This window comes from Phreatobacter sp. AB_2022a (assembly GCF_026847585.1).
GTDB lineage: Bacteria > Pseudomonadota > Alphaproteobacteria > Rhizobiales > Phreatobacteraceae > Phreatobacter.
The window spans coordinates 1-55,744 of sequence record NZ_JAPSET010000001.1 but is presented as its reverse complement, the minus strand read 5'-3'; the positions used below and the strand labels follow the sequence as shown (position 1 = coordinate 55,744).

Here is a 55,744-nt window from a genome sequence, read left to right as displayed (position 1 = left end):
TGGCGACGCGCGCGATCTCATCCGGCAGCAAGCCGATCTGATAGTCGATGCCGAGCGGCCCGGTGACATGCCGCCGCAAATAGGCGCCGGGGCTGAGGCCGCTGACGCGGCGGATGATCTCGCCGACCAGGAAGCCCATCGTCAGGATGTGATAGCCCGCCTGCGAACCCGGCGCCCAGAGCGGCCGCTGTGCCGCCAGCGCGGCGACCATGCGCGGCCAGTCGTAGATCGCGCCCCGATCGAGATTGGGGTCGAGAACGGCAAGGCCGGCGCGATGGTCGAGCAGCCAGCGCACGGGGATATGCTGCTTGCCGTTGGCGGCGAATTCCGGCCAGTACCGGCTAACCGGTGCGTCGAGGTCGACCTTGCCGGCCTCGACGAGCTGCATCAGCGCAACCGAAACCGGCCCCTTGGCGACGCTCATCATGTTGACGATCGTGTCCTGCTGCCAGGGCTTCGTCCGCGCCGGGTCCGCATAGCCTCCCCAGAGGTCGACGACAACGCGGCCGGCATGCATCGCGCAGACGCTCGCGCCGCATTCTGAGCCGTTCGCAAAATTGGCCTCGAAGGCGTCGCGCACCTTTTCGAAGCCCGGCGCGACATGCCCTCCGATCGGGACCGCCTGCCGGCCCGGCGCTTCAGCCTGGATGTCCATGGAAAACCTCATCATGCGCCGAGATAGGCGCTCCGGATCTGGGGATTGGCGAGCAGCTCGTCGCGCGAGCCGGAGGCGACCACCTTGCCGGTGGCGATGACATAGCCGCGGTCGCAGCTCTCGATCGCCTCGATCGCACGCTGCTCGACGATCAGGATCGTCAGGCCAGCCTCGCGATGCAGGGCGCGAACCGCATCGAAGATCTGGTCGACCACAGCGGGCGCGAGCCCCATCGAGGGCTCGTCGAGCATCAGGAGTCGCGGCGAGGAGGCCAGTCCGCGACCGATTGCCAGCATCTGCTGCTGTCCGCCGGACAGTGTCCCCGCCAACTGCCGCCGCCGCTCGGCGAGGATGGGAAACAGGCCGTAGATCCGCTCGATATTGCGCGGGGCATCGCCGCGCGCACCCAGCGCCTTGGTGCCGAGGCGCAGATTGTCTTCCACGGTCAGGCTGCCGAACACCTGCCGTCCTTCCGGGACGTGGGCGATGCCCAGATGCGGACGCGCGGCGGCGGGCACCTCGCGCAAGGACCTGCCCTCGAAGGTCATCGCCCCGACGCTCTCGACGATGCCCGAAATGGCCTTGAACAGCGTCGTCTTGCCGGCACCGTTCGGTCCGATGATCGAAACGAACTCGCCCTCGCGGACCTCGAAACTGACCCCGTCGAGCGCGGTGAGGCCGCCGTAGCGGACCTCGATCGATTCAAGCTGCAGCATGTTCGGCCCACCGCTTTCCAAGATAGGCGGCGATCACCTCGCGATCGCGCACGACGTCCTGCGGCATGCCATCGGCAATGACCACGCCATGGTCGAGCACGAGGAACCGGTCGGCCAGGCGCACCATGGCCTGCATGGTGTGCTCGATGATGACGATGGTGACTCCCTCGTCGCGCAACTTGCGCAGCAGCGGCAGCATGGCTTCGATATCGTCCGTCGAGAGGCCGGCGAAACTCTCGTCCATCAGGATGAGGCCCGGCCCGCCGGCGAGCGCGCGCGCCAGTTCCATCAGGCGCAATTCCCGGTTGGTCAAAGTCGATGCCGGCGCGGAGGCGCGATCGCTCAGGCCGGTTCTCACCAGCGCGGCTTTCGCCGCGGCGAGGGCGGAGGCATTGTCGCGATGGCGGACGAAGGCGCCGACCACGACGTTCTCCAGGAGCGTCAGGCGGGGAAAGGAGCGGACGGTCTGAAAGGTCCGGCCGATGCCGAGCGCGCAGATCGCTTCCGGCGGCAGACCCGACAGGCGCCGGCCGTCATAGCTGACCGTTCCCGACGATGGCGTGATGATGCCGTTGAGCGCATTGAACAGCGTCGTCTTGCCGGCGCCGTTCGGCCCGATGATACCCAGGATCTCGCCTGCCTTGACCGACAAGGATACGTCTGCGAGGGCCTTCAGGCCGCCGAACTGAACCGACACGCCGTCCGCGACCAGCAAGGGCCGGCCCGCCGCCCCCTGCCCGGCGCCCGCCCAGGCGACGGATCCGGCCGCCGGCAGCGCCGGAAGATTCCGATGCCGGGCGAAGCGGTCGCGTGCCGCCCAGAACAGCCCCTGCGGTCGCACCAGGATGATCGCGATGATGGCGAGACCGAAGACGACGCCCTGGATCCCCGGCAGCCGCGCGCCGAAGGTCGCATAGAGCAGCTCGGAGAGCGGCACCAGGATAGCCGCGCCGATCACGGGTCCCCAGGCAGAACCGAGGCCACCGAACATCGTCACAATGAGCGCCTGTGCCGAGACCAGCATGCCGAACGCGGAGTGCGGCGTGATGACGAGGAGAACCACCGCGTAGAGCCCGCCGGCAAGGCCCGCCATGGCGCCGGACACCGCGATGGCAGCGAGCTTCCAGCGCAGCACGGCGACCCCCGCCGTGCGGGCCGCCAGCTCGTTCTGCCTGATGGCGATCAGCGCCAGGCCGAAGCGGCTGCGTTCGATGCTCAGCGAGGCCCACAGCGCGACGCCCATCAGGGCGAGCGCAATCAGCGCGAGAATGCGCGGATCGGCGAACTGCATGTAGGCGGCCGGCGACTGGCGCTGCATCGGCAATGACAGTTCGGTCCATCCGGCCCACTCGAAAATGTGCAGCAGGGCGAGAGGATAGGCCAGCATGGCCAGGCTGAAATAATGCCCCTTGAGCCGAAAGGTGACGATGCCGACGACGAAGCCGGCGAGCGCCCCGACGACACCCGCCAGCGCCCAGCCGATCCAGGGCGTGATGCCGAAATCGTGGTAGGCGATGCCGAGCGTGTAGGCACCCAGGCCGAAAAAGGCCGCGTGACCGAAACTGACGAGGCCCGCATAGCCACCGAGCACGTTCCAGGAAATGCCCATCACCGCCCAGATCGGCACCAGCGTCAGGATGAGCAGCGCGTAGCTGTCATGGATGAAGCCGACGACGAGCGCGCCGAAGGCCAGAACCGCGGCCACGGCGACCGCCGCGGGGCGCGGGGAAGCAAGGAAGTTCATCACGCCCGCTCCACATTCCGGCCGAACAGGCCTTGGGGCCGAACCAGGAGAATGAGGAGGAAGACGCCGAAGATGGCGGTCGTCTGCAGCTGGATCGGCAGGACGAGCGTCGAGAGCTGCTGGACGAGCCCGATCAGCAGGCCACCCCAGAACGCGCCGCCGACGCTGCCCATGCCGCCCAGCACGACGCCGGCATACATGAGCACCACGAATTCGAGGCCGGTATAGGGCTGGAACGGCAGGTAGGTGGCGATCGTCACGCCCGCGACCGTGGTCAGGGCGATGCCTATGCCGAATGCGACGCGATGGGCGCGGTTGACATCGATGCCCATATAGGTCGCCGCGGTCGGATTGTCGGCTGCGGCCTTCAGCTCGCGCCCGATGGCGGTGCGGGTCATGATCTGGGCGAGGACGAGAGCGACCGCCACCGCGAGCAGGGCAGCCCAGCCGCGCGCCTGGTTGACGAAGATCGAGATCTCGCCGTGCCACAAGGGGCCGATCTCCCAGGCCCGCCCGGCCGCCGGCGTCGCGATCGATACCGGCGTCGAGCCGAACACCATCAGCGCGCCGTTCTGGATCACGAGGGAAATGCCGAGCGTCAGGATCAGCTGGGCGGTATGTCCGCCGTCCTCGAGGGCGAGCACGCGGATGCCGCTCACCTTGCCGATCAGCCCGGCATGAACGGCGGCGCCAACGCCATAGAAGACGACGCCGGCAATGAGAGCGCCGACCATCGCCCACAGCAGGGCGTCGCCGCTGCCGGCCGACATCGCTCCGACGAACAGCACGCCGAAATACATGCCGAGCGTCATGAAGTCGCCCTGGGCGAAATTGATCACGCGCATGATGCCGAAGATCAGGCCGAGACCGACGCACATCAGGCCGATATTGCAGCCGATGATCAGGCCCGAAGCGAAAAGTTGCAGGAATGTCTCGACCTGAGCCGCGGCATCCATCTTGGTCCTCCCGAGAATGTCGAGGCGCGGGTCTTCAGCCCTTGTCGCCGAGTTGCGCTCCGCCGAGCGCTTCGCTGAAGCGCGCAAGTTCGGTGTGATCGCGCCCCGGCCCAAGGCTCGCTGCGGCGGCCGCGAAGAGTTCCTGGCACAACGCCGAGAATGGCGCGGCGGTGCCGCTTTCGCGGGCGACGCCAAGGGCGATGCGCAGATCCTTGACCATCAGGTCGAGACCGAAGCCGGAATCGAAGGTGCGGCTCAGCACAAACGGCTTCAGCTTCTTCTGCGTCGAGTTGTTCATGCCGGTCGAGGCGTTCAGCACGTCGACCATCAGGGCCGGGTCGAGACCGAATTTCTGGCCGATCAGCAGTGCCTCGACGCTTGCCAGCAGCCCGGCTGCGGAGACGAGATTGTTCAGCGCCTTCATCGCGTGCGCGGACCCGATCCCGCCGGTGCGGGTAACGGTCGAACCCATCGCCGAAAGCACTGGCATGACACGGTCGATCGTCGCGTCGTCGCCGCCGGCCATGATGGCGAGATCGCCGGTCACCGCCCGCCGGACACCGCCCGAAACCGGCGCATCGATCATCGCCGCGCCGGCCGCGGCCACCGACCCCGCAAGGCGGATGGTCTCGGCCGGAATGCCCGAGCTCATGTCGATGACGATGCTGCCCGGGCGCAGCGCCCGCAGAGCGCCGCGCTCGGCGGTGAGGACCTGTTCGACAACCGCGCTGGTCGGCACGATGGTGATCAGCACATCGGCGTCGCGCGCCAGCTCCTCAGCCGAGGCGGTGCTGCGTGCGCCGAACTCGGCCCCGAATGCCGCCATCCGCTCCTCGGATGCATCCAGGACAGCAACCGGATAGCCGGCGGCGACGAGGCGGGCCGCCATGGGCCAGCCCATATTGCCGATGCCGACGAAACCTATCGAGAGCGCCATGACTATTTCGCCGCGGTCTTGGCTTCGATGGCGCCCGCCTCGATCAGCACGGCGTTGGCAACCTTGAAGGCATCGAGCCCCGCCGGAATGCCGCAATAGACGGTCGCCTGCACGAGAATGGCGCGAATCTCGGCGACGCTGACGCCGTTGGCCAGGGCGCCGCGCACGTGGAGACGGATTTCCGCAGGCCGGTTGAGCGCCGTCAGCATGGCCAGGTTGAGCATGCTCCGGGTCTTCCGGTCGAGCCCCTCGTCGCCCCAGGTATAGCCCCAGCACCAGGCCGTGGTGATCTCCTGGAACGCGCTGGTGAAATCGTTCGCCTCGCTGAGCGAGGCATCGACATAGCTTGCTCCGAGGACCTCGCGGCGGATCCGCAAGCCCTTCTCGAAAAGGGCATCGACCCCGGCGTCGCTCCGCTTCATCTCAATTCCTCGCTGATGAGAATACGATATTCTTGTCATACAAACTGATTGCGCCAGCGTCAACAGTCTGTCATACAGGATTACAAGAAGACGGTTGAATGACGAGGCGACGACCATGACCGAGACCGGCACGACGACCGATTTGAACCTGCAGGGCTGTTGTGACCCGGCCTTTGCGGCCGTCGAGGAGGCTTTCGCGGACAATTTCCGGCGCGGCGAAGAGGTCGGTGCCAGTTGCGCCGTCGTCATCGACGGCCGGCTTGTGGTCGACCTCTGGGGCGGCGGCACCGACCGTTCGGGCAGCCAGGCCTGGCAGCGCGACACCATCGTCAACATGATGTCGGTGGCGAAGGGCGTGCTGGCCCTGGTCGCCCACATGCTGGTCGATGCCGGCAAGATCGACCTCGACGCGCCGGTCGCCCGCTACTGGCCCGAATTCGCCGGCGGCGGCAAGGACCGCCTGCCGGTACGCTATCTGCTCGATCATCGGGCGGGCCTCGAAGTGCTGACCGAGCCGCTCTGGCCGGGCGCCGCCTATGACTGGAATGCGATGGTCGCGGCGCTCGAGCGCCAGGTGCCGCTGCAGGAGCCCGGCACCAGACCCGCCTATCATACGCTCACCATGTCCTATCTCGTCGGCGAGCTGGTGCGCCGCGTGACCGGCAAGAGTTACGGCCGCGCCCTGCGCGACATGGTCACCGGGCCCCTGGATCTCGACTACCGGATCGGCCTGTCGCGTCCCGATCTCGATCGCTGTGCACGCTTCATCCGCTGGGCCGGCTACAGCGAGCGCGGATCGGGCCAGGACGAACCGAGCGACCTCCTGGTCAGGGCCTGGGCGCAGCTGGACCCGGCGCGCGACGATGACCTGAACAGCGAGCAGTTCCGCATGGCGGAGATTCCGGGCGCGAACGGGCACGGCAATGCCCGCGCGATCGCCCGCCTCTATGGCGAGATCGCCCGCGACGGCGGGCGCCTGATCAGCCGCCAGGCACTCCGCCGCGCGACAGAGATGCAGTGGGAGGCGACGGAGCCCGTGCTCTCGCACAACTACCGGATGGGCCTCGGCTTCACGCTGAACAGCGTCGACGCCTATATGGGGCCCAATCCGAATGCCTTCGGCCATGTCGGCGCCGGCGGCTCGACGGGGCTGTGCGACCCGGACGCCCGCATCGGTTTTTCCTATGGAATGAATCTGATGCGGGCGAATCGCGACAATGGTCCGCGCGCGCGCCGCCTGCTCGACGCACTCTATTCCTGTCTCTGACCAGCGAAGAAGGATCGCCCGTGGAACCCCGTCTCAAGATCGCATCGTCGCCTAGTCTGCGTGAGCTGGTCGCCGCCCGGATGCGCGAGGAGATCGTCAGCGGCCGGTTCGCGCCGGGATCGCGGCTGATCGAGCGGGAACTGTGCGAACTCATGGGCGTCTCCCGAACCTCGATCCGCGAGGCGCTGCGCGAGCTCGAAGCGGAGGGATTGGTGACCGTGGTTCCCAACAAGGGTCCGATCGTCTCGATCGTCTCGATCGAGACGGCCGAAGGGGTCTATCAGGTCCGCGTAGTGCTGGAGGGGCTTGCGGCGCGCCTGTTCGCCCGGCGTGCGAGCGACGAGCAGATCGCGGCCCTGGAACAGGCGGTCGACGCCCTGGAACAGGTCTATCTGAACTATTCGCCGGGCCCGTTCCTCGCCGCCAAGACCCATTTCTACGACATTCTGCTCGAGGGCGCCGGCAACGAGACCGCGACCAGCATGCTGCGGACCATCCATACCCGCGTCTCGCAGCTGCGCGCCACCTCGCTCGCCAATCCCGAGCGAGCCAAATCCTCGATCAAGGAAATCAGGACGTTCCTCAAGGCGCTGAAGCGGCGCGACGAGGACGCGGCCTGGCAGGCCTGCGTCACGCATATCGAAAATGCGGCCGAGGCCGCGCTTGCCATGCTGCGGCGCCAGCCGGCGGCGGACTGAACAAGACCAAATAGACCGATTGGGAGTTGAAACATGCTCGACGTCACCCGCCGCGGGCTTCTCGCCGGCGCGGCCACCCTGCCGTTTCTCGGACGCGCCCATGCCAACCCGGCCGAGGTCAAGATCGCGCTGCTGACCCCGCTGTCTGGCCCCCTCGCCCGCCAGGGCCAACTGATGAAGATCGGCGCCGACATGGCAGTGGAGGACATCAACAGGGCCGGTGGCCTGAAAGCCCTCGGTGGTGCGCCGCTCAGGCTCGTCGTCGCCGATGCCGGCGATACGATCGAGCGCGCCAAGAGCGCTGCCCAGCGCCTCGTCGCCCAGGAAAGCGACCTCGTCGCCGGCATCGGCGCCTGGCTCACGGCCTATACGCTCGCTGCGACCGAGGTGACCGAACGCGCCAGGCTGCCCTGGCTGACCCTGTCCTGGGCCGATGCCGTAACCGAGCGCGGCTTTCAATATGTGATTGCGACATCCGCGCCGTCCACCCGCATTGCCGGCGAGGCGGTGCCGAAGATCGTCGAACTCGCCGCGCGCTCGACCGGCCGCAAGCCGACCAAGGTCGGCGTCATCGCGGACAGCACCTCGGTCGCCCAGGCCTTCGTCAAGCCGCTCCGTGAAGGCGGCTTTGCCAGACTCGGCCTGGAGGCCGTCATCGACCAGACCTATACGACGCCGCTGACCGATGCGACGCAAATGGTCCAGCGCATCCGGACCACCCGGCCCGACTTCCTGATCCTCTATGCCGGCAGCATCGCCGATGCGAAGCTGCTGCTCGACAAGCTCGGAGAGTTCGGCCTCGGCAAGGGCCGCATTCCGATCCTCGCGCCGGGAGCCCATATCGGCGTGCCGGAAATGCTGGCGAATCTCGGCGCCGACAATCTGGAAGGCATCATTTCGATCGCCGCGAACTGGGGATCGAAGCGCAAGAAGGCCATGCTCGACGACTTCTGCGCCCGCGCCCGCGAGCCCTGGATGACCCAGGACACGCTGTCGACCTATGGCGAGGTGGCGCTGATCGCCGACGCGCTCGAACGCAGCGGCGCAACGGACCGGGACAAGCTCATGGCGGCGCTCAAGGCGACCGATACGAGCGAGGGGCCGGCCCGCTATTTCCTCGGATCGTCGCTGCGGTTCGACGAAAAGGGGCGGCGCCGCGACGCGCCCTTCGCGCTGTTCCAGTGGCAGAAGGGCGTGCCGGTGACGGTCGACCCGGCCGAGGACGCCTTCGCCGAGATCGCCTGGCCGAGGCGATCCTCGTGAGCGCCGAGGCCTATCAGGTCTTCGCGCTGCGCTACGCGACCTCCGGACCGCGGCGCCGCGGCGAGAACTTCATCATGGCCGACCTCCATGATGCGCCGATGCCGATGGACTACTACATCTGGGCGATCCGGAACGAGATCCGCACGATCGTCGTCGATACCGGCTTCACACCGGAAGCCGCGCGCAGGCGCGGCCGGCGGCACCTCGTCGATCCGGCCGTCCTCCTCGCCGCGATCGGCATCGCAGCGGAAGACGTCGCCGACGTCGTGCTGACCCACCTGCACTACGACCACGCCGGCAACCTCGCGCATTTTCCGAAAGCCCGCTTCCACCTGCAGGACACCGAGATGGCCTATGCCACCGGACGGCCGATGTGCCATGCCTGCCTTGCCCAGCCCTTCGACGTCGAGGATGTCGTGCAGGTCGTGCGCCATGTCCACGGCGGGCGCGTGCGCTTTCACGACGGCACAGCCGAGATTGCGCCGGGGGTCAGCCTGCACCGTGTCGGCGGCCATACCGGCGGTCTCCAGGTCGTCAGGGTACGCACTGCGCGCGGCTGGCTGGTGCTCGCCTCCGATGCGTTCCACTATACCGAAAACAGGCTGTCGCGGAGGCCCTTCCCGCTGGTCTTCCATGTCGGCGAGATGCTGGAAGGGTTCCGGCTCTGCGAGGAACTCGCCGACGGCGAGGACCTGATCATCCCCGGCCACGATCCTGCGGTGCGCGCGCGCTGGCCGCGCTGGCAAGACAACGAGAACATCGTACGCGTCGATCTCGCGCCGCAGGCGGCTGACCGCGATCACTCCACCGGTTCCGGGCAGGGAGCCCCGCCATGACTTCACTTCTCGGCAAGACCGCGCTCGTCACCGGCGCCGGCGGCGGCCTCGGGCTGGCGATTGCCCGCGCTTTCGCGGAGGCAGGCGCCGGCGTCGCCATCGTCGATCGCGATCAGCGTGCCCTGGCCGCAGCCGAGGCCGGGATCAGCCGACACGGCAAGGTCCTCGCCTGGACGTGCGACGTCGCCAGCCAGCCGGCGTTTCACAAGCTCGGCGACGAGGTCCTGGCCGCCTTCGGCGGCCTCGACGTGATCGTCTCGAACGCCATGTGGATCCGCTACGAACCCGTGCAGGAGATTTCCGAGGAGACGCTGGATCGCATGCTCGCCGTCGGCGTCAAGGCAACCGTCTGGGCGGCCCAGCTGGCGACACGCGCCGTACGCGACGGCCGGCGCCTCAGCCTGATCAATATCAGCTCGCCCGTCGCCAGCCTCGGCGTCTCGCGAACGACATCCTATACCGCCGTCAAGGGAGCCGTCAGCGCGATCACCCGCCAGCTCGCGGTCGAGCTCGGCCCGCGCGGGATCACCGTCAACGCCATCGCGCCGGGCCCGATTCCGACGCCCGGCGCCGCCTCGGTCGTCGATGCCGGCGGCTGGCAACGCCGCCTCGACCGCACCCCGATCGGCCGCCTCGGCGAACCGGCCGACATAGCCGCGGTGGCCTGCTTCCTCGCCTCCGACAGCGCTGCCTTCGTCAGCGGCGAGATCATTCACGTCGATGGCGGGCTGACGGTCAACGGCCTCTAGCGGCGCGTGACTGGGGCTGACCCGACGGGCCGCCCGCATTGCGCCGGGCCCCGCCCGGGCGGGCGGACGTGGACGGTTCGCATCGTAACTTAAAAACAGACTTGCATGTTTGTTTCTGCTGTGGCTCACTCCCGCGCCATCGACATCGAGCGCGCGGGGGAGCGACCGGTATTGACCAGACGGCGCGAACGACGCTCGCAGCAGGAACGCAGCGCCGAGACATCGGCGCGGCTCCTGGACGCGACCATCGACCTTCTGCACGACCGCGGCATCGCGCGCATGCCGACGCCCGAGATCGCAGCCTATGCCGGTGTCTCGCGCGGCGCGCTGACCCACCATTTCGACACCCGCGAGGACCTCGTCACCTCGGCAATCGCGCGCATGCTCGGCCAGGTGACCGATGACATGCACCGCTTCGCCGAAGATATCGGCGTGCGCGGCGGCAGCAGCGACGAGATCGTCGACTATCTCTGGGCGATCATGTCGGACCGGCTGTTCTACGTGACTATGGAATATCTGCCCGAGGCCCGGCACAATGACGAGTTCAAGGCCCGGCTGGTGCCGGTGGTCAGGGACTTCCATTCCGGCCTCGACGCCATCTGGATGGCCCTTGCGGCGAGCCGCGGCACCGATCCCGGCCGCACCCGCACGGTCATGAACGCCACCATGTGCCTCATCCGCGGCATGATCGCCCAGACCGTTCTGCGTGACGATCCCGCCTATTACCGCGAGCTCCTGGACTTCTGGAAGGACCAGGCGCGCCGGCACTTCCCCGACCGGCCGGCCGGCGCCCCGCCGCGCCGCCGACAAGGACAAGAGGCATGAGCGAACTCCTCTCGGTCCGCGGGCTGACGCGCGGCTTCTACGGCGTCAAGGTGCTCAACGGTGTCGATCTGGGCATCAAGGCCGGCAGCTTCACCGGCCTGATCGGTCCGAATGGGGCCGGCAAATCGACCCTGTTCAACGTCGTCTCCGGCCTCTATCGGCCCGACGGCGGCGAGATCCGGCTGGCCGGCGAGGCGATCGGCGGCCTCTCGCCCGACCGGCTCGTCGCGCGCGGCCTGGTACGCACCTTCCAGCTCGCCCGCGGCTTCCCGAAGCTCAGCGTGTTCCAGCACCTGATGCTCTACGGCCAGGGCCAATCCGGCGAAAGCCTGGCCGCCGCGCTGATCGGCAGCCGCGCCGGCCGCGACCGCGAGGCGGAGCTCGCCGAGCGGGCGCTCGGCATCGCCCGGCGCCTCAGGCTCGATCACGTCATCGACAATCCGGTCACCGCTCTCTCCGGTGGCCAGAAGAAGCTCGTCGAGATCGGCCGCGCGCTGATGGCCGAACCCAAGCTGATCCTGCTCGACGAGCCCATGGCCGGCGTCAATCCGAGCCTCACCGAGGAGATTGCCGGCCATCTGGTCGCGCTCAACCGCGAAGGCATCACCATCTGCCTGATCGAGCACGATATGGGGCTGATCCGCCGGCTGTGCGCGCCGATCATCGTGATGGCCGAGGGCCGCACCCTGGTCGAGGGCTCGTTCGACGAAGTCGCCGCCGACAGCCGCGTCCAGGAAGCCTATCTCGGGAGGCGGCATTGAGCATTCTGGAAGTCGAGGCGGTCGTCGCCGGCTACGGCGCCGCCGAAGAGATCGTCAAGGGCGCGTCGATGCGCGTCGGCGATGACGAGATCGTCACGATCATCGGTCCGAACGGCGCCGGCAAGTCGACCTTCCTGAAGGTGGTCGCCGGGCTCGTCGCGGCCAAGGCCGGCGCGATCCGGCTCGGCGGCGAGGACGTGACCGGCCGCGATGCCCAGGGCCGGGCGCGCGCCGGCATCTCCTTCGTGCCGCAGGAACGCAATGTCTTCGGCAGCCTGACGGTGGCCGAGAACCTCGAAATCTCCGGCTTTCTCGATCCGGCCGGTACGGCGCGGCGCGTCGAAGCGCTCTATGAACGCTATCCCATGCTCGCGGCCAAGCGGCGCGCCCTGGCGCGCACGCTGTCCGGCGGCCAGCGGCAGATCCTCGCCATGGCCATGGGCCTGATGACCGATCCGAAGCTGATGCTGCTGGACGAGCCGACCGCCGGCCTGTCGCCCAAGGCGGCGGACGAGCTGTTCGACGCGGTCGTCGCGCTCAATCGCGGCGGCCTGCCGATCCTGATGGTCGAGCAGCACGCGGTCGAGGCTCTCGCGATCTCGACCCGCGGCTATGTGCTGGTCGCCGGTCGCAACAGTGCAGAAGGCGCGGGCCCCGCTCTCGCCGCCGACCCCGAGATCCGCCGCCTGTTTCTGGGCGGCTGACGATCAAAAAAAGCTCCAGAGGAGAACCCGATGTCACACACTGGCACGACGCGCCGCGGCCTCATTGGCGGCGCCGCAGCTCTCGCCGGCCTTGCCACCCTGCCCGCCCGCGCCCAAGGCGCGCCGATCAAGATCGGCTCGCTGACGCCGCTGACCGGCGCAGGCGGTCCCTACGGCCCGGTCATGGTCAAGGCGATCAAGGCGGTGGTCGACGAGGTCAATGCCGCCGGCGGCGTTCTCGGCCGCCGGATCGAGCTGATTTCCGAAGACGACCAGACCAATCCGGAAGCCGGCGTGCGAGCCGCCCGCAAGCTCATTGACGTCGACAAGGTCTCGGCCATTCTCGGCACCTGGGCCTCGTCGGTAACGACCGCGGTCGCGCCGCTGTGCTGGGATTCGAAAACCTTCCTCGCCACCGTTTCCGGTGCCGACCCGATCACCGCCCTGCCCCACCAGGGCTATCTCATCCGTACCCAGCCGAACACCACGCTGCAGGGCCGCAAGTTCGGCGAGTTCGCGCTCGAACAGGGCGCGCGCCGGGTCTTCTTCGTGTCGCCGCAGACCCCGTTCCAGAAGAGCCAGTTCGAGAACATCACCCTGGCGGTCAAGGCCAAGGGCGGCGAAACCGGAGCACTCATCTACGACGACAAGAAGCCGTCCTACCGCTCCGAAGTCGACGAGATCAGCCGCTTCCGTCCCGATGCTCTGGTGCTGGGCGGCTATGCCCCGGACACGACCGTGCTGCTGCGCGATCTCTACCGTGCCGGCTTCCAGGCCAAGAAGATCGCCTTCGGCTATTCGGTGAACCAGAAGCTGGTCGAGAGCGTGCCGGCCGACGTGGTCGAGAACGTGTTCACCATCTCGCCGTCCTCGGCGGAGGGCTCGGCCGCCTATGAGCGCCTCGTCAAGCTGATCGGCGTCAGCAATCCCGATCCCTACACGACCCAGGTCTACGACCAGATCAACCTCGTCCTGATGGCGATCGCGCTTGCCGGCGACAGCTCGGGCACGGCGATCCGCGACACGGTGCGCAAGGTCAGCCAGGCCCCCGGCGGCACGAAAGTCGACAATGCGCTCGACGGCCTGAAGGCCATCGCGGCGCGCCAGCCCGTCGACTATGACGGCGCGAGCGGCCCGTGCGACTTCCTCGACAGCGGCGACATCGCCGACTGCCGGTTCCGCTACGAGCAGGTCAAGGGGGGCAAGATCACCCTCCTGAAGATCGCCTGAGGCGCCCATGTCGGACGGCGCGATCTCGATCCTGGCGCAGGCCATCCTCAACGGACTGATGACCGGCACCCTCATCGCGGTGCCGGCCATCGGATTTACCGCCATCTTCGCGGTCCTGCGCTATCCGAGCTTCGGGGTCGCCGCCTATGTCACCATCGGCGGGTTCGCCGGCTGGTTCGCCAATACGAGCTGGGGTTTCGGCGTCATGCCGGCGCTCGCGGTCGCCTTCGTCGTGGCGGGCGCGGCCGGCGTGCTCGCGGAGGAAGGCGCGCTGCGGCGCCTGAGGCCGTCAGGCGCGCTCACCGTCGCGATCGCCACCATCGCCGTCAATCTGATCCTGGAGAACGTCGTCCGCTTCATTTTCGGCAACGACCTGCGCGGCTACGACCTGCCGCTCAAGCCGGACCTCAGGTTCCTCGACCTGCGCGTCGGGCCGCAGCAGATCGAAAACGTCGTGCTGGCCGGCCTCGTCATGCTGGCCGTCTTCGCCTTCCTGCGCTTCACCCGCTTCGGCAAGGCGATGCGCGCGGTCGCCGACAATGTCGACCTCGCCCGCCTGAAGGGCATCGACCCGCGGATGGTGGCGGTCATCACGCTGTTTCTCGGCGCAGGGCTCTCCGGCGTCGGCGGCGTGCTGCTGGCCGTCGACACCTCGATCGATCCGCTGGCCGGAGCGCGCATCCTGCTGTCGGTCTTCGCCGCTGCCGTCCTCGGCGGCCTCGGCTCCATCCCCGGCGCGGTGCTCGGCGCCTTCGCCGTCGGCATCGCCGAGGAATTGTCGCTGCTGGCCGTGCCGGCCACCTATCGCACCGCGATCGGCTTCGCCGCCATCCTGATCATGCTCACCTTCCGCCCGCGCGGCATTCTCGGCGAAAGGGCGGCGTGATGCTCTCCTATCTCCTGTTCACGCTGACCATGGGCGGCATCTATGCGCTGCTGGCGCTCAGCCTCAACCTGATCTGGGGCGGCGCGGGCATGGTCAATCTCGGCCTTGCCGGCTTCTTCGCCGTCGGCGCCTACGCCTCGGCGATCGCCACCGGCGCGGGCGCACCGGTCGCGCTCGGCCTCGTGGCGGCACTCGCCGCCGGCATCGTCGCCGGCCTCGTCGTCACCTTCGCCACGCTCAAGCTGCGCGACGACTATCTCGCCATCGTCACCCTCGGCTTCGCCGAGGTGGTCCGGCTCGTCGCGCTCAACGAACGCTGGCTCACCAACGGCTCGGACGGCATGTCCGGCCTCAAGGCACCGCTCAAGGCCGAGCTCGGCACTGGCGGCTTCAACCTCTTCTATCTCGGCCTCGTCAGCCTGATCGTCGCGGTCGTCTGGCTGGCCATGCGCCGGCTCGACCTCTCGCCCTTCGGCCGCACGCTCAAGGCGATCCGCGAGGATCAGGAGCTCGCCGCCTTTGCCGGCAAGCCGGTGACACGCTTCAAGTTCCAGGCTTTCGCGCTGTCAGCGGCGATCGCCGGCCTCGCCGGCGCGCTGTACGGCCATTACCAGACCTATATCTCGCCCGACCATTTCCAGCCCCTGATCACCATCTACATCTTCCTGGCGGTCTCCGCCGGGGGCGTCGGCCGGCCGGCCGGCGCCGTCATCGGCGCCTATGCCGTGGTGATCTTCCTGGAGGCGACACGTTTCGTCGCCGATGTCGCCCCGGGCCTGCAGCCGGTGCAGATCGCCTCACTGCGCGAGATGCTGGTCGGCATCGCCCTCATCCTGGTCTTCTACCTGAGGCCCCAGGGCATCCTGCCCGAACGCATCCCGCCCGCTCCGAGGAACGCATGACCGCACGCCCAGACGACCCGACCGGCAGTCTTCTCGCAACGCTCGCCGAAGCAGGACAGCCCGAGCGCCTCTACAAGGCGCTGGAGGAGGCAACCCGCAGCCTCGTCGGCCACAAGCTGTTCACCCTGCTCTATGTCGACGGCCAGGACGTCGCGCGGGTCTATTCGAGCCGGCCGGCAGAATATCCGATCTCGGGGCGCAAGACCATGGGCGAGACGCCCTGGGGCGAGTTGGTCCTGAAGCGCCGGCAGCCGTTCCTCGGACGCGACCGCCAGGGCATCCGCTGGGCCTTCTTCGACCATGTCCTGATCGAGAGCATGGGCCTCGGCTCGGTGATCAACATTCCCGTGCTCTACGACGGCCAGGCGATCGGCACGATGAACCTGCTCGACGTCGAGCACCACTATGCGGACGCCGATGTCGCGCCGGTCGCCCGCCTCGCGCCACTGCTCATTCCCGCCTTCCTCGAGGCACGGGCCGCCGCCCGCGCCACCGACCGCAACCAGATCCGCTGAAGGGAGACCAGCCGTGGCCCAGACGCTTCTCACCAATGCCCGCATCGTCGACGGCACCGCGCCGGAGCGCGGGGCTCCGGTTCAGGTGCTCGTCGAGAACGACCGCATCCGCGAGGTGGCGAAGAAGATCGCCGCGCCCAAGGCCAAGGTCATCGACCTCGGCGGCCGTACGCTGATGCCCGGGCTGATCGACGCCCATGTCCATGTCGTGGCATGCCTTGCCGATCTCGGCCGCAACGCCGCCCTGCCCGACGCTCTCGTCACGGTGCGCGCCTTCAAGCTGATGGGCGAGATGCTCCGGCGCGGCTTCACCACCGTGCGGGACGTCGGCGGCGCCGACCACGGGCTGGTGGCCGCGGCGGCCGAAGGCTTCCTGCCCGCACCCCGCCTCGTCATTTCCGGCAAGGCGCTGAGCCAGACCGGCGGCCATTGCGATTTCCGCGGCCGTTACGACGACCGCACGGTCGTTCAGACCGGCTTCCGCCTGGGTCAGCTCGGCCGCATCTGCGACGGCATAGACGAGGTGCGCCGCGCAGCCCGCGAGGAGATCAAGGGCGGCGCCGACTTCATCAAGATCATGGCGAATGGCGGCGTCGCTTCGCCGACCGATCCGATCCATTTCCTCGGCTTCTCGCGCGAGGAGATCACCGCGATCGTCGAGGAGGCGCGCAATGCCGGCACCTATGTCTCGGCCCATCTCTATACGGACGAGGCGATCAGGCGCGCGGTGGAGTGCGGCGTCCATTCGCTGGAGCACTGCAACCTGATCAAGGCCGACACCGCCAAGCTCGCCGCCAAGGCCGGCGCGGTCGCCGTGCCGACGCTCGTCACCTATGACAAGCTGTCGAGCGAAGGCGCCAAGCTCGGCCTGCCGGCGGCCTCGGTCGCCAAGGTGGACGACGTCCGCCTCGCCGGCCTTCAATCGCTCGACATCATGCGCAAGGCCGGCCTCGCCATGGCCTATGGTTCGGACCTGCTCGGCGAAATGCATCGCCACCAGTCCGAGGAATTCGTCATTCGCGGCCAGGTCCTGCCGGCGCACGAGGTGATCGGCTCGGCCACCCATGTCGCGGCAAAGCTGCTGCGGCTGGAGGGCAGGATCGGCGTGGTAGCGCCGGACGCCTATGCCGACCTGATCGTCGTCGACGGCGATCCCTTGAAGGATCTCGCCCTGCTCACACGCCAGGGCCGGCACATGCCGCTGATCATGAAGGGCGGCGCGCTCGTCAAGCGCACAGCGCTCGGCTGACCTCCCGCGGCGACTGGCCTACACCGACATTGCGAAAGGCCCGGAGGCAGAGCTCTGTCCCCGGGCCTTCGATTGCCGGACGCCGTCCGCCTCAGTTGCGCGACTTCAATTGCTCCGCCGCCGCATCGAGCGCCGCGATGACGCGCGCCTTGGCGCTTGGATCCTCGCGCAGGACCTGACGCACGACGCGCGACAGATCCTCGAAGGCGCCGCGGATGGACCGCGGCATGTCGTCGTCCTCGCGGCGCTCGCGCGTCTCGTCGCCGCGAAAATGGCGGCGCACGCGCTCCGCTTTCTCTCCGACGGCCGACAGCCGCTCCAGCACCGCATCGACGAAACTGCGGTTCTGGTCGAGATGGGCACGGCCCTCCTCGGTGATCGTGTAGAGTTTCTTGGCACCGTCGGCCTCGGCGGTCACATAGCCGGCCTCCTCGAGGAAGGTCAGGGTCGGATAGACCGTGCCCGGGCTCGGCGAATACCAGCCGGCAGTCTTTTCCTCGAGCACCTTGATGATGTCGTAGCCATGGCGCGGCTGCTGCTCGATCAGGGCGAGCGCCAGCAGCTTGAGATCGCCTGTGGCCAGCATTCGGCCGGCGCGCAGCATGTCGCCGCCGCCCATGCCCTGCGGCCCACCCCAGCCGCCGAAACCGTCACCTCCGCGCCAGCGGCGGCCCGCCGCCCAGCGCTCGTCTCCACATCCCCTGCGTAGTCCAAACATGGGCTGATCTCCTGTTTCATATATATCGTAAGATAGGCTCGTCCGATATATAGCGCAAGATATATCTTAAGACCTTTCGCACGAACAGACGGGCGGCCGACGCCGGGCGCAAAACGCCGCCGCCCCATGTCTTATCGTCAGGAAATGCTCGGGCCGGCCGGAGCCGTCAGGCCGCGCGCGCGAGACGCCGGTCGAGCTTGCGGCCGATGGCCAGCACATGGCGCCGCAGCCAGACCGAGCCGGGATCGACCTGCGCGCGGGTCGGGTGGAACAGGTATTCTTCGTAGGACCCGGGATCGACCGGCGGCGCGACGGCCGCAAGCCCGAGCGGCCCGGCCATCGCCTCGATCAGCCGGCGCGGCACGAAGGCAACGAGGTCGGTGCGCGCGACCAGGTGCAGTGCCTGGAGATAGCCGGGCACCACCATGGCGATCGAACGGGCGAGCGCCTTCTCGCGCAGCCAGGCGTCGATCGGGTCCTCCCGCTGGCCCCGGCCGACAACCGCCACGTGGCGCGCCGACAGGAAGGCCGGCAGCCGCGCCAGCGCGGTACCGTCGGGATGGTCGTGGCGCACCGCAAGCGCCTCGGTATCGGCGAACAGGCGCTGGCGATGAAAACCGGCAAAGGCTTCGGCCGTGCAGCCGATGACGAGATCGATCGAGCGGGCAAGCTCAGCCGTCATGGTGGCCGGACCGCGCCAGGGCGCGACATCAAGGCGGATGCCGGGTGCTTCGCGTGCGGCGGCCCCGGACAGATCCGGCAGGACCAGATCGACGACATGGTCGGGCATCATCAGGCGGAAGCGCCTGGTGCTGGTCGCGGGCTCGAACCCCTCGGCATCGAACAGGCCGCGCAGTCGATCCAGGGCCTCGGCCAGCGGCTGGCGCAGCGCCTCGGCGCGCGGCGTCAGCTCCATGCGCGCGCCCACCCGGACCAGCAGCGGATCGCCGACCAGCCCCCTGAGCCGCCGCAAGGCGTGGCTGGTCGCCGGCTGCGACAGGCCGATGCGCAGGGCGGCGCGGCCGACGCTCGCCTCCCCCAGCAATGCGTCGAGCGCAACCAGCAGGTTCATGTCGATCGCGGCCAAATTCATCCGGCGAAGATACATCATATCATCTATCGATTGGAAGAATGAGCCGGCCCGGAGCGATAGTCGCCTCGCATTCATTGCCGAACGAGGCCGCATCATGACCCAGCCCGACAACCGCACGATCGTCACGACAGTGTTCAACGCCCTCGCCGAGGGCCAGTCGAAACCTCTCGTCGACGCCATGGCCGACGACTTCAGCTGGACCCTCACCGGGGAGAGCTCCTGGTCGCGTACCTTCGCCGGCAAGGACGCCGTGCTCGGCACATTGTTCAAGGTGCTGCGCGAGCGCCTCGACGGCCGGATCAAGACCCGGCCGCGACGGATCATCGCCGAAGGCGACCTGGTGGTGGTTGAGGCGCAGGGCGACAACGTCACCCTGGCGGGGCGCCCGTACCGCAACAGCTATTGCTTCGTGCTGCGGCTCGCCGGCGGCAAGCTGATGTCGCTCACCGAATATTGCGATACCGAGCTGGCGGTGCGCGCGCTCGGCGAATATCCGGGATGAGCGGGACGTCAGCCGCCGGTGACGTGCACGACGCATTCCACGACCGGGCTGTCGCCGGCCAGGTGCTCGTCGACGATGCGGTCGATCCGCTCGGGCGTCAGGCCGCCATACCAGACGCCGTCCGGATGCACGGTCATGAGCGGGCCGAGATTGCAGGGATAGAGGCAGCTCGACCGCGCGCACATCACCCGGCGCGGCCCGCTCGCAAGAGCGCGGTGGCGTTTCATGCGCGCGCGCAAGTGCTGATAGAGCGGCTCGGCCGCCCGGTGCAGGCAGCGCGCGCCGACGCAGAAGAACAGTTGCCGGCCATGTTCGGGGATCTTTGACCAGCCGGGCTTGCCGAGGCTCGGCGTGGCCGCCGCGACATCGCCGCCGCCGTCCGGCCGCAGCACCGCCGCCACGGCCCGCGCCATGTCGAGTGCGGTCTCGACCGGTGGCGACAGCCTGACCGTCATCGTGACGGCCCGGGCGGCCCGCCAGTGGCTGAGCGCGCCCGGCAGCCAGGTCGACAACGACGGATCGGCCGGTACCATGCAGGTGACGATGTCCGCCTCCGCGATCCCCTCGGCGGCGAGCTGATCGAGCACTTCGGGCAGCGACGGCCCGGTCAGGTCGGAGAAGGCAATCGCAATGCGCCGTTCGGCGGCCAGCGGCCCGAGCACCTGCCGCACCTCCTCGGCGAGCCGGGCGAGGCTCTGCGCCTGGGCGAAGGCGGCGCGGCCATAGAGCACGATGGCGGTCCGCGCGGGAGGAGGGACATCGGTCATCGGCGGCACCTTGCAAGGTTCGAGACGGTCATGGCTGTCCCCTCAGAGACGGCGATGGCGCATCAGCCAGAGGAAGAACAGGCCGCCGCAGGAGGCGGTGACGACGCCGAGCGGGATCTCGCGGGGCGCGAAGGCGAGACGCGCCACAACGTCGATCCAGGTGAGGAAGATGGCCCCGCAAAGCGCAGAAAGCGGTATCAGCCGACGCAGGTCGCCGCCGGCGACGAGGCGAACGAGATGCGGCAGGACCAGGCCGACGAAGCCGATGCTGCCGCAGGCGGAAACGATGGCACCCGTCATCAGCGAGGCGACGGCGAACACCTCGAGCCGAAGCCGGGCCGGATCGACGCCGAGCGAACGCGCGGTATCGTCGCCGAAGGCGAGCGCGTTGACGGCGGCGGCGCGCAGGCCGAGCCAGGCCGTGCCGGCGAGCACCGCCGCAAAGGGCACGCCGATCGTCGACCAGCGGGCATTGGCGAGGCTGCCCATCATCCAGAACATGACCGTCTCCGCGCCGCGGTCGGCGACGCCGACGATGAGGCCATTGGTGACCGCGTGCAGGATGAACGAGACCGCCACCCCGGTCAGCACGAGCCTCGCGCTGCTCGGCGCACCCGCAGCTCCGCCGGCCGCGACGAAGACGATCACGGTCGCGGCGAAGGCTCCGGCGAAGGCGGCCAGCGGCAACGACGCGATCCCGGCGAAGGGACCGGTGAACAGGATGACCGCGACCGCGCCGACCGAGGCCCCCGCCGAGACACCGAAAAGATAGGGGTCGGCGAGTGGATTGCGGGTGATGACCTGCAGGGCCGCGCCGATGACCGAAAGCCCCGCGCCGGCAAGCGCGCCCAAGATCACGCGCGGCAGCCGCAGCTCCCACACGATATTGCGCTCGGCCCGGCTCCAGCCTCCGGCTTCGCCGCCGAAACCGAATTCGGCGGCGATGATGCCGGCGACCGCGCGCACCGGGATGCGCACCGCGCCGAAGGCGACGGTCACGACGAGCGACAAGCCGAGAAGCAGGGCAAGGAGAGCGCACCAGGCGAAAAGGCCGGTGCGCGTCGAGGGCTGCCGCAAGACAGCGCCGAAATGCTGCGGCCGGGGCCTATCCAGCTGTGCCGTCATGGTTCGAACCGTCCCGGATAGAGCGCCCGCGCGATCTTCTCGAGGCCATCGACGGAGCGCGTCGACGGCGTCTGTTCGGCATAGGTGATGCGGATGAACTGCCGCTTGCGGATCGCCTCGACCTGGGCGAGCTGCGGATCGGAGGTCAGATGGCGGATGATCGCTTCGACCGGAAGACGGTGGTCGCTGATCAGGATCCATTGCGGATCGCGCCGGACCACCTCCTCCCAGCTCACCCGGACATAGCTGTTGGGAATGTCGTCGAAAATGTTCCGACCGCCGGCGAGCCGCGTGATCAGCGAGGTCATGCCTTCGGCACCGACCGAGACCGGCGGGCTCGTCGTGTTGCAGTCGCTGCAATACATGACGCGCGGCGGTTCACCGGCCCCGTGGATGCGCCCGGCAACAGCAGCGACGCGGGCTTCCAGGCCAGCGATCACGCCGGCTGCGCGGGCCTCTATGCCGAAGATCGCGCCCAGCGCACGGATGTCGGCATAGAGCGTCTCCATGCTGATCGGCTCACGCCGGCCGATGCGGATGCAGCTTTCGCGCAGGACGTAGCTCTTCACGCCCATGGCGGCGAGCGTCTCCGGAGTGAGGCCGCGCGCGGGCGTGAAACCATAGCTCCAGCCGGCGAACATGAAGTCCGGATCCAGCCCGAGCACGGCTTCGAGCAGCGGCGCGCGATCGACGAACTGGTTCAGGCGCGCGACGACGCCCGGCGGCGCGATGAGGTGGCGCTCGACGCCGGCAATGCCGGAGACGCCGACGATCCTGTCGGCAAGGCCGAGATCGAGCATAGTCTGGACCATGTTGGTATCGTTGACGACGGCGCGCCGTGGCGCCGCATCGAAGCGCACCGTGTCGAAGCAGTTCGCGACCTCGACCGGAAAGGCGTGCGCGGGGGCTGCAGCGCCGAGAACGAAGGTCGCGAGAGCGATGGTCCGGCTGAAGCGCATCATGACCGCCCCCGTTCGATCGGCTGCAGATCGATGCGGATCTGCCGCGTCGCAGGGTGACGGTCGACCGAAGCCTCGACCGAGAAGGCCGGGACGAGATGCGCGCGCGTCAGCGCGGCCTCGGGCGGCGCGTCGGCGACGATCCGGCCGGCCTTCATGATCACCACGCGGTCGCAATAGCGCCCGGCGAGATCGAGATCATGCAGCACGGCGAGCACGGTGATCCCGAGCGAACGGACGAGCGCCAGGACCTCGAACCGATGATGGACGTCGAGATGATTGAGCGGCTCGTCCAGCAGCAGGATCTCCGGCTCCTGCGCCAGGGCGCGGGCCAGCATGACCCGCTGGCGCTCGCCGCCCGACAGGGTTTCGACGGCGCTGTCGGCGAGACCGCCGAGGTCGAGCAGAGCCAGGGCGCGCGCGACGACCGCCCGATCGTGGTCGTCCTCGCCGGCGAGAAGCCCGCGCCGGTGCGCGAGCCGGCCGAGTCCGACGACGTCCCGCACCCGGAAGCCGAGCGCTGTGTCGGCGTCCTGCGCCTGCAGGGCCAGGCGGCGCGCGAGCAGCGCCGGCGGCAGTTCGCCAATGTCGGTGCCGCCGATCAGCACGTGCCCCGCGTCGGGCCGCTCGAGGCCGGCGAGGCAGCGCAGCAGCGTGCTCTTGCCGCAACCGTTGGGGCCGAGAATGCCGGTCATCATGCCGGCCGGCACGGCGAGCGCGACATCGGCGAGGACGTCGCGGCCACTGCGGCGCACGCGCAGGCCGTCCACCGCCATCGCCAGCGGCGGCCCACCACTCGTCGCCGGCATCTTGCCGCTAGAAGCTGACATGATAGGCAAGCTCCACCGTGCGCGGGCGGCCCAGCAGCCACATGCTCGTCGAGCCGGTCACCGGATAGACCTTGTCGAACAGGTTGTTGACGCGCAGGCTGACGCGCGCGGCGTCGGTGAGCCGATAGTCGACGCTGGCATTGACGACCGCATAGGCCGGGCGGCGGGCGGTATTGGCGAAATCGCTGAAGGTCTCGCCGACATATTGCACCCCCGCCCGCGCCTCCAGGCGCGGCAGCGGCGACCAGGTCACCCAGAGATTGGCGACCTGCTCCGGCACGTGCTGCGGCTGCTTGCCGCGATAGGACACGACCACCCCGCCGACGGTCTGCTGGAAACTGTCGTACTGGGCATGCAGCAGGGCGAGATTGCCCTCGACCCTGAGGTTGTCCAGAAGCTTCAGCGACAGCGCCGCTTCGATGCCCTGCGACGACTGGCTGCCGACCTGCACCGCCACGCCCGGATTGCTCGCGTCGACCGAGACGAGATTGTCCTTGGTGATGCGATAGGCGGCGAGCGTGAACTCGCCGCGCCCGCCCCAGAACGTCTGCTTCACGCCGACCTCGACCTGGCGGCCGGTCGAGAGCTTGAAATCGCGCTGGCTGATCGACAGCGACAGGAGATCTCGCACCGGATCGATGCCGGTCGAATATTGCGCATAGAGCGCCATGTCGGGAATGGGATTGTAGACGATGCCCACGCGATAACTGAGCGCCTGGAAGCGGGCGCTGAACGTGTTCGCCGGATTGATCAGATCGTCGCGGTGGATGCGCGGCGCCTCGTAGCGCAGGCCGCCGATGAGCGCGAGATTGTCGGTCAGCGACAGGCGGTTCTCGGCGAACAGCGAGGTCTGGTCGGCCGTCGACTGGAAGGCTGGCCGCGTGCCGGCAATATTGATGAAATTGCCGGGGTCGAAGCCGACGGGATCGACCGTGCTGGTGCCGCCATAGGGCGAGTTGCTGACATTGCGGAAACGGATCCGGTTGATGTCGAAGCCGGCCACCAGTTCGTTCCTGAAGCCGAGCATCGTGCCACGCCAGGTGGCGTCGAAGCGGTTCCCCCACTGCTCCTGCATGTGGAAGATCTCGATATAGCTCGAACGGGCGATGCGATCCGTGGCCGGCAGGTAGGAATAGCTCTCCACGTTGCGCCACTGGCGATGCGAGGAGAGACGGTAGGCCGTGTTGCGCAAGGTGAAATCGGAGGTCGGCGTCCATTCCACCTTGAACTGGCTCCAGTTGTCCTGGAAGCCGACGCGACTGTCGTTGACATTGTAGTTGGCGGCGCGCATCCGCTGTTCCGGACGGCCATTGACGAGCGGCGTGCCGAAATAGCGCATCGGCTCCTGGTAGCCGACATCGTGGGAGACGGTGAAAGCAAGATCGGGTGTCGCCTGGAACAGAAGCGCGCCCGACACGGCGAGATTGCGGAACTCGCCGTTCGGCCTGAGCCAGCCGTCGGTCATCGTGCCCGCAATGTTGAAACGGTAGGCGAACCGGTCCGACAAGGGCCCGCCGCTGTCGAAGGCGAGGCGCCGGCCGCCATGGGACGCGATGCTCGCTTCGGCGGCGTTGACGGGCGAGAAGGTCGGCTTTTTCGGCACGACATTGATGACGCCGCCGATCGCCCCCTCGCCGTAAAGCACCGAGGCCGGCCCGCGCAGGACCTCGATCCGCTCGACATTCCAGGTGTCGAAGGGAAAGGTGACGGTGCCCGAGCCGACATAGAGCCGCGTGCCGTCATAGAGGTTCATCACCGAGCTGACGCCGGCAAAGCCGCGCGAGGCATAGGAACCGCCGCCATTGCCCGGCGCGCCGAGCCAGGTGATGCCGGTGGCATTCTGAGTCACCGCCTCCGCGACCGTGTTCTGGCCGCGCTCGCGCAGGCGCTCGCCGGACATGATCTCGATGCTGGCCGGCGTCTGCAACGGCGTCAGGCCAAGGCGGCTGCCGCTGACCGCCGGTGCCGACAGGTTGAGACCGCTCGGGGCAATCGTCCGGCGGCCTTCGATGGTGATCGTGTCGAGCGCGAGTGTCGGACCCGGAGCAATGCCGCCGGCCTCCTCCGCTCGCCCGGGGTCCGCAGCGAGCAGGGGAAGGACCGTGGCGGCGAGCAGGGTCATGGTGCGGTGCCCGGAGCGCCGCAGGTGCGCTGGACTGCGCGGGCGAACATGGCAGGACATTCGGGTTCCGTCGCTGGGAAATGGCGAGGACAGGCCGGCACCGGCAAGGGAGCCTTCGATCAGCCCGCCGCAGGCCGGCCGTGGCAGCGTCCATGTCGACGACAGGAACCGATGGACAAAGGGGACATCCGCCAGCCTTTTATGATATGTTATAACATATCGTATGACGGAACCACGCGACGAGGTCAAGCCCGATGCCTTCATCGGCAGCGCGGGACACGAAGCCGGCAGCGAAGCGATCGGGGCGGCCGCGACATGCGGCTTGGCGCGCGTGGAAAAACCCAGGCGCAACCCCGCGCCGGGCGATTGGACAGAAAAGGCGGACACGAGGCGACCTCGGGCGACGAGTGTGGCACGTCACCGCGAACGAGGCCCCTTCCCCCTGTCCCGTCAGGAACAGTCGGATCGAGCTCCAGCTGGGGCACCCCGCCCAACCTGTCCGCGCGTGACCACGGCTGACGGCAGGTCTCCTGGCTCACGGATCGACGCCCTCCGCCGTCTTCCCAGGCCGAAGCCCAGTGACATGGTGGTGGAGGACTTTCCGCTTACAGTTGCGGGGGCAGCCGCGGCCTTGAGCTCTTCGCTCGCACCGCATTCCCTTTTGTCCCTTGCGGGAACCGTCACCACCAAGGGTAGGTGGAAGCGCCATGGCCGGTCAAGCACGCTCGGGGGCGACCGGAATACGACCTTTGTCCGACGTCCTCAGAGCTTGTAGGCCATGCGCAAGCCGCCCCAGTGTCGGCCGAAGATGCGGATCGGCGCATCGATCTCCTTCATCATCACCACGGTGCCGTCGCCAAGGTCGCGCGCATAGGATTGGATCAGGAAGGGCCGCACGCTGCGGGCCGCGCTGAGTCCGGCCCTGTCGTCGAAGATCCGGCGGTTGCGCGCATGGGCGGCGTTCCAGACCGGATCGCCGGGGCGCTGGGCCTGGGCATAGGCCCTGTTGTGCACGGGCAGATAGGCGTTGCGGTCCACCGCCACGCAGAAGGCCATGCGCCGGTCGGTCGCCAGCCAGCGTTCGAGAATGGCGGGCAGCACCGTCTCGAAAGCCTTGAGATAGCGCGTCGTGTGCTGGACCGGATTGGTGCCGTCGATCTCGACATAGGCATTGTCGAAGACGTCGTCGCGGCCGAGCTGGCCGGCCTCGACCGCCCTTTCGATCGCCGCCCCGACCTCGGTCGCGGCCTCGACCGCGCGGCCGATTCGGTCCGCCTCGGCGGCGCGCAGAGCCGCAAGTTTCGCCTCCAGCGCGGCGCGGCAGGACGGCGAGACCGAGACGAACTGGCAATGAATGCCGAGCGGTGATCTGGCGACCACCCGCAGCTCGACCTCTCCGACCTCGGCGAGGCTGCAGCGATAGTGGCCATCGACCTTGACATTGGCGGCCTGGGGCGTCGCGACCAGCACACCATCCTCTGAAATGTCGATCGTATGCGCTTCGAGCGTGAGACCATGGCCATGCAGCCTCACCACGATATCGGCCGGCAGCCGGTCGAAGCGGCGTCGATCGCCGATCTCGGACTGGCGGAGGACGATGGTGAAACGGGAGCGGAGCTTCTCGGCGAGCGCGCGTGCCTGCCGGCCGGCCGCATCGGCGGCCGTCGATGTCTCGCTCGCCGCGCTCGCGGCGGTATCGATGGCGGCGGCCCCAGCCGAAACCGTCTCGACAAAACGGGCCGTCTCGCCGGCCGAGCGGGAGAGATCGCCAATGGTTGCGACCTGCTCCTCGACCGCGTCGGCGACTGACGCGAAGACCGGGCGGATCGCCTCGACAGCGCCGGCGATCTTCTGAACGGCGGTGATCGACGACTGGCTGTCGGCCTGCAGCTGGGCGATGCGCCGGGCGATTTCGTCGGTGGCCTTCTGGGTTTCCTGCGACAGCATCTTCACTTCGGTGGCGACGACCGCGAAGCCCTTGCCGAGTTCGCCGGCGCGCGCGGCCTCGATGGTGGCGTTGAGCGCGAGAAGATTGGTCTGCCGGGCGATGCGTGCGATCAGCCCCACCACCTGGTCGATCTCGGCCGACGATGCGCGCAGGCTATCGACACTGCTCGACGCCGAACCGGCCGCCTCGATCGCCTGGTCGGTCAGCAAGGTCGCCTGCCGGACCTGGCCGCCGATCTCCGTCGCGCTCTCGGTGAACTTGGCGGTGGCCGCCGCCAGTTCACGCGAGTTTTCCGACGCGTCGGCGGCAAGCGCGTTGAGCGCGCCGGACCGTTCGCGAATCGCCGACAGCGCGTCAGCCGCCGCAGCGGTGCCGTCATGCACCCGATCGGTGGAGACCGCGACGTCGCGGATCATCGCCATCAGGTCGGCCTCGACCAGGTCGATCGTGTCGCGAACGCGGCCGATCTCGGCCTTCAGCCGGGCGATTTCGTCGTCGCTGTCGACAGCGGCGCCGTCCGCCTCTGTCGTGTCCGCTCCGGCCCGAACGGGCGCGGACGTGCCGTCGGCGATGCGACGCCGGGCGAACAATTGGCTGAAAGCCATGGCGATCCCCCTCGCGGCCGCGGCATCGCTGTACCGGGCCGACGGCGGGAAAGCCTAGGAAGCCATGGTAAACGGCGGCTTAAGATCGGGCCTTACCGAAGGGAAATTGCGAAACCATTCCCGTCATGTGGGCTGACCAACCACGTCACGCGCCAGCAAACGCTCGACGGTCGCGGCAAGATCCTTGTAGTCGTCCAGAATGACATCCGGGCTCAGTTCGGGCAGCGGGATCGCCGTATAGCCGCCGGAATAGGCGACGACCGGCACGCCCGCCGCCTGCGCGGTGCGGATATCGGTTTCGGAATCGCCGATCATCACCGCCCGTCGCGGGTCGCCGCCGGCATCGCGGATGGTGAAGAGCAGATGATCGCGATGCGGCTTGCGGATCGGATAGGTGTCGAAGCCGGTGATGACGTCGAACCGGCGGCTGAGATCGAGGGCGTCGAGCAGCTTCACCGCCAGCCGATGCAGCTTGTTGGTGCAGACCGCGAGCCGCATGCCTTCGGCGGCGAAACGGTCGAGCGCGGCGACGATGCCGGGATAGGGCCGGCTGTCGTCGGCGATGCGCCGCTCATAGGCCTCGACGTAGCGGGCATAGACCGTGTCGATCTCGTCCTGGGTGCCGCCCCTGCCCTGCAGCTTCAGCGCCTTCTCGATCATCGGCTTCATGCCGTGACCGATGAGGTTCTTCGCCTGTTCGAGATCGACGGGATCGAGCCCCTCGGCCTCGAGCAGCCAGGACAAGGTGCCGATGAGGTCGGGATGGGTGTCGACGAGCGTGCCGTCGAGGTCGAAGACGATGGTGGGCGCGGTCATGGGCTTCCGGATCGCTACTGACAAGGGAACTGCTCCCTCATGCCGGATCGCGCCGGCCATGTCACGGCTGGCGCCGCAGGCCTGCCTCGCGCGGCGGGAGCGCCAGCGTCGCGGTGCCAGGGCTCCCGGGCTGCAATTCGCTGCGCCTTCGATGTCGGCCCGTGGCGAATGTCAGCTCCGGGACGCGAGCGCGCGCGGCGTTGCCGACTTGAGGCCACGTGCCCTGACGATGACGAGATCCAGTTCGGGCCGGCCGGAGCGCCCGATCGACAGCAGCTCGGGCTCGCCGAGCACATCGAACTGGCTTGCAAGATCGGCCTCGAACCGACGATAGGTGCCGGCGAGCGCGACGATGAGCACGTCGCGACCCGCATAGGCGCGCTGGTCCTGCCGATAGGCGAAACCGCGCGGATCCGTGCCCAGCACGATGACGGGCGCGGCATCGCCGATGACGAGATCGATCTTGCCGCCCTCGTTCCAGGTCAGACCGGCGACCACCGGTCCACCCACCCCGCCCGCGCCGCGCGCCGTCAGCGCCGGCCGCAGGGCGGACCAGTTCAGCGCGTCGAGCGTCGGATCGGCCCTGGCGGGCACCCCGAGCCGCGTCAGGAGCCCGGTCGCGCCGATCATCCCAAGACCGATGGCCAGCCCGAAAGCGAGACCCGCGCACCATTTCGCCCAGGCCGCCGGCGAGGGCTTGGCGTCGGGGTTTTCGGCGAGCCACAGGCCGAGCAAGGGAAAGACGAAAAACCAGCCTGGCATCGGCCAATGCGGCAGGGCCCAGCCCGACCAGAGCGACTGCAGCGTGAAATAGGCAATGCTGGGCAGGCCGAGGGCGATCAGGAACAGGCGGCGCGGATCCCTGATCAGGCCGAAGGCGGCCACCCCGGCATAGGCGAGCGGCACGGCGACCCAGGGCGCCAGCCAGACGAACTGGCCGACCACCATCTGCGCGAAGGCTGTCAGCGTCAGGCCCTTGCCGCCGCCCCGGCCGGCCTGGAACTTCAGCGACGCCCAGTCATGGCCCATGTTCCACAGAATGACCGGGCTGACGACCACCGCCGCGATCAGCGCGCCGAGATAGGGCGCGGGGTGGAGCAGCTGGCGCCGGTGCCCGGTCGCGACCAGGAACACGGCAAGGCCGGCGACGACGAAGATCGCCGAATATTTCGAAAGCCCGGCGAGGCCGAAGGCGAGGCCGGCAAGGCTCCAGGCACCCCAGACCGAGGGATGTTCGCCCTCGCCCGGAAAGAACAGCCGCGCGAGCGCCAGAACGCCGGCGGCGAGGCAGAACAGGAGCGGCCCGTCCGGCACCACCCAGGTGCCGGGCGAGGCGAGAAAGAACACCGAGACGTTGAGGCTGAAAGTGGCCCAGAGGCCGGCCGGGGCGCCGAACAGCCGTTCTGTCAGTCGGTACAGCAGCCACGAGGTCGCCGCGAACAGCAGGACGAAGGGCAGGCGGACGGCCCAGCTCGTGCCGAACAGCTTCATCGCGGCGTGGGCGAGCCAGATGTGAAGCGGGGGATGGTCGAAATAGGACAGGCTGAGATGGCGCGCCTGGCCGAGCGTATAGCTTTCGTCGACGCCGAAGCCGAGAAGGGCCGCGAACACGATGCGCAGCGCCGTGAAGGCGAGGATCACGACAAGCGCGGCGCGCGCCGGATCGGGCGAGAGGCGATCGAACGGTTTCATGCCGCGCCGCTTAGCCGGAATCGCGTCCCGCGGCTATGCCCTCGCACGATAGCTCGCGACCGCATCGCCGATCGACTTGGCGCCGAACAGCACGAAAGTGACACCGACCACCCTGGTGACGATCAGGCCGTGGCGCAGGAAGAACCGGCGGACGAGGTCGAGACCGGCGATCGCCACCAGGATGAGGTCGGCCAGGATGAAGCCGACAAAGGCCACCGCCATGACGAGCGGAGCCATGTCCCAGGTCAGGAGGCCGGAATAGTGGCCGACCAGGACGGTGAACATGGCGACCGACACCGGATAGGCCTTCGGGTTGGTCAGGCCGAAGACGAGGCCGGCGCTCAAGGGGTGGTTCGCGCCGACCACGGCCATGCCGGCGGCCTGCCGGCTCAGCACCGCCCGGATGCCGAGCCAGATGAGATAGAGCCCGCAGAACAGGCCCAGAGCCTCGAACAGCATCGGGCCGAGCTGGTTGACGCCGACAATGGCCGCGAGCGCCAGCGTGCCCCAGAGAATGTCGCCGACGAGGTGGCCGGCGACGAACAGGGCTCCGGCGCCACGCCCGCGGCTCGCCGAGAGCGCAAAAAGTGCGAGAAAGGCAGGCCCGGGGGTGAGAATATAGATCATCGCCGCGGCAAGCGTTGCGAAGAACAGACCGATCGTCATGGGAGGCTCCGGTAGGACGCACGTCATCTGAGCATTGAGCGGGGCCGCCCGGCAATGGCCAACAGCCGCGAAGCAGCGCCGCAAATCTACCCAGGGTAGCTTGCCGGCCGCGGCTTCAACGGTCACATTGCCCCGTCCGGGCTCCCCGGTCGATCGAAGGCGGCGTCCCCCCATGGCCATCGAAATCGAGCGCAAATTCCTCGTCGTCGGCGATACGTGGCGGCGTGGCGCCAAGCCGCACCGGATCCAGCAAGGCTACCTCTTCGCCTCCCCGACCTCGTCGGCCCGCGTCAGGCTCGCCGGCGGCCGGGCGACGCTGACCATCAAGGCCGATCTCGAGGAGCCGGCCCGGGAGGAGTTCGAATATGAGATCCCCGCCGCCGATGCGCAGGGGCTGCTGCAGCTCTGCTGCCATCAGGCGATCGACAAGGTCCGGCACGAGGTGACCTACGCCGGAAAATTGTGGGAAATCGACGAGTTCGAGGGGCCCCTCAAGGGCCTGATCATCGCCGAGATCGAGCTCGGCCATGTCGACGAGGCGTTCGAGCGGCCGGCCTGGCTCGGCCGCGAAGTGACCTTCGACCGGCGCTATCGCAACTCGGCGCTCTCGACCTATGGCATCCCGAAGGACGAAGCGGCCGCCTGAGCCGCCATGGTGCCAACGCTCCACGCGGCGTCACGAGGACGTGCGAGGGACCGTCTCCGGCCGTGCGCCGCCCTGGCTATTTGAGCAGCAGCAGATAGTTCTTCAGCTCTTCCGAGATCGCGTCGACCTCCTGCCGCAGGAGTGCCAGGTTCCGCTCGAGCCGGGGCCCGAAGACCCGCTCGGACACCGAGGCGATGCTGATGCCGGCAATCGGCGAGCCGCTGGCGGAGACGATGGCAAGGCCGATGCCGCCGACGCCCTCGGTCAGAAGGCTGTCCGAAACACCGTAACCGCGCTCGCGTGATGCCCAAATCGCGGCCCTGAGATCGGCGAGCTTGAGCCCATAGTGCTCATAGCCCTGCTCGTTCTCGCGCAGCACCGCATTGATTTCGGTCTCCTCGAGCCGCGACAGGATGGCGAGCCCGACCGCGCCGATGCCCAGCGGTCGGCGGTCGCCAATGCCCGTCGTGACCACGCGGATCGGATAGGTGCCCTCGATCCGGTCGAGGCAGACGGCATCCGTGCCCGAACGCGCCATCAGGTAGATCGTATCCTCGGTTGCGGCGGACAGGCGTTCGAGCGCCGGGCGCGCCTGTCGCACCAGCGCGCTCTGATGGGTCGTGCACAGGCCGAACTCGAAGATCAGCGGCCCGAGATGGTAGCGCTTGGAAACCTCCTCCTGGACGACCAGCCGCTCCTCCATCAAGCCGCGCAGAATGCGGCGGACGGTCGGGTGCGACAGCTCGGTACGCCGCGACAGCTCGGCCAGCCCCATGCCGGACGGACTGCGCCGGGCAATGGCGGACAGGATCTGCGTCGCCCGGCGGATGGCCTGGACGCCGTCCTGCCGACCGCCCGGCGTCTTGATCATGCAGCAGTCCCCTCGATGATGGCGCCGGCGATCCACATGCGGCTCGCGGCCGTATCGCCAAAGCTCGCGACGAGCCGGCGTGCCCGTTTATAGGCCAGATGGATCGGACTTTCGGCCGAAAAACCGAACGCACCGTGCACCTGGATGCAATGAGCCGTCGAGGACATTGCGGCCTCGCTGGCAGCGACCCGCGCGGCATGGCCGAGCAGGAACCGGTCGCCGCGGCCGGCATCGAAGGCCTGCACCGCCTCGGCGAGGATGGCCGCGGCGTTCTGCCGCAGGACATAATCGTCGACGATCCGGTGCTTGATCGCCTGATGCGCCCCGATCGGGCCGCCAAACTGACGGCGGGTGCCGGCATGGGCGATCGACATGTCCCCTGCCCGCTCGGCGAGGCCGAGCAGTTCCGCCGCGATCCAGAGCCGGGCCGCGGCCAGGACGTCAGCCGCCAGCTCCGGTGCGATCCGGGCCGCCGCATCGGCCCTGTGGCGCTCGGCGCCGTCGAGCTCGGCAACGGGACAGGTCGGATCGAAGGGGCGGCGTTCCTCGAACCGAGGCGCCTCGATCAGCCGGACCTCCATGGCTCCGCCATCCTGCGCCGGAGCATCGAGGATCACGAGCGGCCTCGTCCCACTGCCGTGCTCCGCGAGGAGGCGCGCGTCCGGTCCATGGCGCAGGTCACGCTCGAGCACCGTGACGAAGCGCCCGCCGGCGGCGGCCCCGGCGGCCAGGTCGACCAGCCATGGCTCGGCGCTGCGGCCCAGCAACGGCAGCAGAACGACATTGGCGAGATAGGGCCCGGGAGCGAGCGCGCGCCCGATCTCGCCCGCAATGACGGCGGCCTCGCGCAGGCCAAGGCCGAGGCCGCCGGCGGCCTCCGCCGCCAGCATGGCCGTCCAGCCCTGCGCCGCGGCGAGCGCCATTGCCTCGTCGGCAGCCGCGGGCGGCGGCGCCTCGCCGCGTGCGAGCTCGCGGACGCCAGGCCCCTGCGACAACGCGCGCCGGGCCGAGTCCCGCATCAGGTTCAGATCGGCTCGTTCCGTCATGTTCCCACCTACCGCGGCAAACCGAGGGCGCGCTCGCCCACGACATTGCGCTGGATCTCGGACGTCCCCGCCAGAATGGTCTCGGCACGGCTCCACAAATGATCGCGCTGCCAGTGGCGATGCCGGATTGCGCTCGGTTCGTGCGGCCCGAGCAGCACCTCCGGGCCGATCACGGTCAGAGCGAGGTCGAGCAGCCGCTGATGGCTCTCGCTCCAGAGCAGCTTGATGAAGGAGCCTTCCGGACCCGGCTGCTCGTGACGCGCCGCCGCGGCCAGCATGGTCCTCGCATGCAGCTTCAGCGCCTGGACGTCGACGAACAGCCGGGCGAAGGCATCGCGGACCAGCGGATCGTCGCAGACGCGCCTGCCGTCCCTGATCATTTCGCGGGAAACGGCGACGAGGTCGGCGAGCTCCTGCTCCATCTGCACGAGACGCGGAATGAAATAGGTCGCCCGCTCGTAGCTCGCCGCCGCCATGGCAATGGCCCAGCCGGCATTTTCCTCGCCCACCCTGAGGTCCACCGGCACGCGGACCCGGTTGAAGAAGACCTCGTTGAACTCCTCCTGGCCATCCATCTGGCGGATCGGACGGACGGTGATGCCCGGCGACTTCATGTCGACCAGGAAAAACGAAATGCCCTTGTGCCTGGCGGCGGCCGGGTCGGTGCGCGCCAGAAGGAAACACCAGTCGGCGAGATGGGCATAGCTCGTCCAGATCTTCTGGCCGGTGACCACATAATGGTCCCCGTCGCGCTCGGCGCGGGTGCGCAGCGCCGCCAGGTCCGAGCCGGCATCGGGTTCCGAATAGCCCTGGCACCAGATCTCGGTATTGGCGAGGATGCCGGGCAGAAAACGGGCCTTCTGCTCGGGCGATCCGTGGAGCAGCAGGGTCGGCGCCAGGATGCCGTGGCCGATGAGATTGATGCCCTTCGGGATGCCGGCGCGCGCGCATTCCTCGAGGAAGATCGCGATCAGGTCGATGGGCAGCGCCTGCCCGCCGGCCTCCTTCGGCCAGTTGAGCCCCGACCAGCCGCCGCGGCAGACGCGATCCTCGAAAGCCCGCCGCAGGACCGGATCGGTAAAAGGCAAGCCCGGAAAGTCGGCGCGCAACCGATCGAGCTCGGCGGCGAGAAAGCTGCGCGCCGCCGAGCGGAAGGCCAGTGGATCCATGTCAGTTGACCTGTTTCAGGCCGGCGTCGCGCGCCACCTGGTCCCACTTCTTCAAATCCGCCCCGATGAAGCTCGCAAAGCGTTCCGGCTCGTAGCACAGGATCTCCAGCCCGAGCTCGGCAAAGCGCCGCTTGACGTCTTCGGTCTTCAGCACCTGGCCGACCACCGCGTTGAGCCGCTGGACGATATCACCAGAAAGCTTCGCCGGACCGAAAAGGCCGAGCCAGGGCACAGCCTCGTAGCCCGGCAGACCGGCTTCCGCGATGGTCGGCATGTCGGGCAGGAGCGAAGAGCGCTCGGCCGACGTGACGCCGAGCGAACGGATGACCCTCGCCTCCATATGCGGCTTTGAGGAGGCGAGCGCATCGAACATGATCTCCAGCCGACCGGTCACCAGGTCCTGCAGAGCGGGCGCGCTGCCGCGATAGGGAACATGAACCAGCTCGATGCCGGCCATCCTGGCGAAGAGCTCAGCCTCGATATGGGTCGAGGTGCCATGGCCGACCGATCCGTAGCGGACCTTGCCCGGCCGCTCCTTGGCATAGGCGATCAGCTCGGCGGCGTTGCGCACCGGCAGGTCGTTATGAACGACCAGAACGTGCAGGGGCGAGACGACGAGGTTGACTGGCGTGAAGTCGCCGATCGGATCATAGCGAACGCGCTGAACCGCCGGATTGATCGTATGGGCCGAGGCCGCGAGCAGGAAGGTATGGCCGTCCGGCGCGCTGCGGGCCACCTGCTCGGTGGCGATCATGGTGCCGGCGCCGACGACATTCTCGACATAGAAGCTGTAGCCCGCGGCCTCCCGCAGCTTCTCGACGAGGATTCGCGCCATGGTATCGGCCGCCCCGCCCGCGGCGAAGGGTACGACGAGGCGGACCGGCCGCGCCGGCCAGTCCGAGGCTCCGGCCGTTCCGCCGCCGGCAAGCGTCAGGGCACCGGCGGCCAGACTTTTAAGCAATTCTCTGCGCTGCATTGTCACGATATCCTCCCGACACATCGGCTTCTTGGTTGTTGTTGAGAACGACGAGGGCATCGAGCGCGACGACGCCGCGTCCCTGCTCCCTGACGATCAATGGATTGATTTCGATCTCTCCTATCCTGTCGCCGGCGGCGAGCACGGCATCGGACAGGGTGGCCATCGCGGTGCAGAGCGCCGGGACGTCGCGCTTCGGCCGGCCGCGCGCGCCATCGAGCAGGGCGAAGGCCTTGAGCCGGCGGACCATGGCCTCGGCCCGTCCGGCATCGACCGGCAATGTGCGGTGCTCGACATCGCCGAGGATCTCGGTGAACACGCCGCCGAGGCCGATCGTCATGACCGGCCCGAAGACGGGATCGCGGGTCACGCCGACCAGAACCTCCGGACCGGGCGGCTCCTGTGTCTGCACCACCACACCGGCGATGTGCGCGTCCGGATGGGCCTCGCGGGCCGCCGCCGTGACGGCCTGGAACGCTGCGCGCACCTCGTCGGCCGACGTGATGCCGAGCCGGACACCGCCGCAATCCGACTTGTGCGGAATATCGGGGCTCAGCACCTTGACCACGACGGGCCAGCCGAGCTCTGCCGCGGCCGTCGCGGCCTCCTCGGCGGACGCCGCGATCCTTTCGGCGGCGACCGGCAGGCCGAAGGCACTCAGAAACTGCTTGCCCTCGACCTCATCCAGCGTCCGGCGGCCGGCGACGATCGCCGCGTCGAGCCGGGCCATGGGCTGCGCCGCGGCCACCGATCGCGGTCCCGACGATGCGGCGGCGCTGGGCGCGCCGGCCCGTTCCGACCACCTGCCGAATATGCTGAGCGCAGCGACCGCGCGCGCCGTGTCGTCGAAGACCGGAATGCCGGCAGCCTCGAGCTCGGCATGGTTCTTCGCATTGAACGTGTCGATCGCCGCGATCAGCTTGCGCGAGGTCTCGGCGGCTTCGATCATGGCCGGCGACAGGCGCTGCAGGAGATAGCCGGGAGCGTAGACGACGATCGTATCGACCTCCTCGCACGCCTGAAGGGCGGCGAGCGCATCGCACATGAAGCCGTGCTGGTTGACGACATTGCCCGTCAGGTCGACCGGGTTCGAGACCATGCCGTAGTCCGGAATGCCGGCGCGCAGCACCTGCTGCACGGCCACCGGCAGGGTTGGCACGTCCGCTCCCGCCTTGACGAACTTGTCGGACAGCAGCGCGCCGAGCGCGCCCGAGATCGTCAGGATCGCCACGCGGCTGCCGGCCCGGCGCGCGCGGAACCCGGAGAGATGGACGAGATCGGCCATGTGGGCGAGGTCGTCGGCAATCATGACGTTGAGATCGTCGAACACGGCCCGGTAGACCTTTTGCGAGCCGGCGAGCGAGGCCGTATGCGAGGCGGCCGCCTCGGCGCCCTTGGCCGTGTCGCCGATCTTCAGGATGATGAGCGGACGTGTCTCGCGCCGCAGGCGCTCGGCCACGCGCCTGAAGCGTTCGCCGTCGCGCAGCCCCTCGACATAACCGGCGATCGTCTCGGTTTCCGGCTGGTCGGCGAAATATTCGAGATATTCGGAGAACTCGACGCCGGCTTCGTTGCCGGTGTTGATCACGCTCGAAAACCGCACGTCCCGCTTGCGGCTCGCCGCATAGACGGCAGCGCAGACATTGCCGCTCTGCGTCACCAGGGCGACCCTATGACCGCTTTCGGGCGGCGCGATATCGCGGAATACCGACGCGAAGGCCGTGTAGGCGTGGGTCTTGAGATTGGCGAAGCCCATGCAATTGGGTCCGGCCACGGGAATGTCGAGTGCGGCGACGCAAGCCTCGAACTCGTCCTGCAGGCGCCGGCCCTCGGCATCGTTGGTTTCGGCGAAGCCGGAAGCGAAGACGATCGCCGACCGGATGCCCTTGGCCGCCGCGCGGCGCAGTTGCGGCACGACCTCGCGCGCCGGGACGGCCAGCGCGATCAGGTCGACCGGGCCCGGTAGAGCCTCGATGTCGGGATAGCAGGGAAGCCCCGCGATCTGCTGGTATTTGGGATTGATCGGATAGATCGGGCCGGCGAACCGATGCTGCAGGAGCAGTTGCAGCGGCATGCCGCCGACCCGGCCTGGATCGGCCGACGCGCCGAGAATGGCAATGGAGGCCGGATTGATCAGCGGTTCGAGGCGGTGCGCCGTCACGATGCTTTTCCCTTGACGATAGCCTTGGCGAGCCCGGCCTGCTTGGCCTCCTTGAAGGCTTCCGAGACGTGGCTGAGCTGATGGGTGTCGAAATGCGCGCCGAGCGCGGAGCGCAGGCCCTGAATATCGACGCTGCGGTTGATCGAGCGCTTCATCAGCTTGAGCGCGAAGCCGGGGGCTTCCGCGATCCGCTGGGCGAGCGCATCGGTCTCGCGCTCGAGGTCGGCCCGCGGCACGACCCGGTTCACCATGCCCCAGGCAAGGGCGTCGGCGGCGCCGAACCGCTCGCCGGTGAACAGGATCTCCTTCGCGCGGCGGGCGCCGAGCACCCAGGGATGAATGAGCACTTCCACCGCCGCGGCGCCGAGGGTCCGGCCGACCGGATCGGCGAAGACGGCATCCTCGGAGGCGACGATCAGGTCGCACATGTTGGCGACCATGAAGCCGGCGGCGATACAGGCGCCCTGGACGGCAGCAATGGTCGGCTTCGGACAGTCCAGAATGCGCATGGCATAGTCGTAGTAGCGCCGCTCTTCGTAGGCGTAGCGTTCTTCGACCGTGAAGCCCGCCCGGCTCTCCTGCGCCTCCTTCAGGTCATGGCCGGCGGAAAAATGGTCGCCCTGGCCTGCGAGGACGATCACCTTGACCGAATCGTCGGCTATGGCGGCCAGAAAAGCGGCATCGAGATCATCGAGAAGCTGGCGGCTCTGGGCGTTCCTCTGCTCCGGGCGGGCCAGCCAAAGCCAAAGAACAGCACCGCGTTGTTCCAAGACAACATTACGGTCGATCATATCACCCTCCCAATACAGATATTTACTTGTGATCTGCTTTTATCGTGACATGAGGAGACGTGCGCTGTCCCCCGTCTCGCGGACGAAACAGCGCGATTTCTGTCCACGATGCGGACAGGCCAGTCAGGGCGCATGAAAAAAGCGGGTCCCGGACCGGAACCCGCTTCGCTTCGGCTTTATCTGGATGGCGGTCAGGTCGAGCGCAGGCGCGGCCGTGCTGACCCGGCTCAGTTCGCCAGCGTGATGCCCGCCTTGGTGATGATCTCGTCGAACTTCGCCATTTCCGACCGCGACTTCGCGCGGAACTCGTCCGGCGTCGACGGGGTCGCGGTCGCTCCCATCTCCTCGAACCTCTGGATCACGCCCGGCTCGGCGAGCGCGGCCTTCAGGGCCTCGGTCAGCACGTCGCAGATCTCCTTCGGCGTCCCCTTCGGCGCCAGGAAGCCGTTCCACGATGTGATGTCGAAACCCGGCAGGGTTTCGGCAAGTGGCGGGATCTCGGGCGTGATCTTGGCGCGCTGCGCCGAGGTCACGGCGAGGCCGCGAATGGCGCCCGCCTTGTAGTGCGGATAGGGCGAGGTGAAATTGTCGAAGGAGAGCTTCACCTCGCCGCCGATCAGCGCCTGGACCAGCGCCGCCGACGACCGCATGGGCACGTGGGTGAGCTTGGTTCCGGTCATCTGCATGAACAGCTCGGCCGACAGGTGGATCGACGTGCCGATACCGGAGGAGCCGAAATTCTCCTTGCCTGGATTGGCCTTCAGATAGGCGATGAACTCGGCGACGTTGCTCGCCGGGATCGAGGGATGGATGCACATGAAGTTCGGCTGCGACGAGGCAAGGCCGATGAACTCGAAATCCTCGATCGGCTTGAACGGCAGGCGCTCGCGGTAGAGGATGGGATTGATCCCGTGGTTCGAGATCGTCGTCATGCCGATCGTGTAGCCGTCGTTGTTCGACCGGGCGAGCGCGGCAACCCCGACATTGCCACCGGCGCCGGCGCGGTTCTCGACGATAAATCCCTGGCCGAAACGGCTCTGCAGCCGCTCGGACACGATGCGGCCGATCACGTCGGTCGAGCCGCCGGCGCCAAACGGCACGATCACCGTCACAGGCCGGCTCGGATAGGCTTGCGCGAAGCCCTCGCGCGCGACGAAAGGCGAAGCGATCGCGCCGGCGGTCAGCCCGAGCGCGGTCCGTCTGGTCATGCGGGTCATGGTTCCTCCTGGAAGAGATGCGGCCTTCGGCCGTCGTTTGCGGAGGAGCCTAACTCGGCTGAAGGCGGCCGTGAAGGCGGGATCGGACGACGCGCATCGCCGCGGATCAGCCTGGCGTCCCGGGGGCCCGATCGGCGAGCCCGGCGAGCACCGCCGCGGTCGTGGCCACCGCCGCGAATTCGAAGCCGAGCGTCGCCAGATGGACCGCCTGCACGGTTTCGGCGGGAATGCTGCCGCCACGTCCATCCGGCAGATCGAAGCAGTCGCAGGCATCGGCGACCAGAATCATGCGGTAGCCGAGATTGGCCCCGACCCGCACGGTGGTCGACACGCACATATCGGTCGACAGGCCGAAAGCGACGACCGAAGTTGCACGCAACCGGCGCAGCATCAGGTCGAGCTCGGTGCCGATGAAAGCCGCGTTCACCGATTTGGCGACGAGCGGCTCGCCCTCGCGCGGCGCAAAGCCGTCCCGGAAGGCATGGCCCGGCATGCCCGGGCGCAAGGTCGATCCGGGCGCGACCGAATCGTGCCTGACATGAATGATCGGCAGGCCGCGACGGCGCCATGCATCGAGGAGCGCCAGGCCGTTGCCATCGAGCGCGCTGTTCCAGCGGCGCGGCCATGGCGGCCCGTCGAAGGCCTTCTGCATGTCGATCGGCAACAGAACCGGGGTCTTGTCGGCAGGCATGAGGCCGTCCTCGCTTGGGGAACAGGCCTCGAAACTGCCGCAGGGCGCGGCCGGCCGCACTCGACAAGATGACCTGCCGGCCGCCAATCTGCCGGTGCCGGACAGATCCGCGGACGCGATGGCCGGCGCCGCCGGTTCGATAAGGAGATGCCATGGTGCTGGACGATCGGGATCACGCACTGATCGCCGCCTTGCGCCGCAACGCACGCGAAAGCCTGGTCTCGCTCGCGCGGCGCGTCGGCCTGTCGCGCAGCGCCACGCAGGAGCGGCTGCGCCGGCTCGAGCGCGAGGGCGTCATTCTCGGCTATACGGCGCGCCTCGGCGAAACCGCCGGCACCGCGCCGGTTCGGGCGCTGATCGCCGTCAGCTTCGTTCAGGGACGCAAGTGCGACCACGTCGTGCCGCAGCTTTCGGGGCTGCCGGAAATCGTCGCCTGCCAGTCGCTCGCCGGCGCCATCGACCTGATGCTGACGGTCGACTGCGCCTCGACGGCCGCGCTCGACGCGATCAGGGACAAGGTGGCGGCGACGTCGGGTGTCGCGACCGCGACCACGCATGTCGTGCTGCGCACTCATTTCGACGGACGCGCCTGACCGGACAAGGCCGGTCAGGATCCGCAGCTCGCAGCACGCGGTGTCTCACGCCTCCGGCGGCAGGCTCTTCAACTGCTTCGGCAGCGCCGCGAGGTCGGCTTCGAGCTCGCCCAGCCGCGCCCGGTGCGCGGCTTCGGCCTCGGTCCGGTTGGTGTATTCGACGCCGCCGACCAGGAATTTCTCGCTGCGCAGAAGGCCCGACTTCTTCACCGTGACGCCGTTCGCCTTCAATTCCTCGAGCTGCTTCTGGGCCGTGGTGATCTTGGCATTGATCGCGGCATTCTGCTCGATGATCTGCGACCGCTCGCGCTGGCGTGTCTCCCCGTCCATCCTGTCCTGGCGCGCCTTGATCCGGGCCTTGTATTCGGACGCGTCCAGCCATTCGGTGCGCTGGCAGACGACGAGGAGCGAGGCCGTCGTGCCGGCGGCCCAGCCGAGACCGAAGGCTCCGAGCACGGCTTCCGGCTCGCGGCGCGTGCCCTGGCGGACGACCTTCTGGTGCTCATGATAGGTCAGGCTCTTGTCGAGCGGCACGACCATCTTGATCTCCCACTGATCCTCGTTGAGCGAGGCGATCAGCTGGTCCAGCCGCTTGGCGATATCGGGAACGTCGACCGTGACCGCACCGAGGCTCCAATCCTTGTCGCCTTCCGTCTTCGTCCAGGAGGGGAACAGGTCGACGGTGAACTGCTTGGTGGCGATCCACGGAATCATGCTGGAGGTCTCGGGATTGATCTGGAGGCTGGGTGTCGGCGACGGCGTGGACGAAGGATTGGCGGGCTCGGCAGCCGCCGGCGGGGCGGGCTCGGCCGCGGCGGGCTCGACGGCGACCGCCGGAACCGGAGCCGGGGCGGCTGTCGGCGGCTCGGCCGGCGCCGCCTGGACCTTGGGGTCGAGTTCGACGGGAGGAGCGCGATCGACCGGCGGCTCCTTGTTCGCCTGCAGAGCCGGAGCACCGGGCTGAGGCTCGGCGAGGAGCGCGCTCAGTTCGTCGAGAACCACCAGGTCCTTGTCGTCCAGGACCTCGGAACGCTCAGCGCTCCCGGGTGCCGCCGGAGGCTGCGAGGCCTTCGAGGTAGCGGTTCCAGATGACGGCGTGGTCGCGTCCGAGCTCATACAGATAGTCCCATGAATAGATCCCGGTGGAATGAAGATCGTCGAACGACAGCCGGATCGCGTAGCGACCGACCGGATCGATACCGATTACCCGGACATCCTTCTTGCCAGCGACGAATTTCCGCTCCGACGGCGAATGGCCTTGCACCTCCGCCGAGGGGCTCTCGACGCGCAGATATTCCGCGTCCAGGGCGAAAATGTGCCCATCATCGAAACTGACCGTCAAAAGGCGCTTGTCGGGCGACAGCCTGATTTCCACCGGCCAGGCATGGGCCCGGCCCGTCGCGCTTTCGACGGCGCTGACCTCGGCCATCGCGACGCCTCCCCCGATTCCGCTACTGCCCGACGTCGACAGGTAGACGTTTCCCTTGACATCTTCAACGCCGGTATCGGCCCCGAAGGTTCGGTTCCGATCGATAACGACCGGCGCGAATGCGAGGAATGCGGCAGGCGCGGACGTGACGCAGCCCCAAAGCTCACCTAAATATGCACAATGAAGACCGGCCGGCCCGAGCGGGGCGCGGGCCGAGAGGTAAGCCATGCTCGATCATGCCGCATCCGCCAGACCCATGCCGATGATCGACCCGTTCGGTCGCAGCATCGACTATCTGCGCGTCTCGGTGACGGACCGCTGCGATTTCCGCTGCGTCTACTGCATGGCCGAGAACATGACCTTCTTGCCGAAAAAGGACCTGCTGACGCTGGAGGAGCTCGACCGGCTCTGTTCGGCCTTCATCGACAAGGGCGTCAGGAAGCTGCGGCTGACCGGTGGCGAGCCGCTGGTTCGCAAGGACGTGATGACCCTGTTCCGCTCGCTGTCCCGGCACCTGGACAGCGGCGCCCTCGACGAACTGACGGTCACGACCAACGGTTCGCAGCTGGCGCGCCATGCGGCCGATCTCGCCGCCTTCGGCGTCAAGCGGATCAATGTCTCGCTCGATACGCTCGACCCGGGCCTGTTTCGCAGCATCACCCGCTGGGGCGATCTTGCCGACGTGCTCGCCGGCATCGACGCGGCCCTTGCCGCCGGCATCCATGTCAAGATCAATGCCGTGGCGCTCAAGGGCGTCAACGAGAACGAGATCGAGGATCTCATCGTGTGGGCCCATGGCAAGGGCATGGACATTTCATTCATCGAGGTCATGCCGCTCGGCGATATCGAACCGTCCCGCCTCGACCAGTACCTGCCCTTGTCGATCGTCAGGGCGCGCCTGATGGATCGCTGGACGCTGACGGAAAGCGACCATCGCACCGGCGGGCCGGCCCGTTACGTGACAGTTGCCGAAACCGGCGGCCGCATCGGCTTCATCACGCCGATGACGCATAATTTCTGCGAAAGCTGCAACCGCGTGCGCATCACCTGCACGGGCACGCTGTTCATGTGCCTCGGCCAGGAGGACGCCGCCGACCTGCGCGCGCCGCTCAGGGCCTCCGAGGCCAATGACCTCATCTACGCAGCCATCGACCGGGCAATCGCGCGCAAGCCCAAGGGCCACGACTTCATCATCGATCGGCGCACGCGCCGCCCCTCGGTGTCGCGCCACATGAGCATGACAGGCGGCTGAGCCGCCGTTATGTCACGCATATCAAGGTGACCGCGGCCCGCCGCGCTTTGGCCGCAATCGCGCGGCCTATGGCGCCATCGAGATGCTGATGGCGAGGTCGGCTGCGGGTTCCCCCCGCAGCTTTTTGCCGTTGCCCGGTATCCGTGTTCGCGCCGTTCCGGCCCGTCCCGGCCTCCTGCGAGGCAGCAGCCGATGCCGGAATCGGGGGCGAGAGCATGCCGCAGGCCCCTGGGCCGCCCGCTCCCCGCAAGCCTTGCGCGCGGGCCATCGGGGCGTTGCGTCGTCAAGAACAACAAGCGCGGCCTGGGCCTCCCTGCCACGGCCCCCGACAAGGGTGATCGCGATGACCGAAACAAGTCCGGCGCTGCCGAGCCGTGCCGCCGTCCAGGAGGAGCTCCGGCGCCTCCTCCAGTCTCCTTTCGTCCCTGAAGGCTCGATGCTGGCCAAGATGCTCACCTATGTGGTCGAGCGCACGCTGGCCGGCGAGGACCGCGCGATCAAGGCCTATACCATTGCGGTCGAGGCGCTCGGCCGGTCGCCGCAGTTCGAGGCCGATCGCGACTCGACCGTCCGGGTGGCGGCCATGCGCCTGCGCGGCGCCCTCGACCTCTATTACGGCGGGCCCGGCGCGAACTCGCCGACGCGCATCCGCATGGTGCCCGGCTCGTACCGGCCGATCTTCGAGACTGTGCAGCCCCCCGAACGCCCGGCGGGCCCGCCGCTGTTCAGCCGGCTGCTGCGGCGCCTGACCTCCACACGCGCCCTGCTGGTCGTGCTGAGCACCATGATGGCGGTCAATTTCGCCATGACCGTTTCGCTCATGAGCCTGCAGGTCCAGGCCGCCGACCGGGACAGGGACGCCGGAAACCGTCCGCCTGCGGTCTACGACCTGATCCAGCACGAGATCCAGCGCAGCTTCGGCCAGCCGCTGGATTGAGCCGCCCGTTTCCCCGGCGGGCCCGGCCCCCGCATCGGCGGGCGGCAGCCCCACCAAAGGCGCGCTCGACGCACGCGCGCGATGCAGGTTAGCTCTGCCGCAGGGGAAGAAACGACCGGAGCATTCCGTGGCTCGCTATGACGTGATCGTCGCCGGCGTCGGGGCGATGGGATCCGCTGCACTGTGGCAGCTCGCGCGGCGCGGTCAGCGCGTTTTGGGCCTCGAGCGTTTCGACATCCCGCACGCCATGGGCTCATCGCATGGCGTGAACCGGATCATCCGGCTCGCCTATTTCGAACACCCCTCCTACGTGCCGCTGCTGCGCCGGGCCTATCAGCTCTGGCGCGAGACGGAGCAGCTGTTCGGCGAACAATTGCTCTATGTCACGGGCGGCATCGACGCCGGTCCCGCCGGCGGCCGCGTGGTCACCGGTTCGCTCGCCGCCTGCGCCGAGCATGATCTCGACCATGAGCTTCTCGACGCGAAGGCGCTGGCGCGCCGGTTTCCGGCCTATCGGCTGGCCCCGGACCATGTCGGCAACGTGCAGCCGGACGCCGGCTTCGTGATGAGCGAACGGGCGATCGTCGCCCAGGCGACCATGGCGATCGCGGCGGGCGCCGATATCCGCGCGCGCGAGCCGATCACCGCCTGGGAACCGACGGCCGGCGGCGGCGTGCGCGTCACGACCTCGAAGGGGCGCTACGAGGCCGGCCGCCTGATCCTCTCGACCGGAGCCTGGATCGCCGACCACGTGCCGGCGCTTGCCGGGCTCGCAGTGCCGGAACGACAGGTCCTCGGCTGGTTCCAGCCGAAGCGCCCGGAACATTTCCGCCTTGGCGCCTTTCCGGTCTCCATCGTCGAAGCGGACGAGGCGACCACCTATCAGTTTCCGGTGTTCGGCGTGCCCGGCTTCAAGATCGGCATCTACAATCACCTGCGCCAGAGCGGCGCCGCCGAAACCCTGTCGCGCGAGCCGGCCGCCGAGGACGAAGCGGCGCTGCGCGCCGCCGTGCGCCGGCTGTTTCCCGGCGCCGACGGGCCGACACTCGCGCTGCGCACCTGCATGTTCACCAATACGCCCGACGAACATTTCGTCGTCGACACCCTGCCCGGCCTGCCGCAGGTGGTGGTCGCCTCGCCCTGTTCGGGCCACGGCTTCAAGTTCGCCAGCGTCATGGGCGAGGTGCTTGCCGACCTCGCGACCACCGGCGGGAGCCGCCACGACCTCTCGCTGTTCCGTCTGGGCCGCTTCTCATGACGCCGCTGGTCCACGTCGCCGCCACGCCCGACGCCAACCGGCGCGGCATGTTCGCCATGCTCGGCGCCATGGCCTTCTTCGTCACCAACGACACGCTGGTGAAGATCGCCGCCAAGGATCTGCCATCGGGGCAGTTGATCGCGATCCGCGGCGCCTTCGCCACAACGCTCGTGCTCTGCTGGCTCGCGGCCAGCGGCCAGATCCGCTTCGTCAACCGCGTCCTGTCGCCGCTCGTCCTTGGCCGCGCGCTGAGCGAAGGAACCGTCGCCTTCCTGTTCATCACCGCACTGGCGCAGATGCCGATCGGTGAAGTGACCGCCATCTCGCTGATCACGCCGCTCGTCATCACCGCCCTCTCCGTGCCGCTGCTCGGAGAAAAGGTCGGCTGGCGCCGCGCGCTCGCGGTGGTCGCCGGCTTCATCGGCATGCTGTTCGTGGTCAAGCCCACGGGCGCCGGCTTCAACGCCGGCCATGCCACCATCCTGGTGCTGCTGAGCGTGGTGTTCTGCGCCTTCCGCGACCTCATCACCCGCTTCATCGACCCCACCATCCCGACCCTCGCCATCACCCTGTCGACCTGTCTTGCCGTCGGCCTGTTCGGTGCCGCTGCCGTGCCGCTGCAGGGCTGGATCGTGCCGACATGGCAGCATATCGGCCTCCTCGCCGCCGCCTCCGTGGTCCTGGTCATCGGCAATTTCTGCATGATCCAGGCGTTCCGTGGCGTCGAGGTCTCGCTGGTCTCGCCGTTCCGCTACAGCGTGATGATCTGGGCCTTGCTGTCGGGCATCGTCGTGTTCGGCGAATGGCCGGACTGGGCGAGCTGGGTCGGCATGGCCATCATCATGGCCGCCGGCCTCTACACGCTCCAGCGCGAGGCGACGCGTCTCAGCAGGCCGATCAGCGCGGCCGAGGCGACGGTGCGCACGCCGCCTTCCTGACCCGACCCGTCAGGCGGGCCGCCCGGACGCGCGCCCGCCCCCGCTCATCAGCAGGACGAGGGTCCCCGCCAGCGCCGAGGCGAGCGAGCCCATGAGCACGCCGACCTTGACCTCGTTCTGCAGCGCCTCCGAGGCCGGGAAGGCAAGGAGGCCGATGAATAGGCTCATGGTAAAACCGATGCCGCAGAGCATCGCCACGCCATAGACCTGCGCCCAGGAGGCATGTTCGGGGCAGTCAGCCCAGCCGAGCCTGACGGCAAGCCAGGTGGTGAGGAAGACGCCGATCTGCTTGCCGAGGAACAGGCCGGCCGCGATGCCGACCGGCACCGGCGCCAGCAGGGCGGCGAGATCGAGGCCGGCCAGCGACACGCCGGCATTGGCGAAGCCGAAGACAGGCACGATCAGATAGGCGACATAAGGGTGCAGCGCGTGCTCGAGCACGTGCAGCGGCGAATGCGGGTCATCGGGCCGGCCGGGCGAGGTGCGCAGCGGAATGGTGAGCGCCAGCGCGACGCCGGCAAGCGTGGCATGGACGCCCGACTTGAGCAGGAAGAACCAGAGGAAGAGGCCCGGCAGAAGGTAGGCCGGCAGGCGCTCGACGCCGGCCCGGTTGAGCGCGGTGAGCAGCGCCAGCACGGCGATGGCCGCGCCAAGCCAGGCGAGCGACAGGTCGGCGGTGTAGAAGGCGGCAATGATGGCGATGGCTCCGAGATCGTCGATGATGGCGAGTGCCGTCAGGAAGATCTTCAGCGACACGGGCACGCGCGAGCCGAGCAGGGCCAGCACGCCGAGCGCAAAGGCGATGTCGGTGGCGGTCGGGATGGCCCAGCCGCGCAGCGTCGCCGGCGTCGCCATATTGAACAGCACGTAGATGACGGCCGGCGCGATCATGCCGCCCGCGGCGGCGATGCCCGGCAGAACGCGCCGCGGCCAGGTGGACAGCTGGCCGTCGACGAACTCCCGCTTGATCTCCAGGCCGACTAGCAGGAAGAACAGCGCCATCAGGCCGTCATTGATCCAATGCAGCACGCTCAGCGGGCCGAGATAGAGCTTGAGCAGCGCGAAATAGCCCGACGCCGCCGGCGAATTGGCGAGAACCATCGCAACCACCGCGGCAGCCATCAGGACGATGCCGCCACTGGCCTCGCCGGACAGGAAGGCACGGAGGGCGGAAAGCGGCCGGGGCGCTGGGCTGGTCTGCCGGGTCATCAATGTTCCTTCGTTCCGGGGCGGGGATAGGCCGGGCGCGGGTTCATTTTGCGTCGCAGCATGCTGGCCCATCGCCCGCGCAAGGTCGAGGTGGCCACTTGCCGCGCCGCAGACAGATTGACCAGCCAGCCGCCACCCAGCAAGGTCGGAGCAATGACCATCCTGTTTCGTGCCACACATCCCCTGCTTCTCGTCCTGTCACTGGCCCTGTCGTCGGCCGGTCGAGCCGACCCGTTCGAAGAGATCGGACGCTGTACGGCGATTTCAGCCGATGCCGAGCGGCTGCGCTGCTTCGATGCGGCGGCGCGCGCCTTGCCGAACGTGGATGCCGTCGCCGGCGACACGGGCGCGTGGACGGTCGTCCGGCCTGCGGCAGGTGCCGGCGCAACGGCCGGCCGCGCGGCCGCGACGCAGGGCCCGTCCGGCCCCGACAACATCACGCTCACCATCAGCTGCGCCGATGGCCGGCCAAGCCTCTCCGCAGCCCGCGAGCCGGTCATCGCCCGCAGCGCGTCGACGCTCGTCACGCTGCATGTCAACGACCGGCTGGTGCTCAGCGACCTCTGGTCGTCTTCGAGCAACTACCAGTCTGCCGCGATGCCGGGCGATGTCGCGGCCTTCCTCCGCGGCCTGCCGGCGACCGGCAAGCTGTCGCTGCAGTTCGAGGGCTCCCGCGGCTTTCGTTTCGAAGGCATTTTCGAGCTGGCCGGCATCGAAACGGTGCGCCGGCGCATCGTCGATGCCTGCCGCTGACGCGCCGACGGCGCGCGAGCCGGGAGGCTCTGCAACTTCCGTCGTACGTCATTTTCCGCATCGAGGCCGATTTTGCAGGATTTTCGCGGCAAACTGCCGATATTTGCGCGCCGATCGGCTGCAAATAGGGGTGTGCCGGTTCCAACATTCTGTTGTGCGGCGAACCCGCGTGGCATAGAGAGACCCGGTGTTTCGGCACCAAGACATGCCGGTATCCGCAATCAATGCGGGACCGCCAGACGGGAAGGATATCGGGGGGCAGGTTGCGATGGTTCCAGCCGTGGCGCGCCGCGAAGGCGGCCGGGCTTCAGCCGGGCAACGATGACCGAATTCCATACCTGACATACCGAGCGGAGCGTCGCGATCCGGTCTTGCGATCCAGCGCATCGGCGCGGCGCGGCCTGTTCGCCTCAACGGTTCGAGGAGACCGTTTCGCATGAACGGACTTTTGGCCCTGAGCCGCGGAATCGACGCCGTGAACGAGAAGGTCGGGCGGATCGCCGACTGGTGCGTGCTCCTCGCCTGCCTGATCAGCGCGGGCAATGCCTGCTTCCGGTACCTGTTCAGCCTGTCGTCGAATTCACTGCTGGAGATCCAGTGGTACCTGTTCGGCGTCACCGTCCTGCTCGGCGCGTCCTACACGCTGAAGATGAACGAGCACGTGCGCGTCGACCTCGTCTACGGGTCGCTGTCCGACCGTGGGCGGCTCTGGGTCGACACGCTCGGCCTCATCATCTTCCTGCTGCCGACGACGATCTTCCTGACCTATCTGTCCTGGCCGTTCTTCCTGATCTCCTATCGCCAGCACGAATGGTCGCAGAATGCCGGCGGCCTGCTGGTCTGGCCGATCAAGTTCGTCCTGCCTCTCGGCTTCTTTCTTTTGACCGTGCAGGGCTTGTCCGAACTGATCAAGCGCATCGCCGCCCTCACAGGCGCGCTTGCGATCGACACCAAATACGAAAAACCGCTGCAATAGGCCGCGCGAAGCGTACTCAGGAGTAGAGCGATGTTTTCGCACGGCATCATGCCCCCGCTCATGTTCGGCGGAATGATCTGCTTCATGCTGATCGGCTTTCCGGTGGCCTTCTCGCTTGCCGCAGTCGGGCTGTTCTTCGGCGGCCTCGGCATCATCACCGGCCATTTCGAGCCCGGCTTCCTGCAGGCGCTGCCGCTCAGGTTCCACGGCATCATCTCCAACGACCTTCTGCTCGCCATCCCCTTCTTCACCTTCATGGGCGCGATCCTCGAGCGCTGCGGCCTGGCCGAGGACCTGCTCGAGGGGACAGGCAAGCTGTTCGGCTCGCTGCCGGGCGGCCTCGCCTATGCCGTCATCGTCGTGGGCGCGATCCTCGGCGCCATCACCGGCACGGTCGCCGCCTCGGTGATCGCCATGGGCGTCATCTCGCTGCCGATCATGCAGCGCTACGGCTACGACATGAAACTGGCGACGGGTGTGATCGCCGCCTCCGGCACCATCACCCAGCTCATTCCGCCCTCGCTCGTGCTGGTCGTGCTCGCCGACCAGCTCGGCCGGTCGGTCGGCGACATGTATCTGGGTGCCATCGGGCCGTCCCTGCTGCAGGTCGGCATCTTCCTGGCCTATGTGGTGGTGCTCTCGATCGTTCGGCCGAAGACCATGCCGCCGCTGCCGCCGGAAGCCCGCGGCGAGGTCGGCTGGGAGCTGATCTCCAAGGTGCTGTGGGGCATGATCCCGTCGATCGTGCTCATCTTCCTCGTGCTCGGCACCATCTTCATGGGCCTTGCCACCCCGACGGAGGCCGGCGCCATGGGCGCCGTCGGCGCGCTGGTGCTGGCCGCCATGCACCGGCGCCTGACCTGGCCGCTCGTCGACCAGGGCATGAAGTCGACCATGCGGATCACCTCCATGGTGGTCTTCATCCTGATCGGCTCGACCGTGTTCAGTCTGGTCTTCCAGGGCATGGACGGCTCGCGCTGGATCGAGCACATGCTGGTCAGCCTGCCGGGCGGCCAGACCGGCTTCCTGATCTTCGTCAACATCTTCGTCTTCTTCCTGGCGTTCTTCCTCGACTTCTTCGAGATCGCCTTCATCGTCGTGCCGCTGCTCGCCCCGGTCGCCGCCAAGCTCGGCATCGACCTGATCTGGTTCGGCGTGCTGCTCTGCGTGAACATGCAGACGAGCTTCATGCACCCGCCCTTCGGCTTTGCCCTGTTCTACCTGCGTGGCATCGCGCCACCTTCGGTCAAGTCGAACGACATCTATCTCGGCGCCCTGCCCTGGGTCTTCCTGCAGCTCCTGCTCGTCGCGATCGTCATCTGGTGGCCGGAATCGGTGACCTATTGGCTGGACAAGGGGCCCAAGGTCGATCCGTCCAAGGTGGAAATCCGCATCGACATGCCGGGCCTTCCCGGCGGCGGCGGACTGCCGGGCTTCGATCTCACCCCGCCGCAGCCGCGCAACTGAAGCCGGCGCAACCCGACGATCTTGCCCCGACCGTGGCTTTTTCGCCCTAGTCGGCGGCGCAGCGGCGCGCTATCCCCTGCCCCGCAGATGCGGCGCGGGCAGCGCCCGTCCAGCAGCCGACGGATTTTCTTCCCAGCCGTCGAGGCTTTGGACCGGCGCCTCCGTGACCTTAGGTCAGATTGTTCGGGCCAGACGCTGATCCGGCGCCGGTATCGTGCCCGCGGAGTTGCTCGTATGGCGTTGTCGCTTTCGCGTGTCTTGCGTCCTTTCGCGCTGATCCTGGCGCTCGGCCTCGCGGCGGGCTGTGCGGCCCTGCCGCGCCTGCCGGCCGTTCCTGCGGCCGAAACGCAGAACGCCACCTTTCTCGGCCTGACCGACGCGCGCTTCCACCTTTGGGGTGATCCAGCGCCGCTCGCCGCCATGTGGGCAGCCGCCCAGCGCCGCCAGCTTGCGTCCGGGCGCGGCCGCGGCACCGAGAACATGCTGGCCATCTCCGGCGGCGGCGACAACGGCGCCTTCGGCGCCGGCATTCTCTACGGCTGGACACAGACCGGCACGCGCCCGGAATTCCGCCTGGTGACAGGTGTCTCCACCGGCGCCCTGACTGCCCCCTTCGCCTTCCTCGGCAGCCGCTACGACGAGCAGCTCAAGGCGGTCTACACCACGGTCCAGCGCAACGACATCGCCGAGCTCCTGTCGGTCGGCACCATCCTGTTCAATGGCGATTCGGTCGCTTCGAGCGCGCCGCTCGCCCGGCTGATCGCGACCTATGTGACACCGCAGATGGTCGAGGAGATCGCGGCCGAATACCGCAAGGGCCGCGTCCTGCTGATCGGCACCACCGACCTCGATCTCGGCCAGCCGGTCGCCTGGAACATCGGCGCGATCGCCGCCAGCGACCACCCTTATCGCGTCCAGGCGGTCCGCGACATCCTGCTCGCCTCGGCCTCGATCCCGGGGGCCTTCCCGCCGGTCATGATGGACGTCATGGTGAACGGCCAGCGGCGCCAGGAACTGCATGTCGACGGCGGCGCGACCAACCAGGTCTTCCTCTATCCGTCGAGCGTGCCGCGCCGGTCCCTGCCTTCCGCGCTGCGGACGAATGGCGGAGTCGCCTGGGTGATCCGCAACGGGCGCACGGCGGAGCCGCCGTCGCAGACCACGCGCGGCCTCATCCAGATCACGGCCCGGTCGATCTCCACCATGATCGCCTCCAACGGCGTCGGCGACATCTACCGCATGTACCTGCTGACCCGCCGCGACGGCGTGCCGTTCAAGCTTGCCTATATTTCGGACCGCTTCACCGTGCCCTACGACAAGCCGTTCGACCCGGTCTATATGAACGCGCTGTTCGAGTTCGGCCGCAACGAGATCCTCTCCGGCCGGGCCTGGGTCGACCGGCCGCCGGGCTACGCTCCCTGAATGCCTGCGAGGGCGGCCCGCCTGTTCCAAAAGAGCCCGGCGCGACCTCGCGCCGGGCTCTTTCGTCTCGGTGACGGGCAATCGCTCTAGCTGCGGCCGCGCGAGCGCACCATGAAGGTGTCGAACGTATATTCGGCGACCTGCCACCACAGATATTGCTCGCCGCGGAAGGCGACGGTCGCGTCAAGCAGCTTCCTGAAATCGGCATTGGTCGCCGCCGTCTCGGCATTGACCTCGTTCGCCGCTTTCAGGCAGCCCTCGAGCACCTCCAGCGAGAAGGGGCGGAGCTGGGTGCCGGCGGCGACGAGCTGACGCAACGCGGCCGGGTTCTGCGCGTCGTAGCGTGCCTGCATCCAGGTGTGGGCATGATGGGCGGCGTTGTAGACGATCGCCTGATAGGTCTTCGGCAACGCGTTCCATTTGGCCACGTTGACGAAATTGTGCAGCATCGCGCCACCTTCCCACCAGCCGGGATAATAGTAATAGGGCGCCACCTTGTTGAAGCCGAGCTTCTGGTCGTCATAGGGGCCGACCCATTCGGCAGCGTCGATCGTGCCCTTCTCCAGCGCCGGATAGATGTCGCCGCCCGCCACCTGCTGCGGCACGACGCCGAGCTTCTGCATCGCGCGCCCGGCAAAGCCGCCGATGCGCATCTTCAGGCCGTTGAGGTCGGCTAGCGTCTTGATCTCCTTGCGAAACCAGCCGCCCATCTGGCAGCCGGTATTGCCAAGCGGCATGCCATGGATGTTGTGCTTGGCATAGAAGGCGTTCATCAGCTCCATGCCGCCGTTCTGGAACTGCCAGGCGTTCTGCATGCGCGAATTGAGCCCGAACGGCAGCGCCGTGCCGAAGCAGAAGGTCGGGTCGATGCCGACATAGTAGTAGGATGCGGTGTGGCAGGCCTCGACCGTGCCGTCGCGCACCGCCTGCATCGCCTGCAGGCCGGGTACGATCTCGCCGGCGGCGAAGACCTGAACCTGGAAGCGGTTGTCGGTCATGTCGGCGACCGCCTTGGCGAACACCTCGGCGGCGCCGTAGATCGTGTCGAGCGACTTCGGAAAGCTCGACGTCATCCGCCATTTCACTTCGGGCATGGTCTGGGCGATGGCCGGCGCGGCCATCGCCACGCCGGCAGCCGCGACCGGCGCGGCGGCAATGAATGTCCGACGCTGCATGAGCGTTTCCTCCCCTGGATCCTTGGACGGCCCGTTGCCCGGGCTCGTGAGCGGACGACATCACAATTCACATCTGCATGCCAGCATTGCAGGATCGCCATATCTCATTTTTTGCATGGCTACGTATTGCCACGTAGCAGCCTCGGCGGCGAATGGCGCGCCTTCGCCGCCGAGACTTGACCTTGCTCCGCTGCCGGGGATGGTAGGCGTCCCGACACTTCAACTGCCGCATCGGAGCACCCCGCCATGGCGAAAGTCGCGTTCCTCGGTCTCGGCGTCATGGGCTATCCCATGGCCGGCCATCTGAAAGCCAAGGGCGGCCACCAGGTCACGGTCTACAACCGCACGTTCGCGAAGGCCGAAGCCTGGATGAAGCAGCATGGCGGGCGGGCTGCGGCGACGCCGAAGGAGGCGGCTGCCGGCCAGGATTTCGTCTTCGCCTGCGTCGGCAATGACGACGACCTGCGCCAGGTCACCATCGGACCCGACGGGGCCTTCCAGGCCATGGGCCGCGGCACGGTCTTCATCGACAACACCACCGCCTCCGCCGATGTCGCGCGCGAGCTGCAGGCCAAGGCGAAGGCGCTCGGCATCGGCTTCGTCGATGCTCCCGTTTCCGGCGGCCAGGCCGGCGCCGAGAACGGCGTGCTGACCGTCATGTGCGGCGGCGAGGAAGGCGACTATGCCAGGGCCGAACCGGTCATCGCCGCCTATGCCCGCGCCTGCCGCCGGCTCGGTCCGCCCGGTGCGGGCCAGCTGTCGAAGATGGTCAACCAGATCTGCATCGCCGGCCTGGTCCAGGGGCTCTCGGAAGGGCTGCATTTTGCCCGTAAGTCGGGCCTCGACATCGAGCAGCTGGTGGACGTCATCTCCAAGGGCGCTGCAGGCTCCTGGCAGATGGAGAACCGTCACAAGACGATGAACCAGGACAAGTTCGATTTCGGCTTTGCGGTCGACTGGATGCGCAAGGACCTCGGCATCTGCCTTGCCGAGGCGCGGCGCAACGGCGCGCATTTGCCGGTGACCGCGCTGGTCGACCAGTTCTACAGCGAGGTGCAGGCGATGGGCGGCGGTCGCTGGGACACGTCGAGCCTGTTCGCCCGGCTCGAGCGCAAATAGGACTGCCCGCCCTGATCAGCAAAGGGCCGCGAGGAGGCAAGCTCGCGGCCCTTTTTCGTTCCTGCCAGGTGCGCCTCTGCGCGGTCAGAACCGCCGGCGCGTATTGCCCGAGGGGCGCGGCGCCGATGCCCGCGGCGCGGCCATCCGCGGAGGAGCCGACATGCGGGGGGCCGCCATCCGTGGCGGTGCCGACATGCGGGGGGCCTGAATACGCGGCTGGATGTGGGCGCGCTGGACGTTCATGCGAGGCGCGACCTGCACGCGGTTCTGAATGACCGGCCGCTGCGGCTGCGGCCGGAAGGCCGCCTGCGGTCGCCCGGGCCGCGCCGCCTGGATGGCCGGGCCGGGACGGCCCTGCACGACGTTCGGGCGGTTCGGATTGGGATTGACCAGCGCCTGGCCCCGGCCGGGTGCAGTCGGCTGAGGTTTGCCGGCGGCCGGCGAGGTCTGGCCTTGCGGCAGTGGCGGACGACCCGCGACGGGCGGCACC

The 55,744-nt window shown here is 68.1% G+C and carries 54 protein-coding genes and 1 riboswitch (1 of these 55 cut by a window edge); of the genes, 25 read left to right on the top strand and 29 right to left on the bottom strand.

All coding sequences use genetic code 11. The annotated features are described in order from the left end of the window. The 6 genes in view from OZ671_RS00270 to OZ671_RS00245 are tightly spaced (at most 34 nt apart) and all read right to left on the bottom strand, a layout consistent with a single transcriptional unit that may run on beyond the window. Nucleotides 1–655, bottom strand: partial view of a serine hydrolase domain-containing protein gene (locus OZ671_RS00270; RefSeq protein ID WP_268858837.1) — the 5' portion only. It extends 515 nt beyond the left edge of the window; only the first 655 of its 1,170 coding nucleotides appear in the window; the start codon lies at nt 653–655; its stop codon lies beyond the left edge, outside the window. Nucleotides 656–666: 11 nt separating this feature from the next. Next, nucleotides 667–1,371, bottom strand: coding sequence for an ABC transporter ATP-binding protein (locus OZ671_RS00265; RefSeq protein WP_268858836.1), 705 nt, complete (start codon nt 1,369–1,371; stop codon nt 667–669). Continuing rightward, entirely contained in the window at nt 1,358–3,115 is a 1,758-nt protein-coding gene (locus OZ671_RS00260; protein WP_268858835.1) for a branched-chain amino acid ABC transporter ATP-binding protein/permease, read from the bottom strand. Before OZ671_RS00260 ends, OZ671_RS00265 begins: the two co-directional genes overlap by 14 nt. Next, complete coding sequence (locus OZ671_RS00255) at nt 3,115–4,071, bottom strand: branched-chain amino acid ABC transporter permease (RefSeq protein WP_268858834.1); 957 nt, start codon at nt 4,069–4,071, stop codon at nt 3,115–3,117. Before OZ671_RS00255 ends, OZ671_RS00260 begins: the two co-directional genes overlap by 1 nt. A 34-nt stretch (nt 4,072–4,105) precedes the next feature. Further along, nucleotides 4,106–5,104: an NAD(P)-dependent oxidoreductase gene (locus OZ671_RS00250; RefSeq protein ID WP_328286323.1), complete on the bottom strand. Its 999-nt coding sequence runs from the start codon at nt 5,102–5,104 to the stop codon at nt 4,106–4,108. Further along, complete coding sequence (locus OZ671_RS00245; protein ID WP_268858833.1) at nt 5,011–5,430, bottom strand: carboxymuconolactone decarboxylase family protein; 420 nt, start codon at nt 5,428–5,430, stop codon at nt 5,011–5,013. Before OZ671_RS00245 ends, OZ671_RS00250 begins: the two co-directional genes overlap by 94 nt. 115 nt (nt 5,431–5,545) lie before the next feature. On the opposite strand from OZ671_RS00245, the gene OZ671_RS00240 reads away from it, so the two are divergent. The 13 genes from OZ671_RS00240 to OZ671_RS00180 all read left to right on the top strand — a co-directional run bounded on the left by OZ671_RS00240 (nt 5,546) and on the right by OZ671_RS00180 (nt 17,315). Further along, entirely contained in the window at nt 5,546–6,697 is a 1,152-nt protein-coding gene (locus OZ671_RS00240; RefSeq protein ID WP_268858832.1) for a serine hydrolase domain-containing protein, read from the top strand. A gap of 20 nt (nt 6,698–6,717) precedes the next feature. Next, nucleotides 6,718–7,395, top strand: a complete 678-nt coding sequence (locus OZ671_RS00235) for a GntR family transcriptional regulator (protein WP_268858831.1) — start codon at nt 6,718–6,720, stop codon at nt 7,393–7,395. Nucleotides 7,396–7,428: 33 nt separating this feature from the next. Then, the gene (locus OZ671_RS00230) at nt 7,429–8,658 is read left to right on the top strand and encodes an ABC transporter substrate-binding protein (protein ID WP_268858830.1); all 1,230 of its coding nucleotides are present in this window, start codon (nt 7,429–7,431) and stop codon (nt 8,656–8,658) included. Then, entirely contained in the window at nt 8,655–9,494 is an 840-nt protein-coding gene (locus OZ671_RS00225; RefSeq protein ID WP_268858829.1) for an N-acyl homoserine lactonase family protein, read from the top strand. The genes OZ671_RS00230 and OZ671_RS00225 overlap by 4 nt, the downstream gene beginning before the upstream one ends. Then, complete coding sequence (locus OZ671_RS00220) at nt 9,491–10,243, top strand: SDR family NAD(P)-dependent oxidoreductase (RefSeq protein WP_268858828.1); 753 nt, start codon at nt 9,491–9,493, stop codon at nt 10,241–10,243. Before OZ671_RS00225 ends, OZ671_RS00220 begins: the two co-directional genes overlap by 4 nt. 171 nt (nt 10,244–10,414) lie before the next feature. Beyond that, nucleotides 10,415–11,068: a TetR/AcrR family transcriptional regulator gene (locus tag OZ671_RS00215; protein ID WP_268858827.1), complete on the top strand. Its 654-nt coding sequence runs from the start codon at nt 10,415–10,417 to the stop codon at nt 11,066–11,068. Continuing rightward, on the top strand, nt 11,065–11,829 hold the full coding sequence (locus OZ671_RS00210; RefSeq protein WP_268858826.1) for an ABC transporter ATP-binding protein: 765 nt from the start codon (nt 11,065–11,067) through the stop codon (nt 11,827–11,829). Before OZ671_RS00215 ends, OZ671_RS00210 begins: the two co-directional genes overlap by 4 nt. Continuing rightward, nucleotides 11,826–12,533, top strand: a complete 708-nt coding sequence (locus OZ671_RS00205) for an ABC transporter ATP-binding protein (protein ID WP_103168108.1) — start codon at nt 11,826–11,828, stop codon at nt 12,531–12,533. The genes OZ671_RS00210 and OZ671_RS00205 overlap by 4 nt, the downstream gene beginning before the upstream one ends. A 30-nt stretch (nt 12,534–12,563) precedes the next feature. Further along, on the top strand, nt 12,564–13,763 hold the full coding sequence (locus tag OZ671_RS00200) for an ABC transporter substrate-binding protein (protein ID WP_268858825.1): 1,200 nt from the start codon (nt 12,564–12,566) through the stop codon (nt 13,761–13,763). Between the two features lie 7 nt (nt 13,764–13,770). Continuing rightward, the gene (locus tag OZ671_RS00195) at nt 13,771–14,649 is read left to right on the top strand and encodes a branched-chain amino acid ABC transporter permease (protein ID WP_268858824.1); all 879 of its coding nucleotides are present in this window, start codon (nt 13,771–13,773) and stop codon (nt 14,647–14,649) included. Then, nucleotides 14,649–15,551 carry a branched-chain amino acid ABC transporter permease gene (locus tag OZ671_RS00190; RefSeq protein ID WP_268859057.1) on the top strand — a complete coding sequence of 301 codons (903 nt, stop codon included), beginning with the start codon at nt 14,649–14,651 and terminating at the stop codon, nt 15,549–15,551. Before OZ671_RS00195 ends, OZ671_RS00190 begins: the two co-directional genes overlap by 1 nt. After that, a complete protein-coding gene (locus OZ671_RS00185) occupies nt 15,548–16,066 on the top strand; it encodes a GAF domain-containing protein (RefSeq protein WP_268858823.1) in 519 nt (172 codons plus the stop codon). Before OZ671_RS00190 ends, OZ671_RS00185 begins: the two co-directional genes overlap by 4 nt. Nucleotides 16,067–16,079: 13 nt before the next feature. After that, nucleotides 16,080–17,315, top strand: coding sequence for a metal-dependent hydrolase family protein (locus tag OZ671_RS00180; RefSeq protein ID WP_268858822.1), 1,236 nt, complete (start codon nt 16,080–16,082; stop codon nt 17,313–17,315). A gap of 91 nt (nt 17,316–17,406) precedes the next feature. Here the strand turns inward: OZ671_RS00180 and OZ671_RS00175 are convergent, their stop codons facing one another. Both OZ671_RS00175 and OZ671_RS00170 read right to left on the bottom strand, forming a co-directional pair. Next, nucleotides 17,407–18,033, bottom strand: a complete 627-nt coding sequence (locus OZ671_RS00175; protein WP_268858821.1) for a PadR family transcriptional regulator — start codon at nt 18,031–18,033, stop codon at nt 17,407–17,409. A gap of 166 nt (nt 18,034–18,199) precedes the next feature. Continuing rightward, nucleotides 18,200–19,126: a LysR family transcriptional regulator gene (locus tag OZ671_RS00170; RefSeq protein ID WP_268859056.1), complete on the bottom strand. Its 927-nt coding sequence runs from the start codon at nt 19,124–19,126 to the stop codon at nt 18,200–18,202. Nucleotides 19,127–19,220: 94 nt separating this feature from the next. Between OZ671_RS00170 and OZ671_RS00165 the strand changes: the two genes are divergently transcribed. Next, nucleotides 19,221–19,628 (top strand): nuclear transport factor 2 family protein, encoded by a 408-nt coding sequence (locus OZ671_RS00165; RefSeq protein ID WP_268858820.1) that lies wholly within the window; start codon nt 19,221–19,223, stop codon nt 19,626–19,628. Between the two features lie 8 nt (nt 19,629–19,636). On the opposite strand, the gene OZ671_RS00160 is transcribed toward OZ671_RS00165, so the two are convergent. From OZ671_RS00160 to OZ671_RS00120, 9 genes are all read right to left on the bottom strand, one after another. Next, a complete protein-coding gene (locus tag OZ671_RS00160; RefSeq protein ID WP_268858819.1) occupies nt 19,637–20,395 on the bottom strand; it encodes a (2Fe-2S) ferredoxin domain-containing protein in 759 nt (252 codons plus the stop codon). Nucleotides 20,396–20,437: 42 nt separating this feature from the next. After that, nucleotides 20,438–21,520, bottom strand: a complete 1,083-nt coding sequence (locus tag OZ671_RS00155) for a FecCD family ABC transporter permease (protein ID WP_268858818.1) — start codon at nt 21,518–21,520, stop codon at nt 20,438–20,440. Then, nucleotides 21,517–22,482 (bottom strand): ABC transporter substrate-binding protein, encoded by a 966-nt coding sequence (locus OZ671_RS00150; RefSeq protein WP_268858817.1) that lies wholly within the window; start codon nt 22,480–22,482, stop codon nt 21,517–21,519. Before OZ671_RS00150 ends, OZ671_RS00155 begins: the two co-directional genes overlap by 4 nt. Further along, on the bottom strand, nt 22,479–23,309 hold the full coding sequence (locus OZ671_RS00145; RefSeq protein WP_268858816.1) for an ABC transporter ATP-binding protein: 831 nt from the start codon (nt 23,307–23,309) through the stop codon (nt 22,479–22,481). Before OZ671_RS00145 ends, OZ671_RS00150 begins: the two co-directional genes overlap by 4 nt. Then, entirely contained in the window at nt 23,296–25,431 is a 2,136-nt protein-coding gene (locus OZ671_RS00140; protein ID WP_268858815.1) for a TonB-dependent receptor, read from the bottom strand. The genes OZ671_RS00145 and OZ671_RS00140 overlap by 14 nt, the downstream gene beginning before the upstream one ends. A gap of 503 nt (nt 25,432–25,934) precedes the next feature. Then, a riboswitch (cobalamin riboswitch) is annotated at nt 25,935–26,128 on the bottom strand. Between the two features lie 65 nt (nt 26,129–26,193). Next, on the bottom strand, nt 26,194–27,984 hold the full coding sequence (locus OZ671_RS00135) for a methyl-accepting chemotaxis protein (RefSeq protein WP_268858814.1): 1,791 nt from the start codon (nt 27,982–27,984) through the stop codon (nt 26,194–26,196). Between the two features lie 123 nt (nt 27,985–28,107). Continuing rightward, nucleotides 28,108–28,800, bottom strand: coding sequence for an HAD-IA family hydrolase (locus OZ671_RS00130; protein ID WP_268858813.1), 693 nt, complete (start codon nt 28,798–28,800; stop codon nt 28,108–28,110). 171 nt (nt 28,801–28,971) lie between these two features. Continuing rightward, nucleotides 28,972–30,492 carry a glycosyltransferase family 39 protein gene (locus OZ671_RS00125; RefSeq protein WP_268858812.1) on the bottom strand — a complete coding sequence of 507 codons (1,521 nt, stop codon included), beginning with the start codon at nt 30,490–30,492 and terminating at the stop codon, nt 28,972–28,974. Between the two features lie 33 nt (nt 30,493–30,525). Further along, nucleotides 30,526–31,158 (bottom strand): LysE family translocator, encoded by a 633-nt coding sequence (locus OZ671_RS00120; protein ID WP_268858811.1) that lies wholly within the window; start codon nt 31,156–31,158, stop codon nt 30,526–30,528. Nucleotides 31,159–31,330: 172 nt separating this feature from the next. Between OZ671_RS00120 and OZ671_RS00115 the strand changes: the two genes are divergently transcribed. After that, complete coding sequence (locus OZ671_RS00115; protein ID WP_268858810.1) at nt 31,331–31,804, top strand: CYTH domain-containing protein; 474 nt, start codon at nt 31,331–31,333, stop codon at nt 31,802–31,804. A gap of 76 nt (nt 31,805–31,880) precedes the next feature. Here the strand turns inward: OZ671_RS00115 and OZ671_RS00110 are convergent, their stop codons facing one another. The 8 genes from OZ671_RS00110 to OZ671_RS00075 form a co-directional block, all read right to left on the bottom strand. Next, complete coding sequence (locus tag OZ671_RS00110) at nt 31,881–32,675, bottom strand: IclR family transcriptional regulator (RefSeq protein WP_268858809.1); 795 nt, start codon at nt 32,673–32,675, stop codon at nt 31,881–31,883. Further along, a complete protein-coding gene (locus tag OZ671_RS00105) occupies nt 32,672–33,721 on the bottom strand; it encodes an acyl-CoA dehydrogenase (protein WP_268858808.1) in 1,050 nt (349 codons plus the stop codon). Before OZ671_RS00105 ends, OZ671_RS00110 begins: the two co-directional genes overlap by 4 nt. Nucleotides 33,722–33,729: 8 nt before the next feature. Continuing rightward, complete coding sequence (locus OZ671_RS00100; RefSeq protein ID WP_268858807.1) at nt 33,730–34,890, bottom strand: acyl-CoA dehydrogenase family protein; 1,161 nt, start codon at nt 34,888–34,890, stop codon at nt 33,730–33,732. 1 nt (nt 34,891) lies between these two features. Next, on the bottom strand, nt 34,892–35,866 hold the full coding sequence (locus OZ671_RS00095) for a Bug family tripartite tricarboxylate transporter substrate binding protein (protein ID WP_268858806.1): 975 nt from the start codon (nt 35,864–35,866) through the stop codon (nt 34,892–34,894). Further along, nucleotides 35,844–38,027, bottom strand: coding sequence for an acetate--CoA ligase family protein (locus OZ671_RS00090; RefSeq protein WP_268858805.1), 2,184 nt, complete (start codon nt 38,025–38,027; stop codon nt 35,844–35,846). The genes OZ671_RS00095 and OZ671_RS00090 overlap by 23 nt, the downstream gene beginning before the upstream one ends. Beyond that, nucleotides 38,024–38,818: an enoyl-CoA hydratase gene (locus OZ671_RS00085; RefSeq protein ID WP_268858804.1), complete on the bottom strand. Its 795-nt coding sequence runs from the start codon at nt 38,816–38,818 to the stop codon at nt 38,024–38,026. The genes OZ671_RS00090 and OZ671_RS00085 overlap by 4 nt, the downstream gene beginning before the upstream one ends. 227 nt (nt 38,819–39,045) lie before the next feature. Further along, nucleotides 39,046–40,026: a Bug family tripartite tricarboxylate transporter substrate binding protein gene (locus OZ671_RS00080; protein WP_268858803.1), complete on the bottom strand. Its 981-nt coding sequence runs from the start codon at nt 40,024–40,026 to the stop codon at nt 39,046–39,048. A gap of 115 nt (nt 40,027–40,141) precedes the next feature. Continuing rightward, a complete protein-coding gene (locus OZ671_RS00075) occupies nt 40,142–40,726 on the bottom strand; it encodes a cysteine hydrolase family protein (RefSeq protein WP_268858802.1) in 585 nt (194 codons plus the stop codon). Between the two features lie 152 nt (nt 40,727–40,878). Here OZ671_RS00075 and OZ671_RS00070 point away from each other — a divergent pair, with 152 nt between their 5' ends. Next, nucleotides 40,879–41,319, top strand: a complete 441-nt coding sequence (locus OZ671_RS00070) for an Lrp/AsnC family transcriptional regulator (protein WP_268858801.1) — start codon at nt 40,879–40,881, stop codon at nt 41,317–41,319. Between the two features lie 45 nt (nt 41,320–41,364). Here OZ671_RS00070 and OZ671_RS00065 read toward each other — a convergent pair whose 3' ends face one another. Together OZ671_RS00065 and OZ671_RS32010 are read right to left on the bottom strand one after the other, a co-directional pair. Further along, nucleotides 41,365–42,321, bottom strand: coding sequence for a hypothetical protein (locus tag OZ671_RS00065; RefSeq protein WP_268858800.1), 957 nt, complete (start codon nt 42,319–42,321; stop codon nt 41,365–41,367). A 31-nt stretch (nt 42,322–42,352) separates the two neighbouring features. Beyond that, complete coding sequence (locus tag OZ671_RS32010; RefSeq protein ID WP_442957036.1) at nt 42,353–42,976, bottom strand: gamma-butyrobetaine hydroxylase-like domain-containing protein; 624 nt, start codon at nt 42,974–42,976, stop codon at nt 42,353–42,355. Between OZ671_RS32010 and moaA the strand changes: the two genes are divergently transcribed. From moaA to OZ671_RS00040, 4 genes are all read left to right on the top strand, one after another. Then, nucleotides 42,975–44,000, top strand: a complete 1,026-nt coding sequence (gene moaA, locus OZ671_RS00055) for a GTP 3',8-cyclase MoaA (protein ID WP_268858799.1) — start codon at nt 42,975–42,977, stop codon at nt 43,998–44,000. The two genes, OZ671_RS32010 and moaA, sit on opposite strands and share 2 nt — an antisense overlap. Before the next feature lie 343 nt (nt 44,001–44,343). Then, nucleotides 44,344–44,937 carry a hypothetical protein gene (locus OZ671_RS00050; RefSeq protein ID WP_268858798.1) on the top strand — a complete coding sequence of 198 codons (594 nt, stop codon included), beginning with the start codon at nt 44,344–44,346 and terminating at the stop codon, nt 44,935–44,937. 127 nt (nt 44,938–45,064) lie between these two features. Continuing rightward, nucleotides 45,065–46,195 carry an N-methyl-L-tryptophan oxidase gene (gene solA / locus OZ671_RS00045; RefSeq protein ID WP_268858797.1) on the top strand — a complete coding sequence of 377 codons (1,131 nt, stop codon included), beginning with the start codon at nt 45,065–45,067 and terminating at the stop codon, nt 46,193–46,195. Beyond that, nucleotides 46,192–47,133, top strand: coding sequence for a DMT family transporter (locus tag OZ671_RS00040; protein ID WP_268858796.1), 942 nt, complete (start codon nt 46,192–46,194; stop codon nt 47,131–47,133). Before solA ends, OZ671_RS00040 begins: the two co-directional genes overlap by 4 nt. A 9-nt stretch (nt 47,134–47,142) precedes the next feature. Here OZ671_RS00040 and nhaA read toward each other — a convergent pair whose 3' ends face one another. After that, on the bottom strand, nt 47,143–48,342 hold the full coding sequence (gene nhaA, locus OZ671_RS00035; protein WP_268858795.1) for a Na+/H+ antiporter NhaA: 1,200 nt from the start codon (nt 48,340–48,342) through the stop codon (nt 47,143–47,145). Between the two features lie 153 nt (nt 48,343–48,495). Here nhaA and OZ671_RS00030 point away from each other — a divergent pair, with 153 nt between their 5' ends. The 4 genes from OZ671_RS00030 (at nt 48,496) to OZ671_RS00015 (ending at nt 52,960) form a co-directional block, all read left to right on the top strand. Continuing rightward, nucleotides 48,496–49,095, top strand: coding sequence for a hypothetical protein (locus OZ671_RS00030; protein ID WP_268858794.1), 600 nt, complete (start codon nt 48,496–48,498; stop codon nt 49,093–49,095). A gap of 436 nt (nt 49,096–49,531) precedes the next feature. Then, nucleotides 49,532–50,071, top strand: a complete 540-nt coding sequence (locus tag OZ671_RS00025; RefSeq protein WP_268858793.1) for a TRAP transporter small permease subunit — start codon at nt 49,532–49,534, stop codon at nt 50,069–50,071. Between the two features lie 30 nt (nt 50,072–50,101). Beyond that, a complete protein-coding gene (locus OZ671_RS00020) occupies nt 50,102–51,538 on the top strand; it encodes a TRAP transporter large permease (RefSeq protein WP_268858792.1) in 1,437 nt (478 codons plus the stop codon). 234 nt (nt 51,539–51,772) lie between these two features. Next, nucleotides 51,773–52,960 carry a patatin-like phospholipase family protein gene (locus OZ671_RS00015; protein WP_268858791.1) on the top strand — a complete coding sequence of 396 codons (1,188 nt, stop codon included), beginning with the start codon at nt 51,773–51,775 and terminating at the stop codon, nt 52,958–52,960. Nucleotides 52,961–53,046: 86 nt separating this feature from the next. Here the strand turns inward: OZ671_RS00015 and OZ671_RS00010 are convergent, their stop codons facing one another. Beyond that, nucleotides 53,047–54,135, bottom strand: a complete 1,089-nt coding sequence (locus OZ671_RS00010) for a TRAP transporter substrate-binding protein (RefSeq protein ID WP_268858790.1) — start codon at nt 54,133–54,135, stop codon at nt 53,047–53,049. Nucleotides 54,136–54,381: 246 nt separating this feature from the next. Between OZ671_RS00010 and OZ671_RS00005 the strand changes: the two genes are divergently transcribed. Next, nucleotides 54,382–55,254 (top strand): NAD(P)-dependent oxidoreductase, encoded by an 873-nt coding sequence (locus OZ671_RS00005; protein WP_268858789.1) that lies wholly within the window; start codon nt 54,382–54,384, stop codon nt 55,252–55,254. Nucleotides 55,255–55,744 lie beyond the last annotated feature (490 nt).

Excerpts from the sequence above, each read along its gene's own strand:
- OZ671_RS00265 (WP_268858836.1), bottom strand. The coding sequence starts at position 1,371 with ATGCTGCAGCTTGAATCGATCGAGGTCCGCTACGGCGGCCTCACCGCG.
- OZ671_RS00260 (WP_268858835.1), bottom strand. The coding sequence starts at position 3,115 with ATGAACTTCCTTGCTTCCCCGCGCCCCGCGGCGGTCGCCGTGGCCGCG.
- OZ671_RS00255 (WP_268858834.1), bottom strand. The coding sequence starts at position 4,071 with ATGGATGCCGCGGCTCAGGTCGAGACATTCCTGCAACTTTTCGCTTCG.
- OZ671_RS00245 (WP_268858833.1), bottom strand. The coding sequence starts at position 5,430 with ATGAAGCGGAGCGACGCCGGGGTCGATGCCCTTTTCGAGAAGGGCTTG.
- OZ671_RS00240 (WP_268858832.1), top strand. The coding sequence starts at position 5,546 with ATGACCGAGACCGGCACGACGACCGATTTGAACCTGCAGGGCTGTTGT.
- OZ671_RS00230 (WP_268858830.1), top strand. The coding sequence starts at position 7,429 with ATGCTCGACGTCACCCGCCGCGGGCTTCTCGCCGGCGCGGCCACCCTG.
- OZ671_RS00220 (WP_268858828.1), top strand. The coding sequence starts at position 9,491 with ATGACTTCACTTCTCGGCAAGACCGCGCTCGTCACCGGCGCCGGCGGC.
- OZ671_RS00210 (WP_268858826.1), top strand. The coding sequence starts at position 11,065 with ATGAGCGAACTCCTCTCGGTCCGCGGGCTGACGCGCGGCTTCTACGGC.
- OZ671_RS00200 (WP_268858825.1), top strand. The coding sequence starts at position 12,564 with ATGTCACACACTGGCACGACGCGCCGCGGCCTCATTGGCGGCGCCGCA.
- OZ671_RS00195 (WP_268858824.1), top strand. The coding sequence starts at position 13,771 with ATGTCGGACGGCGCGATCTCGATCCTGGCGCAGGCCATCCTCAACGGA.
- OZ671_RS00190 (WP_268859057.1), top strand. The coding sequence starts at position 14,649 with ATGCTCTCCTATCTCCTGTTCACGCTGACCATGGGCGGCATCTATGCG.
- OZ671_RS00185 (WP_268858823.1), top strand. The coding sequence starts at position 15,548 with ATGACCGCACGCCCAGACGACCCGACCGGCAGTCTTCTCGCAACGCTC.
- OZ671_RS00175 (WP_268858821.1), bottom strand. The coding sequence starts at position 18,033 with ATGTTTGGACTACGCAGGGGATGTGGAGACGAGCGCTGGGCGGCGGGC.
- OZ671_RS00170 (WP_268859056.1), bottom strand. The coding sequence starts at position 19,126 with ATGAATTTGGCCGCGATCGACATGAACCTGCTGGTTGCGCTCGACGCA.
- OZ671_RS00165 (WP_268858820.1), top strand. The coding sequence starts at position 19,221 with ATGACCCAGCCCGACAACCGCACGATCGTCACGACAGTGTTCAACGCC.
- OZ671_RS00160 (WP_268858819.1), bottom strand. The coding sequence starts at position 20,395 with ATGACCGATGTCCCTCCTCCCGCGCGGACCGCCATCGTGCTCTATGGC.
- OZ671_RS00155 (WP_268858818.1), bottom strand. The coding sequence starts at position 21,520 with ATGACGGCACAGCTGGATAGGCCCCGGCCGCAGCATTTCGGCGCTGTC.
- OZ671_RS00150 (WP_268858817.1), bottom strand. The coding sequence starts at position 22,482 with ATGATGCGCTTCAGCCGGACCATCGCTCTCGCGACCTTCGTTCTCGGC.
- OZ671_RS00145 (WP_268858816.1), bottom strand. The coding sequence starts at position 23,309 with ATGTCAGCTTCTAGCGGCAAGATGCCGGCGACGAGTGGTGGGCCGCCG.
- OZ671_RS00140 (WP_268858815.1), bottom strand. The coding sequence starts at position 25,431 with ATGACCCTGCTCGCCGCCACGGTCCTTCCCCTGCTCGCTGCGGACCCC.
- OZ671_RS00135 (WP_268858814.1), bottom strand. The coding sequence starts at position 27,984 with ATGGCTTTCAGCCAATTGTTCGCCCGGCGTCGCATCGCCGACGGCACG.
- OZ671_RS00130 (WP_268858813.1), bottom strand. The coding sequence starts at position 28,800 with ATGACCGCGCCCACCATCGTCTTCGACCTCGACGGCACGCTCGTCGAC.
- OZ671_RS00125 (WP_268858812.1), bottom strand. The coding sequence starts at position 30,492 with ATGAAACCGTTCGATCGCCTCTCGCCCGATCCGGCGCGCGCCGCGCTT.
- OZ671_RS00120 (WP_268858811.1), bottom strand. The coding sequence starts at position 31,158 with ATGACGATCGGTCTGTTCTTCGCAACGCTTGCCGCGGCGATGATCTAT.
- OZ671_RS00115 (WP_268858810.1), top strand. The coding sequence starts at position 31,331 with ATGGCCATCGAAATCGAGCGCAAATTCCTCGTCGTCGGCGATACGTGG.
- OZ671_RS00110 (WP_268858809.1), bottom strand. The coding sequence starts at position 32,675 with ATGATCAAGACGCCGGGCGGTCGGCAGGACGGCGTCCAGGCCATCCGC.
- OZ671_RS00105 (WP_268858808.1), bottom strand. The coding sequence starts at position 33,721 with ATGACGGAACGAGCCGATCTGAACCTGATGCGGGACTCGGCCCGGCGC.
- OZ671_RS00100 (WP_268858807.1), bottom strand. The coding sequence starts at position 34,890 with ATGGATCCACTGGCCTTCCGCTCGGCGGCGCGCAGCTTTCTCGCCGCC.
- OZ671_RS00095 (WP_268858806.1), bottom strand. The coding sequence starts at position 35,866 with ATGCAGCGCAGAGAATTGCTTAAAAGTCTGGCCGCCGGTGCCCTGACG.
- OZ671_RS00085 (WP_268858804.1), bottom strand. The coding sequence starts at position 38,818 with ATGATCGACCGTAATGTTGTCTTGGAACAACGCGGTGCTGTTCTTTGG.
- OZ671_RS00080 (WP_268858803.1), bottom strand. The coding sequence starts at position 40,026 with ATGACCAGACGGACCGCGCTCGGGCTGACCGCCGGCGCGATCGCTTCG.
- OZ671_RS00075 (WP_268858802.1), bottom strand. The coding sequence starts at position 40,726 with ATGCCTGCCGACAAGACCCCGGTTCTGTTGCCGATCGACATGCAGAAG.
- OZ671_RS00070 (WP_268858801.1), top strand. The coding sequence starts at position 40,879 with ATGGTGCTGGACGATCGGGATCACGCACTGATCGCCGCCTTGCGCCGC.
- moaA (WP_268858799.1), top strand. The coding sequence starts at position 42,975 with ATGCTCGATCATGCCGCATCCGCCAGACCCATGCCGATGATCGACCCG.
- OZ671_RS32010 (WP_442957036.1), bottom strand. The coding sequence starts at position 42,976 with ATGGCTTACCTCTCGGCCCGCGCCCCGCTCGGGCCGGCCGGTCTTCAT.
- OZ671_RS00050 (WP_268858798.1), top strand. The coding sequence starts at position 44,344 with ATGACCGAAACAAGTCCGGCGCTGCCGAGCCGTGCCGCCGTCCAGGAG.
- OZ671_RS00040 (WP_268858796.1), top strand. The coding sequence starts at position 46,192 with ATGACGCCGCTGGTCCACGTCGCCGCCACGCCCGACGCCAACCGGCGC.
- nhaA (WP_268858795.1), bottom strand. The coding sequence starts at position 48,342 with ATGACCCGGCAGACCAGCCCAGCGCCCCGGCCGCTTTCCGCCCTCCGT.
- OZ671_RS00030 (WP_268858794.1), top strand. The coding sequence starts at position 48,496 with ATGACCATCCTGTTTCGTGCCACACATCCCCTGCTTCTCGTCCTGTCA.
- OZ671_RS00025 (WP_268858793.1), top strand. The coding sequence starts at position 49,532 with ATGAACGGACTTTTGGCCCTGAGCCGCGGAATCGACGCCGTGAACGAG.
- OZ671_RS00020 (WP_268858792.1), top strand. The coding sequence starts at position 50,102 with ATGTTTTCGCACGGCATCATGCCCCCGCTCATGTTCGGCGGAATGATC.
- OZ671_RS00015 (WP_268858791.1), top strand. The coding sequence starts at position 51,773 with ATGGCGTTGTCGCTTTCGCGTGTCTTGCGTCCTTTCGCGCTGATCCTG.
- OZ671_RS00010 (WP_268858790.1), bottom strand. The coding sequence starts at position 54,135 with ATGCAGCGTCGGACATTCATTGCCGCCGCGCCGGTCGCGGCTGCCGGC.
- OZ671_RS00005 (WP_268858789.1), top strand. The coding sequence starts at position 54,382 with ATGGCGAAAGTCGCGTTCCTCGGTCTCGGCGTCATGGGCTATCCCATG.